The organism is Rhodovulum sp. HP10 (assembly GCF_047553435.1).
GTDB lineage: Bacteria > Pseudomonadota > Alphaproteobacteria > Rhodobacterales > Rhodobacteraceae > Rhodovulum.
Genome location: NZ_CP180201.1, coordinates 2,090,001 through 2,144,469 on the forward strand (window position 1 = coordinate 2,090,001; position 54,469 = coordinate 2,144,469).

Annotated in this window: 57 protein-coding genes, 2 tRNA genes, 2 rRNA genes, 1 pseudogene and 1 riboswitch (2 of these 63 only partly in view); of the genes and pseudogenes, 30 read left to right on the forward strand and 32 right to left on the reverse strand. The window is 66.8% G+C overall.

All coding sequences use genetic code 11. The features are described 5' to 3' along the window. The 6 genes from ACK8CO_RS09795 to ACK8CO_RS09820 all read left to right on the forward strand — a co-directional run. Positions 1–1,487, forward strand: a 23S ribosomal RNA gene (locus ACK8CO_RS09795); it begins 1,373 nt to the left of the window's first position. 79 nt (positions 1,488–1,566) lie between these two features. Then, positions 1,567–1,681 (forward strand): 5S ribosomal RNA (gene rrf / locus ACK8CO_RS09800). A gap of 96 nt (positions 1,682–1,777) precedes the next feature. After that, positions 1,778–1,854, forward strand: a tRNA-Met gene (locus ACK8CO_RS09805). A gap of 196 nt (positions 1,855–2,050) precedes the next feature. Next, positions 2,051–3,204, forward strand: a protein-coding gene (locus ACK8CO_RS09810) for an IS3 family transposase (RefSeq protein ID WP_414896501.1) whose coding sequence is annotated in 2 segments (ribosomal slippage) — positions 2,051–2,303 and positions 2,303–3,204 — 1,155 coding nt in all. Because the reading frame shifts where the segments join, the coding sequence is not laid out codon by codon here. 418 nt (positions 3,205–3,622) lie between these two features. Beyond that, the gene (locus tag ACK8CO_RS09815; RefSeq protein WP_414896502.1) at positions 3,623–3,862 is read left to right on the forward strand and encodes a hypothetical protein; all 240 of its coding nucleotides are present in this window, start codon (positions 3,623–3,625) and stop codon (positions 3,860–3,862) included. Next, entirely contained in the window at positions 3,859–4,143 is a 285-nt protein-coding gene (locus tag ACK8CO_RS09820) for a hypothetical protein (protein ID WP_414896503.1), read from the forward strand. The genes ACK8CO_RS09815 and ACK8CO_RS09820 overlap by 4 nt, the downstream gene beginning before the upstream one ends. A gap of 122 nt (positions 4,144–4,265) precedes the next feature. Here ACK8CO_RS09820 and ACK8CO_RS09825 read toward each other — a convergent pair whose 3' ends face one another. From ACK8CO_RS09825 to ACK8CO_RS09860, 8 genes are all read right to left on the reverse strand, one after another. After that, entirely contained in the window at positions 4,266–4,583 is a 318-nt protein-coding gene (locus ACK8CO_RS09825) for a hypothetical protein (RefSeq protein WP_414896504.1), read from the reverse strand. After that, entirely contained in the window at positions 4,567–4,875 is a 309-nt protein-coding gene (locus ACK8CO_RS09830) for a hypothetical protein (RefSeq protein ID WP_414896505.1), read from the reverse strand. The genes ACK8CO_RS09825 and ACK8CO_RS09830 overlap by 17 nt, the downstream gene beginning before the upstream one ends. 24 nt (positions 4,876–4,899) lie before the next feature. Further along, entirely contained in the window at positions 4,900–5,181 is a 282-nt protein-coding gene (locus ACK8CO_RS09835) for a hypothetical protein (protein WP_414896506.1), read from the reverse strand. Then, positions 5,139–5,687, reverse strand: a complete 549-nt coding sequence (locus ACK8CO_RS09840; protein WP_414896507.1) for a type IV secretory system conjugative DNA transfer family protein — start codon at positions 5,685–5,687, stop codon at positions 5,139–5,141. Before ACK8CO_RS09840 ends, ACK8CO_RS09835 begins: the two co-directional genes overlap by 43 nt. After that, entirely contained in the window at positions 5,687–5,890 is a 204-nt protein-coding gene (locus ACK8CO_RS09845) for a hypothetical protein (RefSeq protein WP_414896508.1), read from the reverse strand. The genes ACK8CO_RS09840 and ACK8CO_RS09845 overlap by 1 nt, the downstream gene beginning before the upstream one ends. A 239-nt stretch (positions 5,891–6,129) precedes the next feature. After that, on the reverse strand, positions 6,130–6,969 hold the full coding sequence (locus ACK8CO_RS09850) for a fumarylacetoacetate hydrolase family protein (RefSeq protein WP_080617829.1): 840 nt from the start codon (positions 6,967–6,969) through the stop codon (positions 6,130–6,132). A 1,212-nt stretch (positions 6,970–8,181) separates the two neighbouring features. Beyond that, the gene (locus ACK8CO_RS09855; RefSeq protein WP_414896509.1) at positions 8,182–8,316 is read right to left on the reverse strand and encodes a GNAT family N-acetyltransferase; all 135 of its coding nucleotides are present in this window, start codon (positions 8,314–8,316) and stop codon (positions 8,182–8,184) included. A 55-nt stretch (positions 8,317–8,371) separates the two neighbouring features. Continuing rightward, positions 8,372–8,677, reverse strand: a complete 306-nt coding sequence (locus tag ACK8CO_RS09860) for a hypothetical protein (RefSeq protein WP_414896510.1) — start codon at positions 8,675–8,677, stop codon at positions 8,372–8,374. 275 nt (positions 8,678–8,952) lie between these two features. Here ACK8CO_RS09860 and ACK8CO_RS09865 point away from each other — a divergent pair, with 275 nt between their 5' ends. The 3 genes from ACK8CO_RS09865 (at position 8,953) to ACK8CO_RS09875 (ending at position 10,212) form a co-directional block, all read left to right on the forward strand. Next, a complete protein-coding gene (locus ACK8CO_RS09865; RefSeq protein ID WP_414896511.1) occupies positions 8,953–9,264 on the forward strand; it encodes a hypothetical protein in 312 nt (103 codons plus the stop codon). Between the two features lie 75 nt (positions 9,265–9,339). After that, positions 9,340–9,711 (forward strand): hypothetical protein, encoded by a 372-nt coding sequence (locus ACK8CO_RS09870; protein ID WP_414896512.1) that lies wholly within the window; start codon positions 9,340–9,342, stop codon positions 9,709–9,711. Between the two features lie 135 nt (positions 9,712–9,846). Continuing rightward, positions 9,847–10,212: a hypothetical protein gene (locus ACK8CO_RS09875; protein ID WP_414896513.1), complete on the forward strand. Its 366-nt coding sequence runs from the start codon at positions 9,847–9,849 to the stop codon at positions 10,210–10,212. Here ACK8CO_RS09875 and ACK8CO_RS09880 read toward each other — a convergent pair. Beyond that, positions 10,171–11,169, reverse strand: coding sequence for an alpha/beta hydrolase family protein (locus tag ACK8CO_RS09880; RefSeq protein WP_414896514.1), 999 nt, complete (start codon positions 11,167–11,169; stop codon positions 10,171–10,173). The two genes, ACK8CO_RS09875 and ACK8CO_RS09880, sit on opposite strands and share 42 nt — an antisense overlap. Before the next feature lie 132 nt (positions 11,170–11,301). Continuing rightward, positions 11,302–12,222: a LysR family transcriptional regulator gene (locus ACK8CO_RS09885; RefSeq protein ID WP_414896515.1), complete on the reverse strand. Its 921-nt coding sequence runs from the start codon at positions 12,220–12,222 to the stop codon at positions 11,302–11,304. Between the two features lie 180 nt (positions 12,223–12,402). On the opposite strand from ACK8CO_RS09885, the gene ACK8CO_RS09890 reads away from it, so the two are divergent. The 4 genes from ACK8CO_RS09890 to ACK8CO_RS09905 all read left to right on the forward strand — a co-directional run bounded on the left by ACK8CO_RS09890 (position 12,403) and on the right by ACK8CO_RS09905 (position 16,443). Next, the gene (locus ACK8CO_RS09890) at positions 12,403–13,449 is read left to right on the forward strand and encodes a glutamate cyclase domain-containing protein (RefSeq protein WP_414896516.1); all 1,047 of its coding nucleotides are present in this window, start codon (positions 12,403–12,405) and stop codon (positions 13,447–13,449) included. A 73-nt stretch (positions 13,450–13,522) separates the two neighbouring features. Then, positions 13,523–14,605: a TRAP transporter substrate-binding protein gene (locus ACK8CO_RS09895; RefSeq protein ID WP_414896517.1), complete on the forward strand. Its 1,083-nt coding sequence runs from the start codon at positions 13,523–13,525 to the stop codon at positions 14,603–14,605. A 4-nt stretch (positions 14,606–14,609) separates the two neighbouring features. Then, positions 14,610–15,161, forward strand: a complete 552-nt coding sequence (locus tag ACK8CO_RS09900; protein ID WP_414896518.1) for a TRAP transporter small permease subunit — start codon at positions 14,610–14,612, stop codon at positions 15,159–15,161. A 1-nt stretch (position 15,162) separates the two neighbouring features. Then, a complete protein-coding gene (locus ACK8CO_RS09905; RefSeq protein ID WP_414896519.1) occupies positions 15,163–16,443 on the forward strand; it encodes a TRAP transporter large permease in 1,281 nt (426 codons plus the stop codon). A 292-nt stretch (positions 16,444–16,735) separates the two neighbouring features. On the opposite strand, the gene ACK8CO_RS09910 is transcribed toward ACK8CO_RS09905, so the two are convergent. The 7 genes from ACK8CO_RS09910 to ACK8CO_RS09940 form a co-directional block, all read right to left on the reverse strand. Continuing rightward, positions 16,736–17,770 carry a YeiH family protein gene (locus ACK8CO_RS09910; protein ID WP_414896520.1) on the reverse strand — a complete coding sequence of 345 codons (1,035 nt, stop codon included), beginning with the start codon at positions 17,768–17,770 and terminating at the stop codon, positions 16,736–16,738. 32 nt (positions 17,771–17,802) lie between these two features. After that, complete coding sequence (locus tag ACK8CO_RS09915) at positions 17,803–19,785, reverse strand: tripartite tricarboxylate transporter permease (RefSeq protein ID WP_414896521.1); 1,983 nt, start codon at positions 19,783–19,785, stop codon at positions 17,803–17,805. 110 nt (positions 19,786–19,895) lie between these two features. Further along, complete coding sequence (locus ACK8CO_RS09920) at positions 19,896–20,855, reverse strand: tripartite tricarboxylate transporter substrate binding protein (protein WP_414896522.1); 960 nt, start codon at positions 20,853–20,855, stop codon at positions 19,896–19,898. A gap of 116 nt (positions 20,856–20,971) precedes the next feature. Beyond that, entirely contained in the window at positions 20,972–21,970 is a 999-nt protein-coding gene (locus ACK8CO_RS09925) for an Ldh family oxidoreductase (RefSeq protein WP_414896523.1), read from the reverse strand. Beyond that, entirely contained in the window at positions 21,957–22,889 is a 933-nt protein-coding gene (locus ACK8CO_RS09930; RefSeq protein ID WP_414896524.1) for a hydroxyacid dehydrogenase, read from the reverse strand. Before ACK8CO_RS09930 ends, ACK8CO_RS09925 begins: the two co-directional genes overlap by 14 nt. Next, positions 22,889–24,070, reverse strand: coding sequence for a UxaA family hydrolase (locus tag ACK8CO_RS09935; protein ID WP_080617818.1), 1,182 nt, complete (start codon positions 24,068–24,070; stop codon positions 22,889–22,891). The genes ACK8CO_RS09930 and ACK8CO_RS09935 overlap by 1 nt, the downstream gene beginning before the upstream one ends. A 3-nt stretch (positions 24,071–24,073) precedes the next feature. Further along, positions 24,074–24,361: a UxaA family hydrolase gene (locus ACK8CO_RS09940; protein ID WP_414896525.1), complete on the reverse strand. Its 288-nt coding sequence runs from the start codon at positions 24,359–24,361 to the stop codon at positions 24,074–24,076. 141 nt (positions 24,362–24,502) lie between these two features. Between ACK8CO_RS09940 and ACK8CO_RS09945 the strand changes: the two genes are divergently transcribed. Then, a complete protein-coding gene (locus ACK8CO_RS09945; RefSeq protein WP_080617816.1) occupies positions 24,503–25,204 on the forward strand; it encodes a GntR family transcriptional regulator in 702 nt (233 codons plus the stop codon). 351 nt (positions 25,205–25,555) lie between these two features. Here ACK8CO_RS09945 and otnC read toward each other — a convergent pair whose 3' ends face one another. The 7 genes from otnC to ACK8CO_RS09980 are packed head-to-tail and all read right to left on the reverse strand — an operon-like array spanning position 25,556 to position 32,459. Next, entirely contained in the window at positions 25,556–26,200 is a 645-nt protein-coding gene (otnC, locus tag ACK8CO_RS09950) for a 3-oxo-tetronate 4-phosphate decarboxylase (RefSeq protein WP_080617815.1), read from the reverse strand. Continuing rightward, positions 26,197–27,462 (reverse strand): 3-oxo-tetronate kinase, encoded by a 1,266-nt coding sequence (gene otnK / locus ACK8CO_RS09955; protein ID WP_414896526.1) that lies wholly within the window; start codon positions 27,460–27,462, stop codon positions 26,197–26,199. The genes otnC and otnK overlap by 4 nt, the downstream gene beginning before the upstream one ends. Positions 27,463–27,506: 44 nt before the next feature. Next, entirely contained in the window at positions 27,507–28,787 is a 1,281-nt protein-coding gene (locus tag ACK8CO_RS09960; protein ID WP_080617813.1) for a TRAP transporter large permease, read from the reverse strand. Next, positions 28,784–29,317: a TRAP transporter small permease gene (locus ACK8CO_RS09965; RefSeq protein WP_414896527.1), complete on the reverse strand. Its 534-nt coding sequence runs from the start codon at positions 29,315–29,317 to the stop codon at positions 28,784–28,786. Before ACK8CO_RS09965 ends, ACK8CO_RS09960 begins: the two co-directional genes overlap by 4 nt. After that, a complete protein-coding gene (locus ACK8CO_RS09970; protein WP_414896528.1) occupies positions 29,317–29,985 on the reverse strand; it encodes a cyclase family protein in 669 nt (222 codons plus the stop codon). The genes ACK8CO_RS09965 and ACK8CO_RS09970 overlap by 1 nt, the downstream gene beginning before the upstream one ends. A gap of 46 nt (positions 29,986–30,031) precedes the next feature. Beyond that, on the reverse strand, positions 30,032–31,024 hold the full coding sequence (locus tag ACK8CO_RS09975; RefSeq protein ID WP_414896529.1) for a TRAP transporter substrate-binding protein: 993 nt from the start codon (positions 31,022–31,024) through the stop codon (positions 30,032–30,034). Positions 31,025–31,058: 34 nt separating this feature from the next. Then, complete coding sequence (locus ACK8CO_RS09980) at positions 31,059–32,459, reverse strand: NAD(P)H-dependent oxidoreductase (RefSeq protein WP_414896530.1); 1,401 nt, start codon at positions 32,457–32,459, stop codon at positions 31,059–31,061. Positions 32,460–32,655: 196 nt separating this feature from the next. On the opposite strand from ACK8CO_RS09980, the gene ACK8CO_RS09985 reads away from it, so the two are divergent. From ACK8CO_RS09985 to ACK8CO_RS10015, 7 genes are all read left to right on the forward strand, one after another. Beyond that, the gene (locus tag ACK8CO_RS09985; RefSeq protein WP_414896531.1) at positions 32,656–33,357 is read left to right on the forward strand and encodes a GntR family transcriptional regulator; all 702 of its coding nucleotides are present in this window, start codon (positions 32,656–32,658) and stop codon (positions 33,355–33,357) included. A 105-nt stretch (positions 33,358–33,462) separates the two neighbouring features. After that, a complete protein-coding gene (locus ACK8CO_RS09990; protein WP_414896532.1) occupies positions 33,463–34,404 on the forward strand; it encodes an amidohydrolase family protein in 942 nt (313 codons plus the stop codon). A gap of 19 nt (positions 34,405–34,423) precedes the next feature. Continuing rightward, a complete protein-coding gene (locus ACK8CO_RS09995; RefSeq protein ID WP_414896533.1) occupies positions 34,424–35,377 on the forward strand; it encodes a tripartite tricarboxylate transporter substrate binding protein in 954 nt (317 codons plus the stop codon). A gap of 18 nt (positions 35,378–35,395) precedes the next feature. After that, complete coding sequence (locus tag ACK8CO_RS10000; RefSeq protein ID WP_414896534.1) at positions 35,396–35,869, forward strand: tripartite tricarboxylate transporter TctB family protein; 474 nt, start codon at positions 35,396–35,398, stop codon at positions 35,867–35,869. Beyond that, complete coding sequence (locus tag ACK8CO_RS10005) at positions 35,869–37,371, forward strand: tripartite tricarboxylate transporter permease (protein WP_414896535.1); 1,503 nt, start codon at positions 35,869–35,871, stop codon at positions 37,369–37,371. Before ACK8CO_RS10000 ends, ACK8CO_RS10005 begins: the two co-directional genes overlap by 1 nt. Positions 37,372–37,509: 138 nt before the next feature. Further along, complete coding sequence (locus tag ACK8CO_RS10010; protein ID WP_414896536.1) at positions 37,510–38,979, forward strand: NAD-dependent succinate-semialdehyde dehydrogenase; 1,470 nt, start codon at positions 37,510–37,512, stop codon at positions 38,977–38,979. A gap of 387 nt (positions 38,980–39,366) precedes the next feature. Then, positions 39,367–39,642, forward strand: coding sequence for a hypothetical protein (locus ACK8CO_RS10015; protein WP_414899054.1), 276 nt, complete (start codon positions 39,367–39,369; stop codon positions 39,640–39,642). Positions 39,643–39,728: 86 nt separating this feature from the next. Here the strand turns inward: ACK8CO_RS10015 and ACK8CO_RS10020 are convergent. Beyond that, positions 39,729–39,839 (reverse strand): annotated as a pseudogene (locus ACK8CO_RS10020) (IS5/IS1182 family transposase); the annotation flags it as partial. A gap of 123 nt (positions 39,840–39,962) precedes the next feature. On the opposite strand from ACK8CO_RS10020, the gene ACK8CO_RS10025 reads away from it, so the two are divergent. Then, the gene (locus ACK8CO_RS10025; RefSeq protein ID WP_414896537.1) at positions 39,963–40,433 is read left to right on the forward strand and encodes a tyrosine-type recombinase/integrase; all 471 of its coding nucleotides are present in this window, start codon (positions 39,963–39,965) and stop codon (positions 40,431–40,433) included. Between the two features lie 4 nt (positions 40,434–40,437). Here the strand turns inward: ACK8CO_RS10025 and ACK8CO_RS10030 are convergent. After that, positions 40,438–40,513, reverse strand: a tRNA-Lys gene (locus ACK8CO_RS10030). A 109-nt stretch (positions 40,514–40,622) separates the two neighbouring features. On the opposite strand from ACK8CO_RS10030, the gene dapF reads away from it, so the two are divergent. Next, entirely contained in the window at positions 40,623–41,462 is an 840-nt protein-coding gene (dapF, locus tag ACK8CO_RS10035; protein ID WP_414896538.1) for a diaminopimelate epimerase, read from the forward strand. After that, a complete protein-coding gene (mtaB, locus tag ACK8CO_RS10040) occupies positions 41,462–42,730 on the forward strand; it encodes a tRNA (N(6)-L-threonylcarbamoyladenosine(37)-C(2))-methylthiotransferase MtaB (RefSeq protein ID WP_414896539.1) in 1,269 nt (422 codons plus the stop codon). The genes dapF and mtaB overlap by 1 nt, the downstream gene beginning before the upstream one ends. Before the next feature lie 89 nt (positions 42,731–42,819). On the opposite strand, the gene ACK8CO_RS10045 is transcribed toward mtaB, so the two are convergent. Then, positions 42,820–43,596 carry an alpha/beta fold hydrolase gene (locus ACK8CO_RS10045; protein ID WP_414896540.1) on the reverse strand — a complete coding sequence of 259 codons (777 nt, stop codon included), beginning with the start codon at positions 43,594–43,596 and terminating at the stop codon, positions 42,820–42,822. Positions 43,597–43,793: 197 nt separating this feature from the next. Here ACK8CO_RS10045 and ACK8CO_RS10050 point away from each other — a divergent pair, with 197 nt between their 5' ends. From ACK8CO_RS10050 to ACK8CO_RS10065, 4 genes are all read left to right on the forward strand, one after another. Beyond that, on the forward strand, positions 43,794–44,084 hold the full coding sequence (locus ACK8CO_RS10050) for a hypothetical protein (RefSeq protein WP_080617797.1): 291 nt from the start codon (positions 43,794–43,796) through the stop codon (positions 44,082–44,084). 303 nt (positions 44,085–44,387) lie between these two features. Then, positions 44,388–44,945, forward strand: a complete 558-nt coding sequence (gene petA / locus ACK8CO_RS10055; RefSeq protein WP_080617796.1) for a ubiquinol-cytochrome c reductase iron-sulfur subunit — start codon at positions 44,388–44,390, stop codon at positions 44,943–44,945. A gap of 13 nt (positions 44,946–44,958) precedes the next feature. Then, positions 44,959–46,296: a cytochrome b gene (locus ACK8CO_RS10060; RefSeq protein ID WP_080617795.1), complete on the forward strand. Its 1,338-nt coding sequence runs from the start codon at positions 44,959–44,961 to the stop codon at positions 46,294–46,296. 18 nt (positions 46,297–46,314) lie between these two features. Further along, entirely contained in the window at positions 46,315–47,100 is a 786-nt protein-coding gene (locus ACK8CO_RS10065; protein WP_080617794.1) for a cytochrome c1, read from the forward strand. Positions 47,101–47,228: 128 nt separating this feature from the next. Here the strand turns inward: ACK8CO_RS10065 and ACK8CO_RS10070 are convergent, their stop codons facing one another. The 3 genes from ACK8CO_RS10070 to thiB are packed head-to-tail and all read right to left on the reverse strand — an operon-like array spanning position 47,229 to position 50,456. Further along, complete coding sequence (locus ACK8CO_RS10070; protein ID WP_080617793.1) at positions 47,229–47,921, reverse strand: ATP-binding cassette domain-containing protein; 693 nt, start codon at positions 47,919–47,921, stop codon at positions 47,229–47,231. After that, a complete protein-coding gene (locus ACK8CO_RS10075) occupies positions 47,908–49,482 on the reverse strand; it encodes a thiamine/thiamine pyrophosphate ABC transporter permease ThiP (protein ID WP_414896541.1) in 1,575 nt (524 codons plus the stop codon). Before ACK8CO_RS10075 ends, ACK8CO_RS10070 begins: the two co-directional genes overlap by 14 nt. Continuing rightward, a complete protein-coding gene (thiB, locus tag ACK8CO_RS10080; protein ID WP_414896542.1) occupies positions 49,458–50,456 on the reverse strand; it encodes a thiamine ABC transporter substrate binding subunit in 999 nt (332 codons plus the stop codon). Before thiB ends, ACK8CO_RS10075 begins: the two co-directional genes overlap by 25 nt. A gap of 40 nt (positions 50,457–50,496) precedes the next feature. Continuing rightward, positions 50,497–50,598: riboswitch (TPP riboswitch) on the reverse strand. 116 nt (positions 50,599–50,714) lie between these two features. Between thiB and aroC the strand changes: the two genes are divergently transcribed. Beyond that, on the forward strand, positions 50,715–51,815 hold the full coding sequence (gene aroC, locus ACK8CO_RS10085) for a chorismate synthase (RefSeq protein ID WP_080617790.1): 1,101 nt from the start codon (positions 50,715–50,717) through the stop codon (positions 51,813–51,815). Positions 51,816–51,905: 90 nt separating this feature from the next. Here aroC and ACK8CO_RS10090 read toward each other — a convergent pair whose 3' ends face one another. After that, complete coding sequence (locus ACK8CO_RS10090) at positions 51,906–52,496, reverse strand: hypothetical protein (protein WP_414896543.1); 591 nt, start codon at positions 52,494–52,496, stop codon at positions 51,906–51,908. A 196-nt stretch (positions 52,497–52,692) separates the two neighbouring features. After that, positions 52,693–53,043: a zinc ribbon domain-containing protein YjdM gene (locus ACK8CO_RS10095; RefSeq protein WP_414896544.1), complete on the reverse strand. Its 351-nt coding sequence runs from the start codon at positions 53,041–53,043 to the stop codon at positions 52,693–52,695. A 271-nt stretch (positions 53,044–53,314) separates the two neighbouring features. Between ACK8CO_RS10095 and ACK8CO_RS10100 the strand changes: the two genes are divergently transcribed. Beyond that, positions 53,315–54,469 carry the 5' end (the start) of a DEAD/DEAH box helicase gene (locus ACK8CO_RS10100; RefSeq protein WP_414896545.1) on the forward strand. The gene runs 1,155 nt beyond the window's last position, so 1,155 of the gene's 2,310 nt are visible here — the first part of the coding sequence; the start codon lies at positions 53,315–53,317; its stop codon lies beyond the right edge, outside the window.

Genomic DNA, 54,469 nt, shown 5'->3' on the forward strand with positions numbered 1-54,469 from the left:
CGACAAGGAGGGTGAGAGACCCTCCCGCCGAAAGTCCAAGGGTTCCTGCTTAAAGCTAATCTGAGCAGGGTAAGCCGGCCCCTAAGGCGAGGCTGAAAAGCGTAGCCGATGGGAACCACGTTAATATTCGTGGGCCAGGAGGATGTGACGGATCGCAGGTGTGGTGAGACCTTATCGGATTGGTCTTGCCGCTGAGCGGTTCCTGGAAATAGCCCTCCATCAGACCGTACCCTAAACCGACACAGGTGGACTGGTAGAGAATACCAAGGCGCTTGAGAGAACGATGTTGAAGGAACTCGGCAAAATGCCTCCGTAAGTTCGCGAGAAGGAGGCCCGGTTCGTGGGCAACCATGGGCCGGGGGCACAAACTAGGGGGTGGCGACTGTTTACTAAAAACACAGGGCTCTGCGAAGTCGCAAGACGACGTATAGGGTCTGACGCCTGCCCGGTGCCGGAAGGTTAAAAGGAGGGGTGCAAGCTCCGAATTGAAGCCCCGGTAAACGGCGGCCGTAACTATAACGGTCCTAAGGTAGCGAAATTCCTTGTCGGGTAAGTTCCGACCTGCACGAATGGCGTAACGACTTCCCCGCTGTCTCCAACATCGACTCAGCGAAATTGAATTGCCTGTCAAGATGCAGGCTTCCCGCGGTTAGACGGAAAGACCCCGTGCACCTTCACTACAGCTTCACACTGGCATCAGGCATGCGATGTGCAGGATAGGTGGTAGGCTTTGAAACCAGGACGCCAGTTCTGGTGGAGCCTCCCTTGAGATACCACCCTTCTCCTGCTTGATGTCTAACCGCGGTCCGTTATCCGGATCCGGGACCCTGTGTGGCGGGTAGTTTGACTGGGGCGGTCGCCTCCCAAATAGTAACGGAGGCGCGCGAAGGTTGGCTCAGAGCGGTCGGAAATCGCTCGTTGAGTGCAATGGCAGAAGCCAGCCTGACTGCAAGACTGACAAGTCGAGCAGAGACGAAAGTCGGCCATAGTGATCCGGTGGTCCCGAGTGGAAGGGCCATCGCTCAACGGATAAAAGGTACGCCGGGGATAACAGGCTGATACTGCCCAAGAGTCCATATCGACGGCAGTGTTTGGCACCTCGATGTCGGCTCATCTCATCCTGGGGCTGGAGCAGGTCCCAAGGGTACGGCTGTTCGCCGTTTAAAGAGGTACGTGAGCTGGGTTTAGAACGTCGTGAGACAGTTCGGTCCCTATCTTCCGTGGGTGTAGGATACTTGAGAGGAGTTGCCCCTAGTACGAGAGGACCGGGGTGAACGATCCACTGGTGGACCTGTTGTCGTGCCAACGGCAGTGCAGGGTAGCTATGATCGGACAGGATAACCGCTGAAGGCATCTAAGCGGGAAGCCCCCCTCAAAACAAGGTATCCCTTGAGGACCGTGGTAGACCACCACGTCGATAGGCCGGAGATGTAAGCGCAGCAATGCGTTCAGTTGACCGGTACTAATTGTCCGATAGGCTTGATTTGATCCAGTAATAGCCAAGCTATACTGCTCAAAAGCAACACATCCCCAGTGTACGCGACTTGGAATATGGCTCTTCCTCAGTTTGGTGGTCATAGCACGAGCAAAACACCCGGCTCCATTCCGAACCCGGCCGTTAAGTGCCGTCGCGCCGATGGTACTGCGTCTCAAGACGTGGGAGAGTAGGTCGCCGCCAAACCTAGAAAGAGCCATATAACTCTCAATACGATATCTCGTCCCAATACCAGTAAACCAATGGGACGAAACCCCTGTGCACTCAAAAGCACAGTATTGGCGCGGGGTGGAGCAGCCCGGTAGCTCGTCAGGCTCATAACCTGAAGGTCGTAGGTTCAAATCCTACCCCCGCAACCATAGTCACTTGCCTCACGCCCGCGCTAACACCGCGGGCGTTGGCATTTTGAAACATCCCATTGCCGCACAACGACAAAATCGACCCAAGCTCCCCATACAGCTCAATCACATGCCCGTGAGCTACCCCCCGAAATTCGGACAGTGACGTAAGCTACGATTTGCAGTCTGCTGATCTTCGACGAGAAGGAGATCAGAGATGTCGAAACGCAAGCAGCACGCGCCTGAGTTCAAGGCGAAGGTCGCGCTGGAAGCCCTGAAGGGTGAAGAGACGGCGGCCGAGCTGGCGAGCCGGTTCGGAGTGCATCCGACGATGATCCATCAATGGAAGCGCGCCCTGCTCGAAGGCGCGTCCGGCGTGTTCGAGCGCGGCGGCCGCAAGAGACCCGAGATCGACGAGGAGCAGGTGAAGGAGCTCCACGCCAAGATCGGGGAGCTGGCGGTGGCCAACTCTTTTTTGGAACGAAAGCTGAAGCCCTGGGGCGGGAAGTGAGGCGCGGTATGATCGAGCCTGACCATCCTCAGCTGTCCATCGGTCAGCAGTGCAGGCTGCTGTCGATTGCGCGCTCGTCCTATTACTACGAGCCGAAGGGAGAGACCGCACAGAACCTCGGCCTGATGCGGCAGATCGACGAGCAGTTCCTGGAGACGCCGTTCTTCGGTGTCCGCCAGATGACCTGGCACCTGCGCAATGACGGGCATCTCGTGAACGAGAAGCGAATACGCCGGCTAATGCGCCTCATGGGGCTGATGCCGATTTACCAGAAGCCCAACACGAGCAGGCCGGCGAAAGGACACAAGACCTATCCTTACCTTCTGAAAGGGCTGCACGTGGATCGTCCGAACCAGGTCTGGTGCTCGGACATCACCTACCTGCCCATGCGCCGCGGGTTCCTATACCTCATAGCGATCATGGACTGGCACACGCGCAAGGTTCTATCCTGGCGGATCTCGAACACCCTGGAGGCCGACTTCTGCGTCGAAGCACTGAGCGAGGCCATCCACAAGTTCGGCCCGCCCGAGATCATGAACACGGATCAGGGCAGCCAGTTCACGTCCTTCGCCTGGACCGACCGGCTCCGCCGATCCGGTGTGCGCATCTCGATGGATGGGAAAGGCCGATTCCTCGACAACATCTTCATCGAGCGGCTGTGGCGAACCCTGAAATACGAATGCGTCTACCTGCATGCCTGGGAGACCGGATCAGAGACGAAAGGGGCTATCCGGAAATGGATGACCTTCTACAACCACCAGCGTCCTCACTCAGCCCTCGGCGGCAAGCCACCGGCGCTGGTTTATTGGCAGAGAAATGATATCAACAAACCCGATCAGCAGGTGCAAAGAGTAGCTTAAATTACGCCAGATACTGTCCAACCGATGGGGAGTAGCTCAGGGGACACCTTCGGGCGCAACGTATGTGGAGCAGGCCTGCCCTTGTCCCGCCCCTCAGGCCGCATGTGCCAGACCTGAATGTCTCAGAAGCTCCATGAATGCGTGATCGGCAATACCGCCGAGGACAGGACAGTGAGCGCAGGGTCAGCGGTTTCCGCCATGCGTTGCGGGAGCCAGAGCTTGCCATCGCCCTTGGATGGGCTTTGCCCGTACATCGCCTGAATTCCTGACCGAACGCGGTCGCCCGTCAATATCCTGCCCGCACCACCCCGTCTTCGCTGCGCTACGACGCGCCGTGTTGGACATGACAGCCGCCCTTCTCCGTTCGGCCTTGCGGAATGGCATGAACGAGCCAACCCCAAACCAAAGGAGAAGCAAAATGGCTGATACCCTTAACAAACAACAGAAAACCTCGCCCCGCGCACCCGACTTCCTCGCTTGGTACGTCACGCAAAAGGGCGACAAGTCCTACTGGAACAAGGTCGGTGCGGCTTGGGCGCACAAGGACAGCGCGGGCTACACCATCCAGCTCGAAGTGGTGCCCATCAATGGCCGCATCGTTCTTCGCCAGCCCATCGAAGACCCGAGAGAGCCCGCAACCGAACAGGAGGGGGCATGAACGCCCCCTTCACCATCCAGATCGTGTGGCGCGGCATCGCCATCCGGGTGGATTATCATGCCCGCCGCTGGAACGGCCCGTGTGACCATGTCGAAATCACATCCGACAACCGCGTGCCGCTGCCCGTCACCGAAACCGGCTATCGCTCGCACTTTCTGCCTGCCGGGGTCGTGACGCCCGACACGCTCGAAGCACAAGTCACAGCATGGCTGGACGAAGAAGCCGCTAAACCGGAATGGCAGCACTACCAAGAGGCCTCGCGCCAGATGACGCTCTTCTAGAGCGTCATCATTGCCCCCTATCCATTCTTCTCATGAAATTCATCCGCCCAGCCTTCATAGCCCATCGGCGGCATGTCGCTGGGCGTGGATAGCCCGTTGCGAAAGCGGGCACACTCGTTCTCTCAGAGCCGGAACCAGAGGATATGGGCAATGGTGTAGTCGTCGTGGTTCAACTCGTCGGCGTCAATGACCCAATCGGCAATACGGATATCCGTGTTGGCTTCAAGGAAATCGGCGTAAGCCCAGGTCGATGCAGGCAGGAATATCAGTTCTTCGGCGCCAGAGGCGTTCGGATAAGAGCGCCCTTCGGGCTCATAGTAAGGGTGGTTTGGGGTCTTGTGGCGCAGCGCGTGCATGTAATCTTTGTGATCCATGCCCACAGGATAACAAAGAAGCGCCTTGCGGCGCTTCAGGAAGATAATCCTAGATATCGTGACCATGCCCCTTGTCGGGTTTCCTTGCGGCTATCGGCTTGAACAGCCCCTTGAGCTTGCCGCCTTCGCCGAGCGTGAAACGGGGCTTCTCACTGGTGGTCTGGCTTTTCGACGGCAGATTGCGCCTGATACCGGCCATGCCGGGCGGGGCAAGGTTTGGCGCCGGTTTTCGTACCCAGGACGGCGGCGGCATGTCGTGCGAGCCATTGTCCTTGTCCCTGAGCGTTGTGTTCTTTTGGGGAGGCAGGGATGACCCTGCCTCCAGGTTGAACGGGTTCTTCGGGGTCTTCTCGGGCATGGGGAAATCCCCTCCTCTGATGGCCTAGAACGGGATTTCCCCGTCGGGGTTGTCGAAATCCGGCGGCGGATTCATGAAGAGCGCCTCATAGGCGAACTCGTCGAGCAAAGTCTGGAGGATGCCCGCGACCGCCACGGCATAGTGGGCATAGAGGTCGCGGCTTTCGGTGATCCCGTACCAGATCGACTCGACATTGGCGTCCGTCAGCGGCATGCCCGCCAGCTTCGCCGCCTTCATGAAATCCTCGGGCGAGAGCAACAGGGTCACTTCCGCGCCGAGAAGCCGGTTGCAAACGTGGTGTTCCACGGCAAATCCTCCGTTTCGAATTGCGGCATAACGGTGGGTTTCCAGGGCGTGCTGAGCGATGTCGTTGCAGCCTTGGCGCGGAGATCGACGCCCTTGGCCTTGAGCGCCGGGTCTTCGAACCACGGCTCGCGGCGCGCGATGATCGGGTTGGCGTTTTCAATGAAGAGCAGTTGTTTGCGTTCATGCAGCCGCATCAGCTCGTCGGGATAGGCCAGCTTGCGCTTGGCCGCTGCCCGCGTGTCGGTCTCGGTGGTCGAATCCGAACTGCTCAGACCGCTGCCGCCCGAGCTTGTGCCGACCGTCCGCGCAATCGCCGAGCTGAAATTCCACACGGTGGTCTCGCCGCAGAGCGCCGAGAAATACTCCGCCGTCGTGCGATCCGTGCTCCCGAAATACTGCACCACCCCCGAATTACCGATGAAGGTTTCCCAGCCATCGCCATAGACGCGCTTGAGCTGGCTGAGGTCTTGCACGATGCCCCAGAGCTGCATGCCAAAGCCTGCCATCAGCCCATATGGGCCGCGATCTCTTCGGCCATCGCCGCGATACCGGCCCTGTTGCCGTGCAGGCTGGCGATGCCGGGCCTCCGGTCATGGACCGGTCCGCCCGGCAGCTCGGGCGGGCTTGCCCTGGGCAGCCTGCCCTCGGGATCACACGGCGCGATGATGCTGCCCGCGACGGTGGCGTACCGCCAGTCCTGCCTGCGCACCCTCGGTCGGTGCGCATCGGTCAGACGCGCGCTCCGGCAGATTGTCGGGAAGTCCTGGACCAGAGCCCTTCGAGCAGGAAGGCCTCGGGGCTGGAGATGCAGCATTCGCTCCGGCCGACGGACGGGACCGGCCTGGCCGGTGATCCGCCCGAGGCCGAACCAGCCTCGGGCGATGCCGACGATCTCTCGGCTCGGGACAGGCGACCGGGACCGTCTTGGCTGCCGTGACCCGGATGGTCTCAGACATCGGCGATACAGACCTGTCGCTGGATGCCAAGCCCGTCGACGCCCAACTCGACCCGGTCGCCGGGCTTCAGATAACGCGGCGGGGTCATGCCGAGACCGACGCCCGGAGGCGTGCCGGTCGAGATGATGTCGCCCGGCTCGAGCGTCATGAACCGGCTCAGATAGCTGATCAGGTGGGCAACGCCGAAGACCATGGTCCGGGTCGAACCGTTCTGCACCTTCTCGCCGTTCACGCAGAGCCAGAGCCCCAGCTCCTGCGGGTCGCCCGCCTCGTCCGGAGTGACAAGCCAGGGTCCGATCTGCCCGAAATTGTCACAGGACTTGCCCTTGACCCATTGCCCGCCGCGCTCGGTCTGGAACGCCCGCTCGGATACGTCGTTGACGACGCAATAGCCCGCGACATGGTCCAGCGCCGCCTCCTCGGAGACGTATTTCGCGTGCTTGCCGATCACGACGCCCAGCTCCACTTCCCAGTCGGTCTTTTCCGAGCCGCGCGGAATGATGATCGGGTCGTCGGGACCGCAGATCGCGCTGGTGGCCTTCATGAAAAGCACCGGCTCCTCGGGCACGGCCATGCCGCTTTCGGCGGCGTGATCGGCATAGTTCAGACCGATGCCCATGAACTTGCGCGTGCCCGCGACGCAGGCGCCGATCCGGGGAGAGCCCTCGACGACCGGCAGGGTCGAGATGTCGATATCGGCGAACCGTCCGAGATTGCCCAGCACCTCGCCGCCAAGATCGCCGATCAGCCCGGACAGATCGCGGATCTTGCCATCGGCATCGAGAAGGCCGGGGCGTTCATTGCCACGCGGGCCATAGCGCAGGAATTTCATGTCTCTCTCTCTCCTCGTCTTCCGGATCGGCCGGGGCCGTTTGCGGATAATGCGCGCCGCTTTCCGGCGCAGAGCCCTTCCGGGCCGACGTCCCGGTCAGACCATCAACCGGCCATCATTCACATACAAGGGGGACCCGTGATGTCCCCGGCCCGGCGGCAAAGCAAAAGCGCGGTCCGCCCGGCCAGTTCGCCGAAGGCGGCATAGCGTCCGGTCTGGATCGTCCGGCGGACGTCTGGAAGCTGCTTTTCGGTGATGCCGCTGCGCCGGATCGCCCGCACCGGGCGCCACCGCGTCGAGGATCACGCCAGGGGCCGCGCCCCGATTCCGGCCAGAGATTTCATCGGCGCGGCCATGTCCATCGCAGGGGCGGTCGGGGCGTGCAGCCTGCCGCTGAAGGCGCCATGGCTGGTGCAAGGCGAGATCCGGCCTGCGCCACAGGCCTGCCCCGGCGCCGGCGCGGCCCGGGCCCGATCTGGTTGGCCGAGGCTCTCAGTTCGATCTTGCTTGCGATCACCCTGTCGGGCGGGCGGTGCTTCGGCAGGCCCGCGCAATTGAGCAGGCCCGTGAAGCGGGGCATCGGCATCCGGCGCCGCGACCAGTGCCTGGCTGGCCGCGAAATCGGCCGGATCGGGCCGTTCGGTCCCGGGTGACCGGCCGGGCCCGGCTTTTCGGGACCGGTCGGGCCGCTTATCATCCTGCGGTCCGGCAGGCCCACGGACGTCCTCGGCCCGGCTGCTCGGATCGATTTCAACGCAGCTTCGCCGCTGTCCCGGCCATGATCGATCAGCCGGCCCACAGAGTGCGCGGGCGGAGCGGAGCCGATCTTGCCGTCATCGCCATTGCGGGTGATGGTATTGTCGAATTCTTGCTCCGCTCCCTTCGGCATGTCGGTCGCGAGAAGGCCCGGAACGAAGTCATGCCACCGGATGCGCCCGGCACCATGATCGTCGTCAACCGACCATCGGCTTCGATCATGCCCGGGCCTCGAAGACCGGCAGGCCGGATCAGGGCCCGCATTCCTCGGCCGACCCGTCGCGCTTCGCCATGCGGACCGTCACGGCGCATGCGCCTGCGGCCGCCGCTGGTCCTTCCGGTCGGGATCTATTCTCGGCCAGGGACAGGTTTTGTCATTTCCGTCGCATGAGAAAAGCCGAAGACGATACTCAGCGGACCGAGCGACATGGCCGATGTCTCGGTAACCTCCCTCTTTCATAGCGCGCGCGCTCGGAGGGTGGTGTCGATGACATCCAGCCCTACGCGCCGGAGATCCGAACGTACGGCAAGGTCCTCGATGGCGATCAGCAGCGCCTTTCCGATGCCGTGCCCGCGGGCGCCGGGCTCCATGAAGATCCCGTCCGTGAGCAAGGTATCCTCGACACAGTCCGCTCCGGAAATCCGATCAAAAGACCGCGGTCGCCCGCCCGTAAACGGCGGCAAGGTCCTGAAACCCACCGCTGACGAAGGCCCCTTCGGGGGAGCTGTGGCCGGCCACGCCGGGAAAACCGCCCTCTGCCGACACCGCACTGATGGCATGGGGCGGGTCGGGAACAGGTTCGATGAACGCGACCAACCTGGTCTTCGGGCCGAGCGGGTAGCGAAGCTTTCGCGAGACGGCATGCCAATATCCCTGCGCGGCGCAGTCCCGATGTTCTGGCCTCAGGCCGTGTTGGATGCGAAAAGATCGAAACGGCCGGTCTGCGCTCAAGGCGACGTTTCCCTGTCCGGAGCGGAAATGGACATCTTTCAGGGGATTTCAGTGAGGGTTCGTTTTCGGGTCATTGTCGCTGCGGTGGTTGCCATCGTGGTCGCGCTGGGCCTCGTGGTCTGGCGTCTGGCGTCTGGCGTCTGGCGTCTGGCGTCTGGCGTCTGGCCGATCAGGATCTCGGGTGGCGCGGCAGCGAGCCCTTCGATTTCGTCTCTGGCGGGACCGCCATCACGGGCACCCTGTGGCTGCCGGATGACGCGCCCCAGGCGGCGATCGTGCTTGTCCATGGCGACGGGACACAGGATCGAAGCTCTGCCGGGGGATATGCGCCCCTTATCAACGCGTTTCTCGATCATGACATCGCCGTGGCCGCGTGGGACAAGCCCGGCGTCGGGACGTCCGGGGCGAACTGGCTGGATCAGTCCATGGCCGACCGCACCGATGAAACCCGCGCAGCATTCGGGAAGTTGCGCATGCGTTTCGACGTGATCGCCGTCGGGGCGGCTGTGTCCTGGCATGACCAGGGAGACTACTACACCCGTGTCCGGCTGGGCAGGGAGGGCATGGACCGGGAGGCCATCGCGTAGGTCATCGAGGACCAGCACCGGGCCGAGGACCGTACCTTCGGGCCCGAGGCCAAGGCCAGCGATGCCCCCGAGGGCATGACGACCGACCGCTGGCAGTTCCTCCGGCGAAATCACTCTGCCGATGCGCGCGGGGGGCTTGGCCGGCTCGATCTGCCGTTGCTGGCAATCTGGGGACAGGACGACCTGAATGTGGATGCCAGCCGCAATGCTGCTATCTACAGAGAGATCCTGGCCGGGCGGGAAGACGGGACCCGGATCGTCCTATGGCCAAAGGCAACGCATGGCTTGTTGAAGTCCGCTGCCTATAACTGGCAACTGACGCAAGACTGGTCGCTGTTTGCGAAGCTGCGTTTCGTCCTGGAGGGGCGCCATGCCTACGCCCCGGGCATTCTGGATACGATAATGGGCTGGATAGAGGACCGGAGCCGGGACGGCAAAGCGTCATAGCGGCGGGTCTGCCAGCTTGCGCGCCCGGGGCCTCCGGGCTCGGGGCCCGCTTTGGCCGCCAAATCCGCATGACCGGCAGACCGAGCAGAACCTCGGCGCTCTTGCCGATCCCGGTCTTGGGCGCGCCGGGCAAGCGTGGATCTTAGCAGCCTGCTGACAAACGCCATCAAGCGCCAGATCTGGTCGATCTCATCGACCTTTGGCTCAGGCGATAACTCTCAGATCAACGAGATTGCGCCGGAATGGGGCATATATCCACCGCGCCAGTCGAGCCGGGACTTTTTCTGCAACCCGTTAAGGCGCTGGCCTCCCATCAATCCTGTCCCGATGGTGGGCTTCCCGCAGCTGTGCGCCATCCGTCTTGTCGGGCCGTTCGACGCAGCCCATGTGCCAGATCCCGCATCGATTCCCGCCGGCATTCAGGCGTTTCCGGGGATGCGGGCACTCGGGGATGCCGTCTCAGAGCGTCGCATTCAGGAAGGCGATCACGTCGCGCTCTAGGGTGCGGTGGATTGCCGGCCTGTCGATGCCGGGCCGATCCTTGCAGATCAGCGCAGCCTCCCCGACGATGCCTTCCGGGCAGGGATCGACGAAGGTGAAATGGGTTCCGGGCAGAAGGATCTGTTGCGGGGCACGCGGCAGATCGCTGGCGAGCGCAATCGCATTGGCCGCTGATCGCATGTAGATATCCTCCTGCGGCCGAAACAGAAGCACCGGGATCTTCACCGCGGCAAGGCCGCTGGCATCGAACATGACCGCGAGCGGATCGAGAAGCACCAGCGCCTTGAGACGAGGCTCGGAGGGGGCCGACCAGGCGGCAAGTTTCTCCGAGGGGCCGATAAAGGCATCGTTGGCGGGGCCGCAGGATCCGGTATCGTCGCGCCCCTCTCCGGCGCAATAGGCCGCCGCATGGGCGAAGTCGGGCTTGGCCCCGGCGAGGATGAGGCCGGTATACCCGCCCGCGGAATAGCCGATCATGCCGATGCGGGCGGGGTCGGCATGAGCGGCCAGGCGTTCATCCTTCAGGGCCGCGTCGAGCGCCGCGATCGCCTGGGCGGGGCGACTTGTCAGGATCTCCGTCTGGCCGGTTGCGGGAGGCTGGCCTGCGGCGTCCCCGATATGGGTCGGGGCGATCACGATGAAGCCCGCCCGGGCAAGCTGCGCCGCCAACTCACGATGGCTCAGAGGCCCGCCATTATGGCCATGAGACAGCAAGACCACCGGAAAGCGCCCCTCTGCGACGGGCGCCTCCCGCGTCGCGTCGATCTCGAAAGGGCCCGCCTGCCAGGACATCTCGGGAAGCGCGGTCGGATACCAGATGACGGCACTGGCCTGTCCGCCGGCCGTCGTGAAGGCGCTTCGCGCAACGCCTGCGTGATAGGGGCCAGCCATTGCGGCCACCGAGATCCCCATGATCGTCAGCATGGCGAGGGCGGCAAGGCGGAGGGCACGGAACATGGCGTCAATCCTGCAAGCTGTCGGCAGCATGACATGCCATTCGTCCCCCGGTGGCGCCAGCACATTTCGACGTCAGGGCCCGCCGGGCAATGACGGCAGCGGCACTGAGCTGCCCGCGGCATGGCGGTCGGGCTATTGCCGGAAAAGTTGCTCGACCTCGGCGATCTGATCCCTGACGACGTCGAAGAACACCCGCGAGAAGATCTCGGCACCCGGGCTGCGGGCATGGGCGGGAAAGATCGCGGAGAACCGGAACTCGATGGCCGGAAGGAAGGGTTTCACGGCGATCTTCCCGGGATCCATCGCCATGACCGAGAAGATGTCGGCGACGGAAATACCCAGCCCGGCCGAGACATAGCTTGGAACGGTGTTCGAATAGAGGGTCTGGACGGTACGGCCGGGCTGAACGCCCGCGGCCTCCATCGAGGCCTCGATCTGCATCCGCAAGAGGCTGCTGATGCCCAGCGAAATGAAGGGCTGCCCAGCCAGATCCTCGACCGAGACGCTGTCCTGACGGGCCAGCGGATGGTCGCGCGGCAGCAGGCAGATCGCCGAGGAAACCGGCATTTCGACATGGTCGATATCGGCGCGCTCGGGCGGTACGCGGCAGAGGCCGACCGAGAATTCATCATGCTGTAGGGCGTCGAGAATATGGACGGAATTGTCGGAATGGATGAAGAAATCGGTCTGGGGCTGGCTGATGCGAAAGCGGCGGATGGCCTCGGGCAGGGCGCCCGATGACAGTGTCGACATGGCAGCGATGCGCAACCGGCCATCCTGTTTCTCGCGCATCTGCCGGGCATTGTCGCGGATACGCTCCATCGATTCGAAATATTTCTCGACCTCGCGGAACAGCGCGATGGCCTCGGCGGTCGGCCGGACGCTCGACCATTTCCGGACGAAAAGCACCAGCCCCAGATCGGCCTCGAGATCGCGTATCAGCCGGGTCACTGCGGGTTGGCTGACATGCAGGATGCGGCCCGCCGCGGTCATGCTGCCGCTGATCATCACGGCACGAAAAGCCAGCATCTGTCGGTGGTTGAGCGATCGCACCAGCGTCTCCTTCCGGCGTCTTCCGCAGGCGCGGGGCCCTTTGGCAGGCAAACATGGCCGGGCATTTCCCGCAAGGGCATAACTTTTCCTGATGGCATATTCCAAAATTCGATTCGCCAGAGCGCGCGCTGTCTCACTACCATTGCCGCCAGACCATGCGTTCGAGGAAGGAATAGCTACGTGCCCGATATCATTGGTGAATATGTCGACCGGTTGGTGACTGTCGAAATGCGCAACCGCGGCATGAACCACAATATCATCGCCCCGATCTATGCCGAGGCGCGGCGCGAGGGCGGCGGACGCCCGATCACGGCGCGTGCGGCCGAGGCGCTGGTCGAACATGTCGGCGAAGGCGATGTCGTGCTGATCGTGACCGGTGCGGGCTACCTGCCCGAAGTGCCCCATGGCGAAAGCGACGGACCGCCCGGCGCGGTGTCGCTGGCCCGGGCGCTTTACTGGGGTCTGAAGGCGGTTCCGGTCTATGTTTCGGAAGTCTGCCATGCGCCGCCGATCAAGGCCTCGTCCGAGGCGGCCGGGCTGATGGTGCGCGATTACGATCTGGCCAAGGGCCGGCGCATGGGGGCAGCCCAGGTCACCGCGCCCGAGGATCAGGCGGCGGTCGATGACTGGGCGCGCGATCTGCTGGAGCGGATGCAGCCCAAGGCGATCATCGCGATCGAGCGTCTGGGGCCGAACGAGACCGGCATCGTGCATTACTCGACCGGCGTCGCGCCCAAGAACTGCATCAATGTCGCGCCGCTCTTCGATCAGGCCGCCGACAAGGGCGTGCTGAGCATCGGTGTCGGCGACAATGGCAACGAGATCGGCTTCGGGCGGATCCATGCCTTCATGCAGGATTTCCACCCCTATGGGCGCGAAACCCAGACCGACAAGCCGGGCGGCGCCATCACCGTGACGCCGACCGACATCTTCCTGCCCGCCTCGATCTCGAACTGGGGCGCCTATGGCATCGCCGCGATGCTGGGCTTCCTGCTGAAGGACAAGGAGCTGGTGCAGGATCCCGAAACCGAGAAGCGCATGATCCGCGCTTGCCTCGACGCGGGCGGCTGGGAGATGCGCTACTGCACCTCGCGCTTCATCGTCGACGGCGCCGAGGGCGAAAGCTCGATGGCCATCGTCCAGTTGCTGCGCGACATGGTGCGGCTGAACATTGCCCCCCCCGACCGTGGGCTCTCCCACGGCAAGATGAAAGAAGCGGCAGGATAAGCCGCCCGCTGTCGGCCTTGCCCTTTCCCCCGGGGCAAGGCCGTTCCCTTTCCGACAGAGAGAGATCAGACACATGACCATGCTTTCCAGACTCTTCGGCGCCGCGGCGCTAGCCGGGCTTGCGCCGCTGGCCGTGCAGGCCGGCGATCTGCCCGCCACCGAGCTTTCCGTGATCGGCTCGCCCGTCAACTCGCCGAACTGGACCAATGTGCTGAAGCCGTTCTGGACCGAGACCGTGCCGGCCGACAGCGAGGGGCAGGTGAGGGCCAAGGCCGTGAGCATGACCGATCTGGGCGTGAAGGGCCCCGAGCTGATGCGGCTGGCAGGTGCGGGCATCGCCGACATCGTCGCCGGCAGCACCACGCTGATCTCGGGCGAGCTGCCGGAAAACGACTCGATCGATCTGGCCGGGCTGGCGCAGGATATCGACACGCTGCAACAGGTGATCGGCGCCTACCGCCCGGTGCTGGAAGAGCGCTATCGCGACCGGCTCGGCGTGGTGCCGCTGGGCTTCTGGCCGACCGGCGCCCAGGTTCTGTGGTGCGCGACCCCGGTCGAGGGGCTGGACGATCTTGCCGGCAAGAAGGTCCGCGTCTTCTCGACCACGACCTCGTCGTTGACCGCCGCGCTGGGCGCGACGCCCGTGACCATGGCCTTCAACGAGGTCGTGCCCGCCCTGCAGCGCGGCGTGATCGACTGTGCCTTCACCGGCGCCAATTCCGGCAACAATGCCAAATGGACCGATGTCACGACCCATCTCGTCGACCTGACCGTGGGCTGGGGCGTCAATTTCATCGTTGCCAATTCCCGGAAATGGGACGGGCTCGACCCGGCGGTGCAGAGCTTCCTGCGCGATGAGATCCGCGACCGGCTCGAGCCCGCGGGCTGGGAAATGGCCCGTGTCGCGACGCAGCAGGGCATCTGGTGTTCGGTCGGCGACGAGCGTTGCGAGCCCGAGGCGACCGCGCCGCGCAACCTGATAAAGGCCGATCTGACCCTGGTCGAGCTGAGCGATGAGGACAATGCGCGCCTGCGCCGGATCGTTGCCGAGAAGGTGATGCCGGAATTCACCCGGGCCTGCGGCGCGGAATGCGTGGCGCGCTGGAACGACACGGTCGGCCAGGTCGTCGATATCCAGCTCGATCCGGCGAGGTAAGCGGGTGGAGGCCCCGCTGATCTCCCGCAAGCTGGCCCGGCTTGCCCGTTTCGCGGCCATCGGCAGCGGTCTGCTGCTGCTGGCATCGGCGGGGCTGATGACCGCCGAGATCCTGATGCGGAGGCTGTTTCACCACAGCCTCGTCGGTGTCGACGAACTGGCCGGTTACGCCTTCGCCGTCGCCATGGCCTGGGGCTTTGCCCATGCGCTGTTCATGCGCGCCCATATCCGCGTCGATCTGGTCTATCTGCGCCTGCCCGCCCGGGTGCAGCGCTGGCTGGACGTGCTGGCGCTGGGGGCTTTCGCGGGCATCATCGGCATTGTCGTGTCCCATGCCTGGGGCACGCTGGCCGAGTCGCTCAGGCTGGGCGCACGCGCCAGCACGCCTCTTGCCACGCCGCTATGGATGCCGCAGTCGGCCTGGCTGGCGGGGCTGATCTTCTTCCTGATCTGCCTGATCGCGCTTCTCTTCGACCTGGTGCGGGCGCTTGCCCGCGGCGACCGGGATCTGGCGGCCGAGCTCGGCGCCTCGGACTCTGGCCCGCGGGGACGCTGACATGGGTATCGCACTTCTTCTTCTGTTCCTTCTGATCGCGCTGGGCCTGCCGATTGCCGCGGTGCTGGGCTGGCTTGCGGTGCTGCTCGACTGGCTGCTGTCGCCCTTCCCGCTGCAACGTGCCTTCGGCGAGATCGCCTGGTCGCACAGCATCGAATTCACCCTGATCGCGATCCCGATGTTCATCATGATGGGCGAGATCCTGCTGCGCTCGGGCATGGCCGACCGGATGTATGGCGGCGTATCGGCCTGGCTCGGCTGGCTGCCGGGCGGCTTGATGCATGCCAATATCGGCGCCAGCGCGCTGTTTGCGGCGACCTCGGGGTCGAGCGTCGCGACGGCGGCGACCATCGGCACCACCGCGATGCCGCAGGTCGACCGCCATGGCTACAGCGAGCGGCTGTTTCTGGGCAGCCTCGCCGCGGGCGGCACGCTCGGCATCCTGATCCCGCCCTCGATCAACATGATCATCTACGGCTTCCTGACCGATACCTCGGTGCCGCGGCTGTTCATGGCCGGTCTGGTCCCGGGCATCGTGCTGGCGGCGATCTTCTCGCTGACGATCCTGGTGCTCTGCATTCTCCGCCCCTCGCTCGATGGCGACCGCACGCCGCCCACGGCCCGGGCCCTGCTCGGCAGCCTGTCGGATCTCGCGCCGCCGCTCGGGTTGTTCGGGCTGGTGATCGGGTCGATCTATGCCGGCTGGGCGACGCCCACGGAGGCCGCCTCGGTGGGCGTCATTGCCTCGCTGGCGCTGACCGCGCTGTACCGGCGGCTGAACTGGCCGATGCTGGTCGCGGTCTTCATCGGCACCGTCCGCACCTCGTCGATGATGATCCTGATCACGCTTCTGGCCTTCCTTCTGAACTTCGTCATCGGCGCGACCGGCATGGCCGCCACGGTGAACCAGCTTGTCGGCAATCTGAACTGGAGCCCGCTGGCCACGATGCTGGCGATCCTCGGGGTCTATCTGGTGCTGGGCATGTTCATGGACACGCTGGCGATGATCGTGCTGACGATCCCGATCGTCACGCCGATCGTGGTGGGCCTTGGCTATGACCCGATCTGGTTCGGGGTGATGATGGTCCTGATCGCCGAGACCTCGGTTCTGACGCCCCCCATCGGCATGCTCTGCTATGTCGTGCATGGCGTGCGGGGCCGGGGCGAGCTGACCGATGTCTTCATCGGCGTGACCCCGTTCATCCTCGCGCTGATGGGGATGATCGCGCTGATGCTCGCGGCACCTCAGCTTGCGCTCTGGCTGCCCGAGTTGATGTTCTAGCAGGGACATGATCGCACCGCGGGGGCGTTCCGGGCGAGGCCCGGGGCGCCCCCGCTGTCGCGAGGCGGGGGGGCGAAGACCCGGAAGGCCGTTTCGGGGCTGGCGGGGATGGTCCGGCCTGCGCCGCCGCCGCTCTTGCGGCTTTGCTGCCTTGGCCTGTGGCGGGTCCTGGCTCCGCCAGGGGTGCGCGACCGGATCCCGCGCGGGGCCTCACCTCGGGCACAGGCTTGGCGATGCCTTTGAGCGTTCCGTAACCGGGCAGACCGGACGGATCCGGCCTCGGGCCCATGTGTCACAGCAGCACCATCACCCCGGCCAGCACCACCCCCGCGATGAACAGTGTCTCGAGGAAGATCAGCACCACCGATTGCGGCGGGACCGAGAGGATGCGCTTGAGGTCGGTCTTCATGCCGACGGCTGCAATCGCGGTCAGCATGGCCCATTTCGACAACGCCCAGAGCAGCGCCTGCAGCGCGGCCGGGATCCAGCCCAGCGAGTTGATCAGGGCGAGGATCAGGAAGGCGATGACGAAGCCCGGCAGGACCGGCGGACGTTTCGCCCCCGACCGGTCCTGGGCCCCTGCACCGCGCAGCGCCAGGGTCAGGATCAGTACGAAGGGTGCCAGCATCGAGACCCGGATCAGCTTGAGCGTGGTCGCGGTCTCGCCGACCGTGTCGGACACCGAGAAGCCCGCGCCGACCACCTGCGCGACGTCATGGATGGTCCCCCCGAGAAAGACGCCCGATTGAAGGTCGCTGAGCCCCAGAAGCGTCGCGATCACCGGGTAAAGCACCATCGCCACGGTTGACAGAAGCGTGACCCCGAAGACGGTAAAGCTGAGATTGCGTTCCGACAGCTCGTTCTTGGGCAGCACGGCGGCGATGGCCATGGCGGCCGAGGCGCCGCAGATCGAGACCGCGCCCGCCGTCAGGATCGCCAGCCGCCAGCCTCGCCCCAGCATCCGGGCGGCAAGCCAGCCGAAGCCCATGGTCGCGGCCAGCGCGCCGATGACAAGGCCGACCACCGGCAGGCCGAGCTCGGTGAAAAGCTCGAAGCTGATCCGCGCGCCCAGAAGCGCCACGCCGATCCGCAGCACGGTCCGGGCCGCGAGCCCGATCCCGGCGGCGCAGCGGTCGCCATCCTCGACCAGGAAATGCAGCGACAGCCCCAGCAGCAGCGCCATCAGCATGGCCGGGGCGCCGTAATGGTCGGACAGGAACTGCGCGGCCAACGCGGCCAGTCCGCAGACCAGAAGGCCGGGCCAGAGCGCATCCGCGCGGCCGAGGATGCCACGGAGACGGGGCATCGTGGCAGGGTGATCGGTCATGGGACGGGTCAATCCTTTCTGGTCTGTCGCGGTCAGAAGATCAGGCCGCCGGGGAGCGGCACCGACAGCGCCTCGCGAAAGCCGATGGTGAAGACGACGATCACGGCGGCGACGCTGAGCGCCAGAAGGCCCCAGCCCCTGAGGCTGCGGTTGTTGTGTTCCGAACTCAGCATCAGCCCCAGCGCCATCGCGATCCCGGCCGTGGCAAAGCCCAGAACGGGCGCCAGCGCGATACCCCCGGCCATCGAGGCCACAACGCCCGCGCGCCGCCCGGTCGAGCCATAGCTGCGGTCCTCGACCACGCGGCGGGTCAGCAGCGTTTCCAGCGCCGCGAGGCCGCAAAGCACCAGCATCCCGGTGGCGATGGTGCGGGGGAAGACGGCGGCCTCGGGGTTCAGGCTCGCGCATTGCCAGAGCGCCACGCCCGCGACGGCGGCCATGACGCCGATGCCCGCCAGATCGCGCAGGATCGCGGCCGGATCGGCCGGTTCGCGCTTGTCCGAAGGGCCGGGCAGGGCAGTGCCGCGCCGGCGCAGCAGCCGGGTCAGGGCCGGCAGGAACGGGTAGACAAAGCTCAGCAGCGTCAGCGCGATGATGACCAGCGAAAGCGGCCGCCCGAAGAACTGGCCCCAGACATTGCCCATGGCATCGCCGATGGTCCAGCTCTGCACGAAGCCCTCTTCGGCGATGCGTCCGAGGATCAGGCCCAGCACGATGGGCGAGACCGAGAAGCCGCGGCGGTTGGCGATCCAGCCGACCACGCCAAGCGCCAGCATGATGCCGACATCGGACAGGCTGTTGCGGATGGCGAAGCTGCCGATGATGGTCATGAACGCCACGACCGGCACCAGCCCCGCCTTCGGCGCCCGCACGATCGAGCGATAGGCGAAACGGCCGATCAGCAGCCCGACCGGCAGCATCAGCAGCGTCGCGAGGAACAGCCCGAAGATGAAGGTGTAGACGATGCTCGAGCCGTCCGAGAACAGCGTGGGTCCGGTCCGGACGCCCTGCACCAGCAGCGCCCCGAGGATCACCGCATCGGGCGGCGTGCCCGGAATGCCCAGCACCAAGGTCGGGATGAAGCCGCCGCCGACTGTGGCGTTGTTGGCGCTTTCGGTGGCGACGATGCCGCCGGGATTGCCCTCGCCATAGGCGGGCGCGCGGCGGTCGGTGCGGCGGGCCTCGGAATAGGCCACGAGCCCGGCGATCGAGCCGCCCGCGCCGGGCAGCGCGCCGACGAGGGTGCCGATGACAGAACTGCGGATGACATTTACCTTGTGCCGCATCAGGGTCGAAAACGCCTCGGGCAGGCGGAAGCCGCGGGTGCCGCCGCTGTCTTCCTTGAGATGGCGCCCCGAGGTCGCGGCCAGCTCGATCAGCACCGGCACGCAGTAAAGCCCGATCAGCGCCGAGACCGTCTCGATGCCGCCCAGAAGGGTGTTCGAGCCGAAGGTGAAGCGGACCTCGGCCGAGGTTTCGGAAATGCCGACCATGGCGATCAGGATGCCGAAGGCGGCGCCGATCAGCCCTTTCAGGAAGTCGCGGGTGCTGAGCGCCGCGATCAGCGACAGGCCGAAGATCGCCAGCCAGAAATACTCGACCGGGCCGAAGGCCAGCGCGGCCTCGGCCAGCGGCGGGGCCAGCAGCAAGAGCGCGGCGGCCCCGACGATGCCGCCCACCAGCGAGGACAGGCAGGCGATGGTCACCGCCAGATCGCCATCGCCGCGCTTGGCCATCGGGTAGCCGTCGAAGGTGGTGCCGATGGCCGAGGGCGTGCCGGGGGTGTTCAGCAGGATGGCGGCATAGGCGCCGCCATAGATCGCGCCCGTGTAGATCGCGCCCAGCAGGATCAGCGCGCTTTCGGGCGGCATGCCGAAGGTCAGCGGCACCAGCACGGCGACGGCCATGGTCGCGGTCAGGCCCGGAACCGAGCCGATGATGGTGCCCGCCGCGACGCCCGCAAGCGCCAGCAGAAGGTTGAGCGGCGTCAGGGCCGCAAGGAAGAAGTCCAGCATGATCGGGGTCCGTGAGCGGAGGGGAGGAGCGCGGGAGCGGGGCCCGCGCAATCAGCGGCAGAGCGGGACGGGATGCCCGCGACGGGCGCCGGCCCCGCTCTGCCGGACGATCAGTCGATCACGCCGGCGGCTCTGGCGGCGGGGATGTATTCCTCGGCCCGCGCCTTCATCCAGGCATCCATCTCGGGGCCGTAGGGCACGTCGATCAGGGCGAACCCGCCATCGATCATCTTCTGCCGGAATTCGGGATCGGCATTGATCGCGGCGATGGCGTCCGAGACCGCCTGCCGGGTTTCCTCGGGCGTGTCCTTCGGCACGGCGACGCCGCGATAGGCGCCCGAGACGATGTCATAGCCAAGCTCGCGGAAGGTCGGCACGTCGGGGAAGGCGGGGTGGCGTTCCTCCATCGCGACCGCCAGCATCCGCACCTTGTCGCCCTGACCGCCGCCCACGGTGGTATAGCCCCATTCGGCGCTGACCTGCCCGCCCAGCATGGCGGTGACGGCCGCGCCGGTGCCCTTGAACGAGACATAGGTGGTCTCGATCCCGGCCAGCTCGTCGAAACGGACCGAGACCAGATGGTTCGCCGTGCCCTTGCCCGAGCCCGAGAAGGTGATCTTCCGGGGGTTTTCCTTCGCTGCCGCGATCAGGTCGTCGAGGCTCTGATAAGGGCTGTCGGCCCGCACCACGATGGCGTCGGGCGTGTAGTGGAACATGTAGGCATTGACGATGTCATCGGTCTCGAAGCCGACATTGCCCTGCAGCGGCTTGACGATGGTATGGGGCAGGTTCACCCCCATGATGACCGAGCCGTCCGCCGCCATGCCGTTGAGCTGCGACCAGCCCACCGCGCCGCCGCCGCCGGGCTTGTAGGAGACGATCATCTGTTCGCCGTAGAGCTTCTCGAAATAGGGCTGCTGCAGCCGCGCGGTGATGTCGGATTCCCCGCCCGGCCCGAAGGGGATGATGTATTCCACCTGGCCCGGCGGGAAGTCCCCGGCGCTGGCGGGTGCGGCGAACAGCGCGGCGGCGATGGCGGTCGCGACGGCGTGAAGCGTGAATTTGGTCATGTCGTTCTCCTCCCAAAGAAACTCCGCACCCGGCAGGCGGGACGCGGTCGATATGGCCGGCCGGGGTTCTGGCCCCCGTGCTCTGTTGGTCTTGGGTGTCGGGGGAAGGCCCGCCGTCAGGACGGCAGGGCCGAAAGCTCCTCCATGATATGGCCCGGGACACGGACGCGCCCGGCGCTGTCGGCGCGGCCCCTCAGCCGTTTTTGCCCCGGCAGCCGCGTGCCCTCCTGCGCCAGCATCGCGCCCAGAAGCCCCTCGAGCCGCTCGCCGAAGCCCGGCACCCGCGCGACGTCGAAGGCCAGGATGGTCTGGCCGACGCCGGGCGGCGCGCCCTCGGCCTCGAAGAACGAGCTGGCCTCGTCCGAGCGGTTGGCCCCGGTCAGGGTCGCGGCCAGGATCTCGACCACCAGCGCCAGCGCGGCGCCCTTGGTATCTCCCGCGGGCACCATCGTGCCGCCCAGCGCGGCCTCGGGATCGGTCGTCGGCCGTCCTTCGGCATCGAGCGCCCAGCCCTCGGGGATCGGCTGGCCGGATTTCGAGGCCGCCATCACCTTGCCACGCGCCACCTTCGACAGCGACAGGTCGATCACCAGCGGCGGGTGGCCCGGGCGCGGGGCGGCGAAGGCGATGGGATTGGTGCCGAACAGCGCCGCGCGGCCGCCCCAGGGCGCCATCGCCTTCGGCGTGTTGGCGACCATCAGCGCCGCGACCCCGGCCTCGGCCAGCCGTTCGACATGGGCGCCGAGCTGCCCGCAATGATGCGAACGGCTGATCGCGGCCATGGCGATGCCGTATTCGGGCGCCATTTCGGTCAGCTCGGCGATGGCGAGGTCGATGGCCGGATAGGCAAAGCCGTTCCGCGCGTCGATATCGACCCGGGCCCCGGCACGCACGGCCACGGGGCAGGCCGCCCCGGTGACCTTGCCCGACCCGGCCTGCGCCGCATAGGAGGCGACACGGGAAAAGCCGTGCCCGGCCTGGCCGTCGATCTCGGCAGCGACAAGGGCGCGCGCCACGCTGCGGGCATTGCGCGCCGAGGTGCCGCTGGCCTCGAGGATGCGGGCGATCAGCGCCTCGGCCTCGGCGCGGGGTATCTCTGCATCAGGCCGGGGCATGGGCAAGCGCCTCTTTCACGTTGCGGACGGTGACGGTGCTGACCCGCACATTGCCCTCACCGGTGACGCCCGCGATATGCGGGGTCAGTATAAGGTTCTGAACTCCCTGGAAAACCCGTCCGGCCTCTGCCGTCAAGGGTTCTGTCGCGAAGACATCGAGCGCGGCGCCCCCAAGTCGGCCTTCGCTCAGCGCCCGGGCCAGCGCCGCCTCGTCGATCACGCCGCCGCGGGCGGTGTTGATGACAATCGCGCCGGGTTTCATCGCCGAGATCGCCTCGGGGCCGATCAGGTTGCGGGTGCCCTCGGTCAGCGGGACATGCAGGGACAGAACGTCGGCCCGGGCCAGAAGCTCGGTCAGGGTGCAGTTCTCGACCCCCAGCCAGGCCGGGTCGCCTGCGTCGAGGAAGGGGTCATGGGCCGCGATCCGCATTCCCAGCGCGCGGGCGCGTTCGGCCACCGCGCGGGCGATGCCGCCATAGCCCACAAGCCCCATCACCCGGCCCGAGGCCTCGCCGCCGATCAGCGCATTGCGCGGCCACTCGCCCGCGATCATCGCCGCATTCGAGGCATAGGCGCCGCGCAAGAGCGACAGCGCGGTCGAGATGACATATTCGGCAACCGACAGGGTATTGGCGCCGGTCGCCGGGCAGACGGTGACGCCGCGCGCCTTGCAGGAAGCGAGGTCGATATTGTCGAGCCCGACGCCAAGCCGGCCGACGACGCGCAGCTCGGGCGCCGCTTCCAGCAGGGCGGCATCGACCTGCGTCCGGTTGCGCACGATCAGGCCATGGGTGCCGGGGAGCGCCGCGATGAGCGCCCCCCGGTCGTCCACAAGGCCCGGGTCATAGACCACCTCGACATCCTCGCCGAACCCGGCGAGCGCCTCGGTGTCCATGAACTCGGAGACGACAACGCGCATCAGGCCGACCGGTACAGCTTGGTCAGCGAGAATTCGCGATGCCCGAGCGCCTCGGCCGCGGTGTTGCGGCCATTGGCGGTGCGAATGATCATCTCGATCAGGGCGTCGCCGGCCTGGTCGATGGTCTGCTCGCGGGTCAGCACGCCGGTCACGTCGACGTCGATATGCTCGGACATGGTGCGCAGGGTGCGCGGGTTGCCCGAGATCTTGATCACCGGCACGATCGGGTTGCCGATGACATTGCCCTGGCCGGTGGGGAAGGTGTGGATCACATAGCCCGCCGCCGCCATCAGCGTGACACATTCCGCCGCCGCCGATGAGGTGTCCATGAAGTAGAGCCCCGGCCCCTTTTCGGGCGCGACCGCAGGCCCCATGGCGTCGATATAGGTCGAGCTCCGGCCGATCTTCTCGAGATTGCCAAGCGCCTTTTCCTCGATCGTGGTCAGCCCGCCGAGGATGTTGCCCTTGGTCGGCTGGCTGTCCGACAGGTCCGAGGTCTTGTGGGCCTCGATCACCTCGTCCTGATAGGCATCGAAGATCTTGCGGAAGGCGGTAGCGGCCTCCGGGGTCGCGGCGCGTTTCTCGCAGATATGCTCGGCCCCGGTGATCTCGGAGGTCTCGCCGAAGCAGCCATAGATCCCTTCGGGCAGCAGCTTGTCATACATGTTGCCGACGGTCGGACAGGAAGACAGGCCGGTGGTGGTGTCGCTTTCGCCGCATTTGGTCGAGATCCAGAGATCCGAGACCGGGCAGGCCTCCTTCTGCAGCTCGGTCGCCCATTGCACGTATTCCTTGGCCTTCCAGCTGGCCGCACGGATGGTCTCGAAATCGCCCTTCTGCTCGATCGAGAAGCCCGCGACCGGTTTGCCGGTTTTGGCGATGCCGTCGACGATGACCTGGGTCCATTCCGGCTCGATGCCGATCACCACCACGGCGGCGACGTTCGGGTTGGCGCCGGTGCCGATGATGGTGCGGAAATGCAGCTCGAGATCTTCGCCGAATTGCAGCCGGCCATAGGCATGCGGGATCGCCAGCGTGCCCTTGACGTTATTGGCGACGGCCTCGCAGGCCGCGTTGGAGATGTCGTCCACCGGCAGGATCAGGACGTGGTTGCGCACGCCGACGCGGCCGTTCTCGCGGCGCCAGGCGTTGACGGTCATGGACTTGAAATCAAAGGGCATGGGTCACCACCGTTTGGTCTTGCAGTTATGGACATGGACGTGCTCGCCGACACTGGCGGCCCCGACCATCCGGCCGATGTCCTCGCCGTATTTCATCACCGTGTCGCCTTCCTTCAGATCGCTCAGCGCGACCTTGTGGCCGATCGGGATGTCGGCCTTTGCGGTCACGGTGAAATCCGAATTGTCGGCGGTCACGACGCAGAGCATCTCGGTGCCCGCGGTCAGCCCTTCGACGACCACGACGCCGACATTGTCGGAATGATCGTGTTTCAGAAGATGTGGTTTGCCCACTGTCTGGTCCTCCTCACTGCCCAGATTGCAAGTCTTGGGCTGGTTAACATGTACATCTAATCTTATACAAGACTTATTGTAATGGACTTGTCCGCCTTTGCGAAGAAATGCTATCTCACGGGAAGTTCAGGAGGCTGACCCATGGCGACACCGCTCTATCAGACCGTGATCGACACCATCGTCGCGCGAATCGCGTCGGGCGAGCTGCCTTCGGGCGCGCTGCTGCCAAGCGAGACCCAGCTGGGCGCCGAGCTTGGGGTCAGCCAGGGTACGGCGCGCAAGGCGTTGAGCGAGCTGGAAGCGCGCGGGTTGGTGCAGCGCGCGCAGGGGCGCGGCACCTTCGTCACCCTGCGCACGCCCGAGATGTCGCTGTTCAACTTCTTCCGCCTGCGCAGCCCCGACGGCACCCTCACCGCGCCCGAGCTGGTGTCGGAAACCGTGATCCGGCGGAAAGCGACGGCCGGAGAGCGCGCGGCGCTGTTCGGGCGGCCCGAGGAGGTGATCGAGATCACCCGGGTCCGCTCGGTCGGCGGCAAGAAGGCGACCCATGAGAGATCCTGCCTGCCGCCCGCGCTTTATCCGGGCATCACCGACCGGGCGCCGCTGCCGAACGCGCTTTATGTGCTGTATCAGCGGGCCTATTCGATCATCATCGTACGCGCCGATGAAAAGCTGCGGGCGGTGGGCGCCCCGGCCGATGTGGCGGCGGCGCTGGGGCTCGAGACGGGCGCGCCCGTCCTGCTGATGCGGCGCGCGGCGGTCGATGTGCTGGACCGGGTGGTCGAGCTGCGGGTCTGCCATCTGGTGAACGAGGAACTCGACTATTTCGTCACCCTGTCCTGAGCGCGTCCCGGCGCGGGAGAGAGGCCGGGCGGAAAACCGGCGCGCCCGTCACATGGGCGCAGGCTCCGTCGGGGCAATCGCAGGCCAAGGCGGCGACACCCCGCGGAGGGGCTTGCACCGGGGGGATCTGATCAGGAGGCCCATGGCCGGTCCGCGTCGTCGCCCTGTGCGACGGTTTTTCCCGACCGTTTCGCGGCCGGTCGCGGCGCCGGGCCGACCGCCCCGAGGTCCGGCGGACCGATGCTCTTCAGGGGGGTGATCGGGCCGGTCCCGGGGATCGGCGCGGTCGTGATCGCGAGTTGGCCGGGGTCCCGGGACCAGGCCCCACGGGCCCATGGCTGGCGCTGAGGGTCAGACGCGCGCGCGCAGCGCCCCGGCCTCTTCCTCGCTGAGGGGACGGATCCGGTGCCCCTGCAGCATCAGGAACAGCCGGGCGGTCTCTTCCAGCTCTTCGGTCGCGTATTGCGCCTCTTCGAGGCTGCCGCCCGCCACCACCGGCCCGTGATTGGCCAGCAGCACGGCGTGGTGATCGCCCGCCCGTTCCTCGACCGCGCGGGCCAGTTTCTCGTCGCCCGGCGCGAAATACGGGATCAGGGGCAGGCGGCCCACCCGCATCACGTAATAAGCGGTCAGGGGCGGCAGCACGTCCTGTTCATCGACACCCGCAAGGATGCTGACCGCGACCGAATGGGTCGAATGCAGATGCACGACCGCGTTAGAATGCGGGCGCTTGCAATACATGCACATGTGCAGGAAGGATTCCTTGGTCGGCCGGTCGCCGTCGAGGAACTGTCCGTCGGCGGAGAACCGCGACAGCCGCGCCGGGTCGAGCGCGCCGAGGCAGGCATTGGTGGGCGTCATCAGCATCGAGCCGTCCGACAGCCGGACGCTGATATTGCCGGTCGACCCGAAGGTGAGGCCGCGATCGAAGATCGACTTGCCCGCGGCGCAGATCCGGTCGCGCGCGGTGGTGGCTTCGGACAGGATCGCGGTCATGCCAGCAACTCCCAGGCTTTGAGAAAGAAGTCTTCGGCTCCGAAATTGCCCGATTTCAGCGCAAGGCAGAGCGGGCGGTCGCTATCCAGCGTCATCACCCAGGGCACGCCCGGGTCGATCTCGGGCCCGATCCGGAGCGCCGAGGCGCCAAGCGCGCTTGCGACCGCGCCCGATGTCTCGCCCCCGGCCGAGATGATCCGGGTAAAGCCGCGCGCGGCGAGGAGGGCGGCGACCTCGCCCAGAAGGGTCTCGACCATCTCTCCGGCCCGCATCCGTCCCAGCGCCTTCTGGGCGCGGGCCACGGTCTCGGGATCGGCGCTGGAATAGACGACGGGCGGCAGCGGGGTTTCCGCCGCGGCCTTCTCGACGAAATCGACCACGCCCGCGGCGGTGATCCGGCCCCCGGCGATGCCCTCGGCATCGATCTGCAGCATCGGCAGGCCGGCCCGCCGGGCCGCAGCGATCTGTTTGCGGGTCATCTCGGAACAGGAGCCGGCAAGGATCACGCCCTTGCCCGGGGGCGCCTCGAACGGGGCCTGGGCGGCGGCCTCGGTCAGCCAGCCCCGGGCGCGGTAGATCTCGGGCAGTCCCATCGCCACGGCCGAGCCGCCGGTGATGAGCGGCAGATCGGCCAGATCTCGGGCGATGGCGCGCAGGTCGCCGTCGTCGATGGCGTCGAGGATGAAGATGCCGGGGGTCTCGGTGACCTGCGCGGCGATGCTGCCGGGCGCGCCGCGCATGGTGGCCAGCGGCACCAGATGCACCGGCCGCTCGGTCTGCCGCGACAGCACCCGGACCAGATCGGGGTCGCGCATCGGCGTCAGCGGGTGGTCCTTCATCGGGCTTTCCGAGATCAGCCTGTCATGGACAAAGAGATGGCCCTGATAGACGGTGCGGCCGTTCTCGGGGAAGGACGGACAGGCGACGCTGCATTCCATGTCGAAATGCGCCATCAGCGCCGAGGTCACGGGGCCGATATTGCCCTCATCGGTGGAATCGAATGTCGAGCAATACTTGAAGAAGAAGCGTCGCGCCCCCGCCGCCTGCAGCGTGCGTGCGGCATCGAGCGACATCGCGACCGCCTCGTCGGCCGGGATGGTGCGGGATTTCAGCGCGACCACCACGGCATCGGCCTCGGCCGCGACGGCGCCAAGATCGTCCGGCAGTCCGATGGTCTGGACGACGCGCATGCCGTTGCGCGCAAGGATCAGCGACAGGTCGGTCGCGCCTGTCAGGTCGTCGGCGATGGCACCCAGGATCATGGCAGCCTCCTCGGGAAGCGATGAGAGAAACGCCGGGAACGGGCCTAGTACAGCCAGCGCCCCGGCAGGATGACGATTTGCGGAAACAGCACCAGCACCAGCAGCAGAAGGACCTGGACAAGGATGAAGGGCGCGACCCCCCGGACCACATCGGCATATTGCTGGCGGGCCACGGCGCAGACCACGTTCAGCACAGCGCCGACCGGCGGGGTCAGAAGCCCGATGGCCGCCGACATCATGAAGATCACGCCGAAATAGACAGGATCGATGCCCGCCTGCTTGGCGATGGGCAGCAGGACCGGCGTCAGCACAAGCAGGGTCGGGATGAAGTCGAGCGCGGTGCCGACCAGGATCACGATGACGACGATGGCCAGCATCAACAGGGTCTGGTGCTGGGCCAGCGGCCCGAGCAGCCCGGCCAGTTGCTGCGGCACCCCGGCGATGGTGATGGCATAGGCGGTGATCCCGGCGGCGGCGATCAGCAGCATCACCGCGGCGGTGGTGCGCACCGCGTTCAGCATGCACTCGTAAAGCACCCCGAGGGTGATCTCGCGATAGATGACGGTGCCGGCCAGAAGGGCGTAGATGCAGGCCACCACGCCGGCCTCGGTCGGGGTGAAGATGCCGAATTTGAGCCCGCCGACGATGATCACCGGCAGCATCATCGCCACCACCGCATCGACCAGGGCCGAGCGGATCTCGGGGCCCGAGCGGCGCGGCAGGGTGGCCATGTTCTCGCGACGGCACATCAGCCACCAGGTCGCGGTCAGCGCCAGCGCCATGGCGACGCCGGGCACGATGCCCGACAGGAACAGCCGGGTGATCGAGACATTGCCCGCGACCCCGAAGACGATATAGCCGATCGAGGGCGGAATGACCGGGGCGATGATCCCGCCCGAGGCGATCAGCCCCGAGGCCCGGCCCATCGGATAACCCGATTGGCGCATGATCGGCACCAGCATGCCCGCCAGCACGGCGGTATCGGCGATGGCCGAGCCCGAGAGGCTGGCCAGCAGAACGGCCGTCACGATGGCCACATAGCCAAGCCCGCCGCGCAGATGTCCGACCAGCGCGAGCCCGAGATTGACCAGCCGCCGCGACAGGCCGCCCGCGTTCATCGCCTCGCCCGCCAGCAGGAAGAACGGAATGGCCAGCAGCGGGAAGCTGTCGGCGCTGTTGGTCATCTGCAGCGCGATCGACTGCCAGTCGAGCATGCCGAGCTGCCACAGCATCGCGATGCCCGCCAGCATCAGCCCGAAGGCGATGGGAATGCCCGCGACGGCGGTGACGAGAAGGACGCCCACGAAGATCAGGATGGTGGTCACGCGCCGGGATCCTCCTTGCCGGAGGCCATGATGCCGGCAGTCAGGCCGAAGGCTGCGCCAAGCGCATTGGCCAGCGCGACACAGCCGATGCCGATGGCCGCGAACCAGGGCGCGGCATAGGTGATCGCGGTCGGCAGGCCAGATACGGGCGCGGTATTGGTCCAGTTCAGCTGCATCTGGGTCCAGGCGCCCGTAGCCAGCACGAGGCAGCAGGCCAGAACCGCCAGATTGCCCACCACATGGGCGATCCGGCGCAGCAGCGGCGGCAGGGCCGCGACCAGCACGTCGATGCCCAGCTGCTGCTGGCGCCGCGAGACCGCGATGCCGCCCGCGAAGGCGATCCAGACGAACATCATTCGCGAGACCTCGTCGGTGACGGTGATGCCGGTATCGAAGCCGTAGCGCAGCACGACGTTGAAGAAGACCAGAAGCGTCATCGCAGCCAGCACCAGCACCAAAAGCGCCTCGACGGCCGCCAGCACCCGATCGGCGGCGCGGACCGCCTGTGCCGCGATGCGGGCTGGGCGCATCAGGCCATGTCCTCGATGGCGAAGATCCGCGCCGGGGCGCCATCGGCATTGCCGATCTTCAGGGGGGCCGCGCAAAGGAAGGTCCGCGGTCCCTTCAGCGCCGCGGTGTTGACGACATATTCGATCAACGTCACGCCCGCGCGCAGCAGCACGTCATGGGTCACATGCTCGGCATCGGGCACCGTGATGCCGTCAAGCAGAAGCCGGATCGGGTAATCCTGCGGAAAGTCGACGGCGACCGCGCTGGGCTTTTGCGCCAGCAGGTAGTCCGAGGCCGCCCGGTTCAGCCAGGGCGCTTCGGTCCAGAATTCGCGGGTGGCGGCATCGCGCTTGAGGTCCCATTGCACGGCCAGCAGCAGGATCTCGCCCTCTGCGCCGCCGGGATCGGCCGCGGCCAGCGTCTCGGGGCCGATTTCCTCATCGGGCGCGACGGCCGAGAGATCGAAGATGCGGCAGGGCCCCACCACGCGGTCGAGCGGGGTCGCCTCGATGGTGGGGCCGTTCTCGATGAAATGGGCCTGGGCGTCGACATGGGAAAAGCCATGACAGGTGGTCGACAGGCGCGTCACGCGGAACTGGTCGCCCGCGCCCTTGTCTCCCGTCACCGAAATCTCGGGTGCCCAGCGGAAATGCGGGCCCACGGTCATGCTGAGATCGACGATCGTCATGGCTTTCCCTTCTGTTCGGGCGCCTCCGCCCGGTCGTGCGGCGTGCTCAGGCGGCGTTGATCTGCGCGACCAGATCCGGGCCGAACTCCTCGCCGAAAGTGGCCTGCACCGGCTCGGCCACGATGGCGCGGAAGGCCTCGCGATCGGGGGTCTCGACCACCTCCATACCTTCCTGCCGCAGTGTGGCCAGGCTGGTCAACTCGCGCTCGACATTCATCGCACGCTGGCGTTTGGCGCCTTCCCGCGCGGTCTCGATCAGCAGGGTGCGCATGTCCTCGTCCATGGCCTCGAGCTTCGCGGCATTGGTCACCAGCGGCGCCGCGGTGAAGGCGTGCCGGGTCAGGGAAAGATACTTCTGCGCCTCGTAGAATCGCGAGTTGAGAATCAGCGTGGTCGGGTTTTCCTGTCCGTCGACCGCCCCCATCTCGAGCGCGGTGAACAGCTCGGTGAAGGCCATCGGGGTCGGCACCGCGCCCAGCAGGCGGAAGGCCTCGATATGGGCCGGGTTCGGCGTGGTGCGGATCTTGAGCCCCTTGATATCGGCGGGGGTCTCGACCGGGCGGCGGCTGTTGGTGACATGGCGCCAGCCGGTTTCCCACAGCGCCAGCGCATAAAGCCCGGTGCCGTCGAAATCCCTTCTCAGCCGGTCGCCGATCTCGCCATCCAGCACCCGGGCGACATGGTCGCGGTCGCGGAACAGATAGGGCAGGTCGAGCACGTTCAGCTCGGGCGCGAGGCTGGTGAAGAACGGGTTGCCGGTGACCATGATGTCGAGCGCGCCGGCCCGGACCGAGTTGATCATCGTCGGGTCGTTGCCCAGGAGCCCGTTGGGGAAGACCTGCAGGCCGATCCTGCCGCCGGACTTCTCGGCCAGGGTCTCGCCCATCCAAAGCGCGGTGTCCTGCCAGCTGTCGGTCTCGGGATGCGGATGCCCCATGCGCAGGGTGATCCTGCCTGCGGCGCCAAGGATCGAGGGCGCGGCCAGAAGGGCGCCGGCGGCGCCGGCGGTGGCGATGAAGCTGCGTCGGTTCAGGGTCATGACGGTTTCCTCCCGTGTCGTGATCTGGGGCCGGTCAGGCGGTCTGGCCGGATGGTGCGAAATGGCTGTCCTGCACGTCACGCAGCGCGGCCAGCGGACTGTTCTCGGGGATCTCGATATCCCGCATCCGGATCGGCTGGCCCGCGGCCACGTCGCGCGAGAGTCGGCAGTCGGAGGCCAGGTAGAATGGCGCGGGGCTGTCCTCGGAGAGCGGTCCGCCGGGCAGGATCCGGGCCGAGACGCCGTCGATCGAATGATGATGGCCGCCCATCTTCAGCACATGGCCCGCAGCGAGGTCGCGGTCGGCATGGGCGACCAGATCGGCATGATGGGCAGGCATGGGCGCGCCGCTCGACACGCCACGGAGGCCGACCTCGAGGATCGAGGTCGCGGCTTCGAGCCCCAGCAGGTGGCGCGGCAGGAAGACCATCGCGGTGCGGCCGTTGCGGCTGACGACATGGCCCTTGTCGCGCAGCATCTCCCAGGTGTCGGCATGATCGCAGCGGATCACCACGAAGACGCCGCCGGCAAAGCTGATCTCGCCCGGCTCGCGCAGGCAATGGAAGACGTCGAGAACGCCGCCGCGGCTCAGAATGCCGCCATCCGCGACCGGGCAGAGGATCGAGGGCACCTCGTCGATCCGGGCGATCGGGCAATGCAGCTCGGGGCGGTCGACGCCCATGGCGCAGGCATTGGCGACCACGGTCATCTCGCAGAGATCGGGCACCGCGCGCTGCGGCAGGGCCCGGGCGGCCTCGGCGCGGGCGGCGACCAGCGCGGCCGGCTCCATGTCTCCCATCCGGGCATAGGGGGCGAATTCGGCCGCCGGATAGGTGGCGCCGTTGCACAGGATGGTGCCGGTCTCGCGGTCGAAGACGAAATCGTATTCGCTCGACTTGCCCGCCGCGACGATCTCGAGCCCCAGCGTCTCGGCCCAGGTGATCAGCCCGATCAGGAGGCTTGGCTGGTCGCCATCGACCGGCGTCACGATCAGCCCCTTCTCGGCCGCCATGGCGGCCAGCCCGGGGCCGACCACGCTGTCGACCTCTTTCGAGACCATCGCGACATGCTTGCCGGCCTCGATCGCCAGTCGGGCATGGCGGGCGCCGTGAACCGGATTGCCGGTGGCCTCGACCGCGACTGCAAAGGGCAGCGCGGCGACATGGGCGAAATCGCCCGCTGCCACATGGGCGCCCGCCTCGAAGGCGGCGCGGGCCTCGGCCGGGCCGGTCACGATGCGGATCCGGTCCTCGGGAATGCCCACATCACGCATCGCGGCGGCCGCGGCCTCGGCGCTGACATCGACGCCGATCCGGACCGACAGCGCCGGAACCTTGCGGCCCTGGGCCAGGAAGCTGCGCCCGAAGCCGCCGGTGCCGATCACGCAGGCCTCGACCTTGCGGTCCCCAGCGCCGAAATAGGTGTGGTAATTCATTCTCGTCCTCGGATTGGCTGACGGGGCGCGGCGCCCCAGAACGCGCATATCGCACGCAATTCCCTGGGCAGGGCCCTCTTTCACCGCCTGAATCGGCATTTTGAGCATGAGTTGCATGCAAAATACGATACGTCAACAGTCTTGCCTAGGCTGCCGAGGTTTTTTAGGGTGATTGCATGCAATAAGGGGAGGGGGCATGGCCGAGGACAAGTGGCAGGCGATGTCGGAGGAAGTTGCGGCCTGGCCGCGGGGGCAGCGCTCGATTCTGGTGACGCAATTCGTCCGCGATCTCATCGTCAGCGGCGAGATCGCGCCCGGCGAGCGGATCAACGAGCGCGTCCTGACCGAGCGGCTGGGAATTTCGCGCACGCCGCTGCGCGAGGCGTTCAAGATCCTCGATGGCGAGGGCCTGGTCTCGATCCGGCCCAATGCCGGGGCCACCGTGGTGCGGCTGTCGCCCGAGGATGTCGAGGATTCGCTGGAAATCCTGATCGGGCTGGAAAGCATCGGGGCCGAGCGTGCGGTCGAGCATGCAACGCCCGAAATGATCGAGGAAATCGCCGAGCTTGACGCAAGGATGGGCGAGGCCTTCAAACGCCGCGCGCTGATGGATTATTTCCACATCAACCAGGCGATCCACCAGAAGATCATCGATGCCGCGCAGAATGAGGCGCTGTCGCGGGTCTATGCCAGCGAAAGCGCGCGGATCCGCCGGTTCCGCTTTGCGGGCAACCGCGATCACGGCCGCTGGGCGCGGGCGGTTCAGGAACATGCCCAGATCCTCGATGCGTTGCAGCGGCGCGAGGGCCCCCTTCTGAGGGAATTGCTCCGCGCGCACCATCGCGCAGGTTGGAAAGTCGCGCGCCTGGCTCTCGAAACGGCTGTCGCAAACTGCTGATCTGCATTCAAAAATTAAGAAATATTGCGATTTTCGTGAAATTTCTTTGACATTATTTCCGTATTGCATGCAAATCTCCTTCCGAGACGTGCCGAGGGAGGAGCCATGACACGCCGCGCCGGAGCCGAGACGGTTCAGATCGTCGATGCCCATTGCCACATGTGGGACCTGTCGCTGGGCAGGCATCCCTGGCTGGCCGAGGGCGTGCTGCACCCGCATCGCTATGGCGATTATTCCGAGGTCAAGCGCGACTACCTGCCCGCCGATTACCGGGCCGCGACCCGGCCGTGGACCATCGCCGCCGCCGTCCACATGGAGGCCGAATGGACCCCCGAGGACCCGCTGGGCGAGGCCCGCTGGATCGCCGATCTGCATGCAAAAACCGGTTTTCCCGCGGCGATGACCGCGCAGGTCTGGCTGGACCGGCCGGGCGCGCATGAACTGATCGCGGCGCAGGCCGCCTTTCCGCTGGTCCGCTCGTTGCGCCACAAGCCGAAGGCCTTCGCCCGCGCCGCCGACTGGCACGAGGCCCATGCGCTTGCGGGCTCGATGCGTTGCCCCGACTTTCGCCGCGGCTATGCCGGGCTGGCCGCCCATGGCCTGCATTTCGAGCTGCAGACGCCGTTCTGGCATCTGCCCGACGCGGCCGAGCTGGCCCGCGATTTTCCCGAGACGATGATCGTGATCAACCATGCCGGCGTGCCCGGCAGCCGCGATCCGGAGGTGCTGGCCGACTGGCGCCGCGCGCTTTCGGTCGCGGCGGCCCGGCCCAATATCCGGATCAAGGTCAGCGGGCTTGGCGTGCCGGGCGAGGCCTGGACCACCGAGGCGCAGCGCGAGGTGATCCTGACCTGTATCGAGATCTTCGGCGCCGGGCGGGCGATGTTTGCCAGCAACATGCCGGTCGACGGGATGTTCCGCAGTTTCCCCGACCTGATCGCGGATTTCATGGCCGTCACCTCGGATCTGCCCGAGGCCGACCGCCGGGCCTTCTTTGCCGGAACGGCCGCCGACACCTACGGGCTCGACCTGCCCGAACTGAATTGAAACGAGGGAGGACAACGAAATGACCAGGACAACGGCACTGATCGCGGGGCTTTCGCTGACATTGACGGCGGGGGCGGCCTGGGCCGAGTTTCCCGACCGGCCGGTGCAGCTGATCGTGCCCTATCCGGCGGGGGGCGGCACCGATATCGTGGCGCGGACGCTGGCGGTCGAGCTGGAAAAGGAACTGGGCCAGCCCGTGAATGTGGTCAACCGCGCGGGCGGCGGCGGCATTCCGGGGCAGACCGCCATCGCCCATGCCCGGCCCGACGGCTACACCATCGGGCTGATCGCCTCGGACATCTCGCTGTACAAGCCGCAGGGCCTGACCGAGCTGACCCATGCCGACATGACCGCGCTTGGCCAGACCAACGAGCTGCCGGGCAGCGTCACCGTCGCGGCCGATGCGCCCTACCGGACGATGGACGATCTGGTCGCCGCGATCCGCGAAAATCCTGCCACCATCAAGGGCACCGGCGCTGCTCCGGGGGCCAGCTGGCATGCGGGCTTCCTCGGGCTCATGTTCGCGCTGGACCTGGCGCCCGATCAGGTGATCTGGGTCCCGACCCAGGGCGGCACCAAGGGCCATCTCGACGTGGCTGCGGGCAACAGCGATTTCTCGACCGCCTCGCTGGTCGAGGCCCGCGCGCTGATCGAGGCCGGCAAGCTGCGGCCGCTGGCGACCATGGCCGCCGAGCGGGTGGCGATCTTCCCCGAGGTGCCGACGCTGAAGGAGCAGGGGATCGACTATACCTATGGCCTCTGGCACGGCGTGACCGGGCCGAAGGGCATGGACCCGGCCGCGCTGAAGGTGCTGAGCGCCGCCGTCGAGAAGGCCGCCAACAGCGACAGTTTCGTGGCCACCCTCGAAGAGCGCGGCTTCAAGCATGTCTGGCGGCCCGGTCCCGAATTCGAGGCCTTCATGGCCGAGGATCTGGCCAAGATGCAGGCCATCTTCGACCGGCTGAACGACTGAGCCGGGACGGGCAGGGCGATGCGGATCCATGATGCACTGGCCGGGGCGTTGCTGGCGGCGCTGGGCGGCGCGGTGATCTGGTATGTGGCGGGCTTCCCGCGGGTCGCGGGCCAGAACTATGGCCCCGACCTGTTCCCCCGGCTCGTCGGGATCGGGCTGGTGCTGTTCGGTACCGGCCTCGTCCTGCGCGGGGTGCGGTCGGCAGGCGGGCTGCCCGCCCTGCTGGAGCTGCCCAGCCATGGCGAGATCCGCCGCGCGCTGCTGGCGACGGTCTATATAGTAAGCTCGGTGCTGGCCGTGGTGTTTCTGGCCGAGCGGCTGGGCAGCCAGATCCTTGTCTTCGGCATCCTGATCTCGGGGCTGCTGGCGGTCTATCGCCGCCCGGTCCTGTCGCTGACGCTGGCCCTCGGGCTGACCGTCGCCTTCGATCTGATCTTCCGGGTGCTGCTGCGGGTGCCGCTGCCCTCGGGGCTGCTGACGGGGGTGCTGTGATGCTGGGCGATCTGATCGGAGCGATGGCGCTGATCGCCACCCCCGACACGATCCTGTCGATCGTGGTCGCCTCGTTCTTCGGCTTCGTGGTGGGCGCGCTGCCAGGGCTGACCGCGACCATGGCGGTGGCGCTGCTGATCCCGATCACCTTCCTGTTGTCGCCGGTCGCGGCCATTGCCTCGATCGTCTCGGCAGCGGCGATGTCGATCTTCGCGGGCGACATTCCGGGCGCACTGCTGCGCATCCCCGGCACGCCGGCCTCGGCCGCCTACATGACCGATGCCAATGCGCTGGTCCGCAAGGGCGAGGCAAGCTTCGTCATCGGCGCCTCGGCGGTTTTCGGCATGATCGGTGGCGTGATCGGCACCGTGATCCTGATTGCCGCGGCCCCGCTCCTGGCCGATTTCGCGCTGAGCTTTTCCAGCTTCGAATTCTTCTGGCTGGGCTGTCTGGGGCTCAGCTGTGCCGTGCTGGTGGCGGGCGACGATCTGCTCAAGGGCATGGGCGCGCTGATGATCGGCCTTCTGATCGCCTGCGTCGGCATGGATTACACCACCGGCTATCCGCGCTTCACCTTCGGCTCCTGGGCCTTGCTGGAAGGGATTTCCTTCATCCCCGCGCTGATCGGCATGTTCGCCCTGCCCGAGATCCTGCGGCTGCTGTCCGACCGCAGCCCGCGCCTCCGGCTGCCCGAGGCCGAGCCCGGCTCGGCGCTGAAGAAGATCGGGCGGGCCGGGCGGCGCTACTGGTGGCCCGGGCTGCGCGGGTCGGTCATGGGCACGGCCATCGGCTCGCTGCCGGGGGCGGGGGCCGATATCGCGGCCTGGATCTCGGTTGCCGTCACCCGCCGGGCGACGCGCGAGCCCGAGAAATGGGGCAAGGGCCATATCGAGCCCATCGTGGCCGGTGGCTCGGCCAATAACGCGGCGCTTGCGGGGGCCTGGATCCCGGCGCTGGTCTTCGCCATTCCGGGCGACACCATCACCGCCATCGCCATCGGGGTGCTGTACCTCAAGGGCGTCAATCCCGGGCCGATGGTCTTCGTCGAGAACGGACAGATCGTCTATGCGGTGTTTCTGGTCTTCTTCCTCGCGAACCTGATGCTGCTGCCCTTCGGCTGGATCGCGATCCGGATGGCGGGGCTGGTGCTGAGGGTTCCGACGGCGGTGATCGCGCCCACCCTGCTGGTGCTGGCCTGCCTCGGGGCCTTCGCCATCAACAACGACATGTCGGGGCTTCTGGTCATGCTGGGGCTCGGCGGGCTGGCGGTGGGCATGAACGCGGCCGGTCTGCCGCTGGCGCCCGCGGTCCTCGGAATCGTCATGGGCCGGATCGTCGAGCAGAACCTGATGCAGTCGCTGATCAGCACCCAGGGTGCGCTGGCGGGCTTCTTCGAGCGTCCGGCCTCGGCGGTGCTGGGCGTGCTGACCATCGGCCTCTGGAGCATGGCGATCCTGCGCCAGCTTGTCCGGGCGCTGCGCGGGGCGCGCCGCACCGGGTGATCCCGACGGCCCGGGCGCGTCCCGGGCCCGCCATGTGCGACTTCATGGGCTTCCTTCCCGATCGCGGCCGCCCTCGGCAGGTCAGGGGTTTCTCGATGCGGCCTTGCATGCGAGGCTTGGCGGGAAAGGAGAATTCGCATGACAGGGAATACCATCGCCGACCGGACCGGGCTTTCCGACAGCGACCTGCTGCGCGACAGGTCCTATATCGACGGGGACTGGGTCGGGTCCGACACCCGGTTCGAGGTCCGCGACCCCGCCGACGGCGCGGTGCTGGGCCGTGTCGCCGCCATGAGCGCCGAGCGTTCCCGCGCCGCCATAGACAGCGCGCAGGCCGCCTTTCCCGGCTGGGCCCATACCCTGCCCCAGGATCGCAGCGCGATCCTGCGCCGCTGGTTCGAACTGGTCACCGAGGCGCGCGAGGATCTGGCCCGGATCATGACCGTCGAGCAGGGCAAGCCGCTGTCCGAGGCCCGCGGCGAGATCGACTATGCCGCCTCCTTCATCGAATTCTACGCCGAGGAGGCCAAGCGCCCCAATATCGAGGGCGTCACCTCGCATCTGCCCGATGCCGAGGTCGAGCTCTGGCTGGAACCCGTCGGCGTGGTCGCCCTGATCACGCCCTGGAACTTCCCGGCGGCGATGCTGACCCGCAAGGCCGCGGCGGCGCTGGCTGCGGGCTGCTCGGTGCTGGCGCATCCGTCGGCCGAGACGCCGCATTCGGCCCTGGCGCTGGCCGAGCTGGCCGCGCGCGCGGGCGTGCCGCCCGGGGTCTTCAATGTCGTGACCGGCGATGCGGCCACCATCGTCGGCCCCTGGGCCGAGGATGAGCGCGTGCGGGCGCTGTCCTTCACCGGTTCGACCGAGGTGGGACGTCTGCTGTATCGCCAGTCGGCCGCCACCGTGAAACGGCTGGTGCTCGAGCTGGGCGGCCATGCCCCGGTGATCGTCTTCTCGGGCGCCGAGCTCGACCATGCCGTGGCCGAGACCATCAAGGCCAAGTTCGCGACCTCGGGGCAGGACTGCCTGGGCGCCAACCGGATCTATGTCGAGCGTCCTGTCTATGACGAATTCTGCCGCCGCTTCACCGCCGCCACCGAGGCCCTGACCGTGGGCCGCGGCATGGACGATCCCGATATCGGTCCGCTGATGAACGAAGGCGCGCTCGCCAAGCAGGAGGATCATGTGGCCGACGCCCTTGCAAAGGGGGCGAAACTTGCCTGCGGCGGCCAGCGGTTGCCTTTGGGGCCGCTGTTCTACGCGCCGACGGTTCTTACCGACGTGCCCGACGCTGCGAAGATCATGCGCGAGGAGACCTTCGGCCCGGTCGCCGCGCTGACCCCCTTCGAGACCGAGGAGGAGGTGATCGCCCGCGCCAATGACAGCGAGTTCGGGCTGGTGGCCTATGTCCACAGCCTGAATCCGCGCCGGATCTACCGGGTCTCGCGGGCGCTGCAATACGGCATGGTCGCGGTGAACCGGACCAAGGTCACCGGCGCGCCGATCCCGTTCGGCGGCATGAAGCAATCGGGCATCGGCCGCGAGGGCGCCCGGCGCGGCATGGAGGCCTTCATGGAAATCAAATACGTCTGCCGCGACTGGCATTGAGGCCACTGGCCGCCGGGGCGGAACCCGGGGACTTGCGGGAAGGAGATCGGCGCCCGCCGAGAGCGCGAAAAGCCGGGTTCCCGCGGCCCGTGTGATCCCGCCTGCTTTCGGATCCGCTCGCCGATCTCTCCGGCCCGAGCGCGGCCCGGAAGACGCGCCCGGTCCGGAAGGGCCCGCTGGCCGGTGAGAGGCGCCCCTCCCTACCCGTTGCCAGACAGCATATCTCGCCGGCGACGCATGCCGGGGATGTCTGGCATCTGGCCTGGAGACGGCCGGACCGAGGAATTCGGAACTCCGCCCGGAGGTCAGCTTCCGTTGGTCTTGCCCCCCCCCTGAAGTGGTCCAGCCCCCGGGATTATTTGTCCCGTATCACGGAGGACTGCGACAATGGCCGGCAATCGAGAGAAGCCCGGGGGCATCCTGATGAATCTGCGGCAGGTCGATGTTTTGCGAGATCGGGGAGCGAAGATAGCGGACGCGGTTCGGCGGATCGGCGTCACCCGGCAGAGCTACGACCGCTGGCGGCGTGAGCATGGCGATCAGCTCAGGCGGTTGAAGGCGCTCAGGCAGGAGAACGCCCGGCCCAGACGAGCTGTCTCGGATCTGACGCTCGACAAGCTCATTCGTTGCCGCGCATCGCCATCGACACCGAAATCGAGCTGACCCCCGACGACCTGAGCCAGATCACCGCCGACGTGACACAGCCGCGCTACGCTCCGGGCGGCCATCGCTTCTGCTAGCAGCCTCGGCAGGGGCTTCTGACGGCGCCACAGCGTGCTGAAGTCGGGCACTGTCCCGTCGAGGCCGACCAGTTGCCACGGGTTTTCGAGGCCCCCGGTTCTCTGCCGGAGTGCTATGCCGGCCATGCCCGTAGCTCGCCATGCTGCGGGTTCGCATGGTGTTCGAAGGTCGGGTCCGGATCAAAGCCGTGTGTTCGAAGGCGCTCTGTTGCGCTCTGGCTTTCCAACCCTGCCTTGCGACCGTTGCGCAAGGCTGCTTTCAGCCTCCTCCGCCCCGACGTCTCGCAGCCGCTGGCCGGCTTATGCCGGCATGGCCGAAGCCCGGTACGCCACTCCACTTTTCATCAAGGTCCAGACGATTCGTGCCCCCTTGTTGGCCCGGACGGCCCGGACCCGCAGACGCGTGGCAACGCGATGCGGAAATGGTGCGATGAGGCGGGGCTGGACGTCTGCACCTCGCACGGCCTCCGCAAGGCCTGCGCCCGCCGCCTGGCCGAAGCCGGGGCTACGCCCCACGAAATCGCCGCCGTCACCGGCCACAAGACCCTGGCTCTGGTGCAACTCTATACCGAAGCGGCTGGCCGCGAGGGGCTGGCCGATGCCGCGTTCGAGAAACTGATCGCGCGACCGAATGGGGAACAGAACGTGGTGAACCTTTACGAAGGGTTCGCCAAAAGTGTCACTAACCCCCTGAAGGGAAAGGATAAATTGTGACAAGTGGTGAGCCGTACAGGATTCGAACCTGTGACCCACTGATTAAAAGTCAGTTGCTCTACCAACTGAGCTAACGGCCCACTTGAGGCCTGCTACCTAGAAAAACCAGCGAGGGCGGTCAAGGGCAAAATCGAGGATTTTTTTCAGAACGCTGGAAAGCGTCCCGGGGCGGGTGTATAGCACCGCCGCATGGCACGGATGGATGACACCGAACGCCTGCCCTTCATGAAGATGCACGGGCTGGGCAACGACTTCGTCGTGATCGACCGGCGGCAGGGCGGCACGCCCCTGTCCGCCAGCCTTGTTGCGGCCATCGCCGACCGGCACCGGGGCGTCGGATTCGACCAGCTGGCGGTGATCGAGCCTGCTGAGGATGCCGATGCGCGGCTGGTCTTCTACAATGCGGATGGCTCGCTGTCGGCCACCTGCGGCAATGCGACCCGCTGTATCGCGCGCCATCTGATCGACCGGACCGGACGACGCGAGCTGACGCTTGTCACCGAACGCGGGCGGCTTTCTGCGCGCGATGCGGGCGGTGGGCTGACCTCGGTCAATATGGGGCCGCCGATTCTCGACTGGCAGGGCGTGCCGCTGGCGCGCGAGGTCGATCTCGATCGCCTGCCGATCGCGGGCGCGCCGGTGGCGACCGGCATGGGCAATCCGCATTGCACCTTCTTCGTCGAGGATGCCGAGGCGGTCGATCTGGCCGCCTTCGGTCCCGAGCACGAACATCACCCGCTGTTTCCCGAGCGCACCAATGTGCAGGTCGCGCATCTGGCCGGGCCGGACCGGATCCGGATGCGGGTCTGGGAGCGTGGCACCGGGCTGACGCTGGCCTCGGGTTCGTCCTCCTGCGCGGTCGCGGTCGCGGCGGCGCGGCGCGGGCTGACCGGGCGCTCGGTGACCATCCTGCTCGATGGCGGCGAATTGCAGGTCGACTGGCGCGCGGACGGGGTCTGGATGACCGGGCCGACCGCGCATGTGTTCGACGGGGTCTTCACCGGCCCGTTCCTGGCGGGGGCCGAGTGATGGACGGCGCGGCGCCCCGCTTCACCACGCTTGGCTGCCGGCTCAACGCCTACGAGACCGAGGCGATGAAGGAGCTTGCCGCCGAGGCGGGGCTGGAAAACGCACTGATCGTGAATACCTGCGCCGTCACCTCCGAGGCGGTGCGCAAGGCCCGGCAGGAGATCCGGCGCCTGCGCCGTGAAAACCCGGAGGCGCGGATCGTCGTCACCGGCTGCGCCGCCCAGACCGAGCCCGAGCGCTTTGCCGGAATGGAAGAGGTCGATCTGGTCATCGGCAATGCCGAGAAGATGCGGCCCGAGACCTGGGCCGGGATCGCCAAGGGTCCTGATTTCATCGGTGAGACCGAGAAGGTCATGGTGGACGACATCATGTCGGTGCGCGAGACCGCCGGTCACCTGATCGACGGCTTCGGCACGCGAAGCCGCGCCTTCGTGCAGGTCCAGAACGGCTGCGACCACCGCTGCACCTTCTGCATCATTCCCTTCGGGCGGGGCAATTCGCGCTCGGTCCCGGCGGGGGTGCTGGTCGAGCAGATCCGGCGGCTGGTCGGCGCGGGCTATAACGAAGTGGTGCTGACGGGGGTCGACCTGACCAGCTGGGGAGCCGATCTTCCGGCGACGCCCAGGCTGGGCGATCTGGTGGCGCGCATCCTGAAACTGGTGCCCGAACTGCCGCGCCTTCGGATCTCGTCGATCGATTCCATCGAGGCTGACGATGCCCTGATGCGCGCCATCGCCGAGGAAGAGCGGCTTATGCCGCATCTGCATCTCTCCCTGCAGGCGGGCGACGACATGATCCTCAAGCGGATGAAGCGGCGGCATTCGCGTGCCGATGCGATCCGCTTCTGCGAGGAGGCCCGGCGCCTGCGGCCCGACATGACCTTCGGGGCCGACATCATCGCGGGCTTCCCGACCGAGACCGAGGAGATGTTCGCCAATTCGCTCGCGCTGGTTGGGGAATGCGACCTGACCTGGCTGCATGTCTTTCCCTATTCGCCCCGGCCCGGGACGCCCGCGGCGCGGATGCCTCAGGTCGGGGGCAGCGCAATCCGCGACCGTGCCGCGCGTCTCAGGGCCGCGGGCGAGGCGCAGGTCGCGCGGCATCTCGCGGCCCAGACCGGGCGGGCCCACCGCATCCTGATGGAGGGCCCGCGCATGGGCCGGACCGAGCAGTTCACCGAGGTCGATTTCGGGTCGGACCGACAGGAAGGGCAGATCGTGACCGCCACCATCACCGGGCGGAGCGACACGCGCCTCATGGTGGATTAGAGCCTTTCGCGACGTTTTTTAGTGTCTGCGCCAGCCGGGGCCCAGGCTGCCCTGACAGGCAATGCCCATCGCGCGGCAAGGCCGTCCTCTCACGGACAGCTTCTGTCGAGGAAGTCCCGCAGATGTCGGGCGAATTCCACTGGCGCATCGATATGCACGGAATGACCGGCCCCGAGCTGGATGAAGCTCGTGTTCGCCCGACATTCTGCCATGGTCCGCAGCTCTGCGGCATCGCAGATACGGCTTTCGCTGCCCGACACCACCAGAGCCGGGCAGCGGCTTTGCCGCCAGACATCCCGGTGATCGCCATTTGTCGCCTGTTCCGACAGCAGAAACTCGGCGGGCTCGAACGCGAGCGTCCAGCCATCGGCAATCCGCCGGATCGAGTTCTGCAGATAGGGGGAAAGACGCGGGCCCAGCCGGTCCTCCAGGTCTTCGCGCAAGCGGAATATGCCGCCCCAGTTCTCCACAAGGGCGCTGGAATCGTCGTCGATCGTCACGCCGATATCTTCGATGATGAGGGCCGAAACGCGCTCTGGCCGCGCTGCCGCAAGGTGATAGGCCACGATGCCGCCGAAGGAATGGCCCAGTACCGGCACCGGCCGGTCGATGGACAGATGATCCAGCAGGGCGATCACGTCGGAAATATAAGTCGGGATGTTGTGGGGCGCGTTGTGGTCGGTTTCGCCGAAGCCGCGTTGATCCAGCGCGATCAGGCGCCATTCCGGGCCGAGATCCGCCGCCAGCCCGGTGAAATCCGAGCCGCCCATCCAATGGCCGTGAAGCGCCAGCACCGGCCGCCCGTCACCGCCCGCGTCAAGGAAGGAAAAAACAAGACCATCATGTTCGAAGCTGTGTCGGCGCATGTATTCTCCTTTTGTTCCGTCTTCGGGTAGCATGCCGAATATCGAACGACAACGGTGGGGTCCGGGCTTCGCACTATGCGCATGCACACGGGTCCGGGCCCCGCTCCGGGCCAGCCCGACCGGGGTTTTCCAAGGCGATGGACAGGAATCGTCCCGGGCTCTATCATCCATGCCGTCAGACGAGGAGAGCGCCCGAGATGCCCTTGCCCCTTGCCCCGATCGCGACCGTCGCGCTGCGCTATGGCCTTCGCTATGGCGCGGTGGCCCTTGCCGCCTATGCGCTGTCGAAAAGCCGCGACGGGCTGCGCCGCGATCAGCGCAGCGAGGATGCCATGGACGAGCTCGGCGAGGGTCTGGCCTTCCGCCGCGATCGGGAACAACTGAACGGAGGCGCCCGGATGCGGCGCACCTTTCGTCTGGGCGGTAGCGGTCCGGGTGTCGAGATCGACGCCTCGGCGCTGGGCCGGCTGCGGGTCCGCCGGGTCTAGGCCGCAGCGTCCGACAGAGGCCGAAACGACCGCAAATAGGGCTGGAAACAGTGCCTGCGGATGCGGTTGAACGTCTCAGAATGGGTCTAAGAACCCGATTTCCTCTGGCTGGATTGGCCGGTGCGGGGTATATGGCCTCGACCGGAATCCGTCTGTGCCTCCGCCGTCGCTGCGCGGCTATGTCCGCTGGACGCAATTTTCCTGCCGGGGCTAGGTAAGTCTGGTAAACGGCCCAGGATTCCCTTGGCCTGTTTTTCGAATCGACCGGGGCGACCGACCCGGTCCTGGAAAGGAGATATTCTCGTGTCGCACGCAGAAGATCATGACGGCACCCGCCGAGACTTCCTTTACTATGCCACGGCGGGCGCCGGTGCCGTGACCGCGGGGGCCGCGATATGGCCGCTCGTCAATCAGATGAACCCTTCTGCCGACGTGCAGGCGCTGAGCTCGATCCGGGTCGATGTCTCGTCGGTGTCCGAAGGCCAGCAGATTACTGTCAAGTTTCTCGGCAAGCCGGTGTTCATCCGCCTGCGCACTCCCGAAGATATCGAACTGGCGCGCTCGATTCCGCTGTCCGACCTGCGCGACAACAATTCGCGCAACCCGAACAAGCCGGGTGAGGCCACGGACGCGAACCGGACGATGGACGAAGAGGGCAAGTGGCTGGTGATGATCGGCGTCTGCACCCATCTCGGCTGCGTTCCGATCGGCAACCAGTCCGGTGATTTCGGCGGGTGGTTCTGCCCCTGCCACGGCTCGCATTACGATTCCGCGGGCCGGATCCGCAAGGGCCCCGCGCCCGAGAACATGTACATCCCGGTTGCGTCCTTCCTGGACGAGACGACCATCCAACTCGGTTAAGGGAGCCCCCTGAATGTCCCGCATTCCTCACGACCACTACGAGCCGGGGTCGGCCCCCGAGAAATGGCTGGAGCGGCGCCTGCCGGTCATCGGCCTGCTCTACGATACCCTGATGATTCCCACCCCCAAGAACCTCAACTGGATGTGGATCTGGGGCGTGGTGCTGTTCTTCACCCTGGTGCTTCAGATCGTCACCGGGATCGTTCTGGCGATGCATTACGCGCCGCATGTCGACATCGCCTTCGCGTCGGTCGAACATATCATGCGCAACGTGAATGGTGGCCATTTCCTGCGCTACCTGCACTCGAACGGCGCGTCGCTGTTCTTCGTCGCGGTCTATCTGCACATCTTCCGCGGCCTTTATTACGGCTCGTACAAGTCGCCCCGCGAGGTGACCTGGATCATCGGCATCCTGATCTATCTGGCGATGATGGCGACCGCGTTCATGGGCTATGTGCTGCCCTGGGGTCAGATGTCCTTCTGGGGCGCGACCGTGATCACCGGTCTGTTCGGCGCCATCCCGTGGATCGGCCACGACATCCAGCAATGGCTGCTGGGCGGGCCGGCCGTGGGCAATGCCACGCTGAACCGGTTCTTCTCGCTGCACTACCTGATCCCCTTCGTGATCCTCGGGCTGTCGATCGTCCACGTCTGGGCGTTCCACACCACCGGCAACTCGAACCCCACGGGTGTTGAGGTCCGCCGCGGCTCGAAGGAAGAGGCCGACAAGGACACGCTGCCCTTCTGGCCCTATTTCGTGATGAAGGACCTGTTCGCGCTGGGCGTCGTCCTGCTGGTCTTCTTCGCCATCGTCGGCTTCATGCCGAACTACCTGGGTCACCCCGACAACTACATCGAGGCGAACCCGCTGCAGACGCCGACGCATATCGTGCCGGAATGGTACTTCCTGCCCTTCTATGCGATCCTGCGGGCCTTCACCGCCGATGTCTGGGTGGTGATGATCGCCGACTGGCTGACCTTCGGTGTCGTCAATGCCAAGTTCTTCGGCGTCCTGGCGATGTTCGGCTCGATCCTGGTCATGGCGCTGGTGCCCTGGCTTGACACCTCGAATGTGCGTTCGGGCCGCTTCCGTCCGCAGTTCCGCATCGCCTTCTGGCTGTTCGTGGCCGACTTCGTGGTGCTGACCTGGGCGGGTGGCATGCCGGCCGAGGCGGTCTATGCCAATATCTCTCTGCTGGGGGCTGCCTACTGGTTCGCCTATTTCCTGGTGATCCTGCCGGTTCTGGGCGTCATCGAGAAGCCGGAGGCACTGCCGGAAACCATCGAGGAAGACTTCAACGCCCATTATGGCGACGGCGCCGCGGCCGGCAAAGCCACCCCGGCCGAGTGAGAGAAGGGATCGGATAAGATGTTCAAGAAACTGACGATCACTGCCCTGACCGCCCTGACGCTGGGGGCGGGTGGCGCCTGGGCAGCCGAAGGCGGCCACGTGAAGGACTACAAGTTCTCGTTCGAGGGGCCGCTTGGCAAATACGACCAGGCCCAGCTGCAACGCGGCCTGCAGATCTACACCCAGATCTGCTCGGTCTGCCACGGGCTGAAATTCGTGCCCCTGCGCTCGCTCTCCGAGCCGGGCGGGCCGTCTCTCAGCGACGAGGCGATGCGGGCCTATGCCGAGACCTTCGAGGTTTTCGATCCCGAGCTTGACGATTACCGTCCGGCCAAGCCCACGGATCACTTCCCCGAGGGCACCTATCCGGGTGCGCCCGATCTCAGCCTGATGGCGAAGGGCCGGGCCGGCTTCCACGGGCCTCTCGGCACCGGGATCTCGCAGTTCTTCAAGGGCATGGGCGGACCGGAATACATCACCTCCTACCTGCTCGCCTTCACGGACGAGACCAAGGAAGAGGCCGGCACGCTCTACTACCAGAACCCGGTCTTCTCGACCGGCTGGAGCGCGATGCCGCCGCAGCTGTTCGGCGACGATGTCGAGTATGCGGACGGCACCGAGGCGACCATGGAACAGGAAGCCAAGGACATCGCGGCCTTCCTGATGTGGACCGCCGAGCCCAAGCTGATGGCGCGGAAGGAAGCGGGCGTGATCTCTGTCCTGTTCCTGGGCGTGCTGACGGTTCTGCTCTACCTCACCAACAAGCGTCTCTGGGCCCCCTACAAGCCCAAGAAACGCGTCTGATCGCCGGATCTCCGGTTGACGGAAACGCGCCCTTCGGGGCGCGTTTTTCGTTTGCGCCCCGGCCCGGCGGAGCCGCCCGCATCCGGCCGGGGCGGGGGTATTTTCGCCAAGAAGAAGATGAGAGCCGCTCAGCCCAGATAGGCGCGGAGCGCGGGCGGCGGATCGGCCAGAAGCGTTCCTGTCGGCCGGGGCGGATGGGCCCGGCCCTCGGCCACCAGGACGGTCTCGTCGGCGATGGCGCGGGCATCGGCCGGGTCATGCGTCACGAACAGCAGGGTGGCCCCGGTCTCGCGGGCAAGCTCGGCCACCAGATCGAGCATCCCGGCCTTGAGCGCGGGGCCGAGCGCAGCGAAGGGTTCGTCGAGCAGCATCAGGGGCCGGCCGCGCAGCAGCATCCGCGCCAGCGCCACCCGTCCGCGTTGCCCGCCCGAGAGCGCGGCCGGTTTCCGGGCGCCGAGCCCGCCGAGCCCGACCCGGTCGAGCGCGGCCTCGACCGCGCGGTTCTGGGCCGGGCCAAGGCGCAGGTCGGGCCGGAGGCCGAGCCCGACATTCTGGGCCGCGGTCAGGTGCGGAAAGAGGTTGTTGTCCTGAAACAGCACCGAAAGCGGTCTGTCGCCGGGGCCGAGCGGGCCGAGATCGCTGCCTTGCCAGAGCACCCTGCCGCGGTCGGGCGCGAGAAAGCCCGCGATGGTGTCGAGCAGTGTCGACTTGCCTGCGCCCGAGGGCCCGAGCAGGGCCACGATCCGGCCCGGCGCTATGGTCAGCTCTGCCGCGAGGGCGAAGCTGCCCTGCCGGATCGAGAGGTCTTCAAGGCTCAGCACGGGCGCGTCCTCCGCGGTCGAAGATCCAGAACAGCCCGAGGCTGAGCGCCAGCAGCAAAAGGGCGGCGGCGGCGGCGCTCTCCATCCGGTAGGCCGTCATCAGCCCGTAAAGCTGCAAGGGCAGGGTGGCATGGCCCGGGTCTGAAAACAGCGCGATCACCCCCAGATCGCCCATCGACAGCGCCGCCGCCAGTCCGAGCGTGAAGCCGATGGGCCGACGGAGGCGCGGCAGCAGCATCAGCCGGAGCCGCGCGCGCCCGGTCATGCCGAGGCTGTCGGCGAGGCGGCCATGGCCGCGTTCGGCCTCGGCCACGGCCGGCACCAGCGCACGCAGCGCGAAGGGCAGGCTCATCGCGGCGTTGACGGTCGCGGTGACCGGCAGTGCCAGAAACCTCGGATCGGCCAGCGGGAAGAGCAGGATGAACAGCCCGGTTCCCATCACCAGAGGCGAGGCGGCAATGGTGAGCGTTCCCGCCGCCTGGATCGTCCGGCCGGTGAGACCGCCGAGCCGGTCGATGGCGATGGCCATCGGCAGCGCCAGCGCCAGTGTCAGCGCGGCCGAGCCGAGCGCCACGGCCAGCGAGCGCAGTGCCGCGGCATAGACCGAGGCGGGCAGGCCGGGCAGGCCCGGCAGGCCGCGGAGCGCCACCATGGCAAGCGGCAGGATCAGGAACAGCGCGGCCAGCGCGAGGCAGGCCATGTCCTGCAGCCGCAGCCAGCGCCCGTCCGGCCCGATCTGCGGCACGGGTCTGTCGAGCCCCGGGCCGAAGGCGCCCGGCACCGCGATGGCGAAGGCAACAAGTGCGGCCGCGACCGAGATCCCGACCTGGATCAGCGCCAGCCAGGCGGCACGGCCCAGGTCGAATTCGAAGCGGAAGGCCTGATAGATCGCCAGCTCGACCGTGGTTGCGCGGGGGCCGCCGCCCAGCGTCAGGGCGACGGCGAAGCTGGTCAGGCAGATCAGGAAGACGACGAGGAATGTGCCGGGCAGGACTTCGCGCAGCATCGGACGCTCGAGATGACGAAAGCGGTCGGCGGGGCCGAAGCCGAGGGCGGCCGCCAGCCGGAACCGTTCGGCCGGGATCGAGAGCCAGCCCTGCAGGACCAGCCGCGTGGCAAGCGGCAGGTTGAAGAAGACATGGGCCAGCACGACGCCCCCGGGTCCGTAGATGTCGACGGGGCCCAGTCCGAGCGGCGCGAGCGCGGTCGACAGAAGGCCGCTGCGGCCGAAGACGGCCAGAAGTCCCATCACCGCGACGATGACCGGCAGGATGAAGGGCGCGCCCAGAAGGGTGATCAGCACGCCCCGGCCCGGAAAGCGGCGCCGGGCCAGCGCCCGGGCCACCGGTACCGCCAGCAGACTGCTGAGCGCGGCCGAGGCGAGCGCCTGGAGAAGCGTGAAGCGCACCGCCGCCAGATCGGCGGCCCCAAGCCCGGCCCCGCCCGGCTCGGCGCGCCAGGCCACGGCCAGGATGGTGCCGAGCGCGAGCGTCAGCGCCAGTGCGGCGGTGCCGATCCCGATCCCGGTTGCAGTGCCTAGCGGCTGAGCGCGTCGCGCCATTCGGCGAGGGCCTCGTTCCGGATCCGCGCGGCCTCGTCCGGGGGGAAGAGCAGCGCGGTCTCGGGCTGGATCAGGGTCTCGAAGCCCGCCGGCAGCCCGGCTTCGGGCGTGGCTGCGGGATACATCCAGTTGGTGGTGGGGATCGCTGCCTGGAACGGCTCGCTCAACATGAAGTCGAGGAATTGCCGCGCCAGCTCGGGTTGGTCGGACGAGGCCAGGATGCCGGCCACCTCGATCTGCAGGTAATGGCCCTCGTCGAAGCGCGCGGCGGCCTTGGTATCGTCATCTTCGGCGATCAGGTGATAGGCGGGCGAGGTGGTGTAGGACAGCGCCATGTCGGCCTCGCCGTCGATGAACAGGCCGTAGGATTCTGTCCAGCCCTTGGTGACGGTCAGGATATGCGGCGCAAGTCCTTCCCAGATCCCGGGCGCGCGGTCGCCATAGGCGGCCTTGATCCAGAACAGAAGCCCCAGCCCCGGGGTCGAACTGCGCGGGTCCTGGATCACGATCTTCAGATCCCCTGGCGCGGCGATCAGCGCCTCGAAGCTCGTCGGCGGCTCGGCCAGCCGGGTCCTGTCATAGACGAAGGCGAAATAGCTCCAGTCATAGGGCAGGAACAGCGGGTCGTCCCAGGCGACCGGCAGGTCGAGCCGGTCGGGGTCCTGGCCATGGGGCGCGAACAGCCCGGTTTCGGCGGCGGCTGCGGTGAGGTTGGTGTCGAGGCCCAGCACCAGATCGGCCCGGCTGCGCGTGCCTTCGAGCCGGAGCCGGGCCAGGAGCGCCGCGCCATCGCCTGCGGCCACGAAATTCAGCTCGCAGCCGCATGTCTCCTCGAAAGCGGCCTCGACGATCGGGCCGGGGCCCCATTCGGCCACGAAGCTTTCATAGGTGTATATCGTCAGCACGGGCCGGTCTTCCGCGGATGCGGGCAGGGCGCCTGCGGCGAGCGCCGCTGCAATGAATGGGATACGCATGGTCCTCCTCCAAAGATGGGGGCGGACGGGCAAGGGTGGAAATCTGTCCAGGGGCCTTCCCTCCGCCGGTTCTAACCGGGTCAGGTTCAACGGGTTTGCGGGTTGCGCATCTCAGCCCCTGTGGGCACCCCGAGGTGAGCGCAACGCTAGCGCCCCGGTCCCGGCTTCGCAAGCCAAACCCCCAGCCAAACACCAAGCCAAACCCCTTGAGAGGCGGACCTCCGGCGGGTATGCCCATGGGCCAAAGGAGATCGCCCCATGAGCCTGAACACCTTCGGCCATCTGTTCCGCGTCACCACCTGGGGCGAAAGCCACGGACCCGCGCTTGGCGCGACGGTCGACGGCTGTCCGCCCGGCATCGCGGTCGATGTGGCGATGCTGCAGCACTGGCTCGACCGGCGGCGGCCCGGCCAGAGCCGCTTTACCACCCAGCGCCAGGAGCCCGATGCCGTCGAGATCCTGTCGGGCGTGTTCGAGGGACAAAGCACCGGCACGCCGATCCAGCTCATGATCCGCAATACCGACCAGCGCTCGAAGGATTACGGCGAGATTGCCCGGAGCTTCCGGCCCGGCCATGCCGACATCACCTACTGGCAGAAATACGGTATCCGCGACTATCGCGGCGGCGGCCGCTCCTCGGCGCGCGAGACCGCGGCCCGGGTCGCGGCGGGCGGCGTGGCGCGGGCCGCGCTGGCGGCGCTGGTGCCGAACCTGAAGATCACCGGCTACATGGTGCAGATCGGTCCCCATGCCATCGACCGCGCCCGCTTCGACACCGACGAGATCGAGCGCAATCCGTTCTGGGCGCCCGACAGGCTGGCGGCCTCGGAATGGGAAGGCTATATCGACGCGCTGCGCAAGGCCGGCAATTCGGTCGGCGCGGTGGTCGAGGTCGTGGCCTCGGGCGTGCCCGCGGGGCTCGGCGCACCGATCTATGGCAAGCTCGACACCGATCTGGCGGCCGCGATGATGAGCATCAATGCGGTGAAGGGCGTCGAGATCGGCGATGGCATGGCGGTGGCTGCGCTGAGCGGGGTCGAGAATGCCGACGAGATCACCATGGGCCCTGACGGGCCGGTCTATGCCTCGAACCATGCCGGCGGCGTTCTCGGGGGCATCTCGACCGGGCAGGACGTGGTGGTCCGCTTCGCGGTCAAGCCGACCTCGTCGATCCTGACACCCCGGCGGAGCGTCACTGTCGCGGGCGAGTCGACCGAGGTCGTGACCAAGGGGCGCCACGACCCCTGTGTCGGCATTCGGGCGGTGCCGGTGGGCGAGGCGATGATGGCCTGCGTCCTGCTCGATCATCTGCTGCTGCATCGCGGCCAGATCGGCGAAAGCCGGGGCCGGATCGGCTGACCTGATCGCGGCCTCGGGTGGCGGTTTCCTTTGCAACGGGCGCCCTCCGGGGCCGCCCGTTTTCTGTTCTCTCGCGTCGCAGGGCCCGGCCTAGCCGCGGCCGCGCCAGAAGAACTCGCGTCCGAAGGAATACAGCACGCCCGAGCTGAACAGCACGCAGAGCAAGCCGACGATCTCGAGCACGCCGCCGATCCAGGACAGCAGCGGCCATTCGGGCAGGAGGCGGCCGACGGCCACCATCACGAGGCCCGCCAGCCCGAGCAGGGCGAAATCGCGCGCCATCGCGGCAGGGCTTTTCCAGCCCAGCGTCTCCAGCATCGAGAGTTTCGAGGCGCCTTCCGTCTGTTCATCGGCGGGGTCGGGCTCGCGCAGCGCCGGAAGCTGGATCGGCTTGTCCGAAATCTCGGCCCCGGTCGAGGCCGCGGCCGCCATGCCGGGCTGCGGGCCGGGGGCGGGCTGTTCGGCAGGGCGGCCGCGGCGTGGCAGGGCGGGTAGCCAGCGCTTAATCTTCTCGGGATAGCGCATATAAAGGATGCAGGCCGCCGCGACGGCCACCAGAACCAGCGCCAGGATGCTGAACCAGGGGCCGATCAGGACCCCGAGCAGCGCAAGAAGATAAAGCACCAGCAACAGGAGCGCGATACGGCCTCCCTGGCCGAGAAGCTTCCGTAGAGACGGCATGGGGCACCTCACTGGCTGATTGCTGCAGTTTCTGACCGCATATGGGAGGATTCAATGGCAAATGTCAGTGGCAGTTTGCCGCGCAGGCAGGATGGCGGGGCCCTGCGACTGGCGCGGTCCGGTCCTTCGCCCGCCTGTCCGGGACGGTTGCGGCTGGACGTCCGTCCCGCAAGGCGCCGCGCTGACGGAGGCGACGCTAGTCCTGCACCTTCTTCACGAATTGCGATTTGAGGCCCATCTTGCCGAAGCCCGGGATGGTGCAGTCGATATCGTGATCGCCCGCGACCAGACGGATGCCACGCACCTTGGTGCCGACCTTGAGCGGCGCCGAGGCGCCCTTGACCTTGAGGCTCTTGATCACGGTCACGGTATCGCCATCCTGCAGCAGGTTGCCGACGCTGTCGCGGATGCCGGACCCGGCCTCCTCGGAGGGTTCATTTGTATCCGGCGCCCATTCATGGCCGCATTCCGGACAGCTCAGCAGCGCATCGAGCTGATAGGTGAAGCTCGAGGCGCATTCGGGGCAGGGGGGCAGGGTATCTGTCATGTCTCGGCTATAGCCACAGGCCCGTCCGAAAGCCAGATCCAGATCCGCGCAGCGGGGCAGGATATGGCCTGCAATGCCGCGACGGGAAAGCGCAGCGCCTCGCGGCCCGCCTACATATGCCCGCCCTCAAAGACCCGTCAGAGGCCCGTTTGCAAAGCCCCGTTCCCATAGGCCTGCAGGATCAATTGCCTAGACATGCCGGGCGCGATACCCTAGCGATGCAATCTTTGGCCCGCCATGCCGGTGCGCCTGCCCCACGGATGGTCCCCACATGATCCCGTCTCTTTCCGTAGCCCTCGCCGAACGCGGGTTCGACACGCTGACCGACGTGCAGAAGGCCGTCACCGCCCCCGAGCTTGCCGGGGCCGATCTCCTGGTCTCGGCCCAGACCGGCTCGGGCAAGACGGTGGGCTTCGGCCTTGCCATCGCGCCGACGCTGATGGGCGAGGAGGACCGGATGGGGCCGCCCGCGGCACCGCTGGCCCTTGTCATCGCGCCGACCCGCGAACTGGCCCTGCAGGTCCAGCGAGAACTGATCTGGCTTTATGCCCGGGCGGGAGGGAAGGTCGTGTCCTGCGTGGGCGGCATGGATGCCCGCGACGAGCGCCGGGCGCTCGACCGGGGCGCGCATATCGTCGTCGGCACGCCCGGGCGGCTGCGCGACCATATCACCCGCGGCGCGCTCGATCTGTCCGACATCCGCGCGGTGGTGCTGGACGAGGCCGACGAGATGCTCGATCTCGGCTTCCGCGAGGATCTCGAATTCATGCTGGGCGCGGCGCCGGCCGGGCGGCGCACGCTGCTGTTCTCGGCGACGGTGCCGCCCGCGATCGCCGAGCTTGCCAAGCTTTACCAGCGCGACGCGGTCCGGGTGACGACGCTGTCGCGGGGCAGCCAGCATGCCGATATCGCCTACAAGGCGGTGCAGGTGACGGCGGCCGATGCCGAACATGCCATCATCAACCTGTTGCGCTTCCACGATGCGCCCACCGCCATCGTCTTTGCCAATACCCGGGCCGCGGTCAGCCGTCTGGCGGCGCGCTTTGCCAACCGGGGCCTGTCGGCGGTGAGCCTCTCGGGCGAGCTCAGCCAGGACGAGCGCAGCCATGCGCTCCAGGCGATGCGCGACGGCCGGGCGCGGGTCTGCGTGGCGACCGATGTGGCCGCGCGCGGCATCGACCTGCCCAATCTCGATCTGGTGATCCATGCCGATCTGCCCAGCAATACCGAGGCGCTGCTGCACCGTTCGGGCCGCACCGGCCGGGCCGGGCGCAAGGGGATCTCGGCACTGATCGTGCCCGACAAGCTGGCCAAGAAGGCGGGGCGGCTGTTGAAATGGGCCAAGATCGAGGCCGAATGGATCCTGGCGCCGACGCCCGAGGAAATCCTCGCGCTGGACGAGACCCGTCTGCTGGCCGATCCGATC

Excerpts from the sequence above, each read along its gene's own strand:
- ACK8CO_RS09815 (WP_414896502.1), top strand. The coding sequence starts at position 3,623 with ATGGCTGATACCCTTAACAAACAACAGAAAACCTCGCCCCGCGCACCC.
- ACK8CO_RS09820 (WP_414896503.1), top strand. The coding sequence starts at position 3,859 with ATGAACGCCCCCTTCACCATCCAGATCGTGTGGCGCGGCATCGCCATC.
- ACK8CO_RS09825 (WP_414896504.1), bottom strand. The coding sequence starts at position 4,583 with ATGGTCACGATATCTAGGATTATCTTCCTGAAGCGCCGCAAGGCGCTT.
- ACK8CO_RS09830 (WP_414896505.1), bottom strand. The coding sequence starts at position 4,875 with ATGCCCGAGAAGACCCCGAAGAACCCGTTCAACCTGGAGGCAGGGTCA.
- ACK8CO_RS09840 (WP_414896507.1), bottom strand. The coding sequence starts at position 5,687 with ATGGCAGGCTTTGGCATGCAGCTCTGGGGCATCGTGCAAGACCTCAGC.
- ACK8CO_RS09850 (WP_080617829.1), bottom strand. The coding sequence starts at position 6,969 with ATGAAATTCCTGCGCTATGGCCCGCGTGGCAATGAACGCCCCGGCCTT.
- ACK8CO_RS09855 (WP_414896509.1), bottom strand. The coding sequence starts at position 8,316 with ATGGAGCCCGGCGCCCGCGGGCACGGCATCGGAAAGGCGCTGCTGATC.
- ACK8CO_RS09870 (WP_414896512.1), top strand. The coding sequence starts at position 9,340 with ATGACGACCGACCGCTGGCAGTTCCTCCGGCGAAATCACTCTGCCGAT.
- ACK8CO_RS09880 (WP_414896514.1), bottom strand. The coding sequence starts at position 11,169 with ATGTTCCGTGCCCTCCGCCTTGCCGCCCTCGCCATGCTGACGATCATG.
- ACK8CO_RS09895 (WP_414896517.1), top strand. The coding sequence starts at position 13,523 with ATGACCATGCTTTCCAGACTCTTCGGCGCCGCGGCGCTAGCCGGGCTT.
- ACK8CO_RS09905 (WP_414896519.1), top strand. The coding sequence starts at position 15,163 with ATGGGTATCGCACTTCTTCTTCTGTTCCTTCTGATCGCGCTGGGCCTG.
- ACK8CO_RS09910 (WP_414896520.1), bottom strand. The coding sequence starts at position 17,770 with ATGACCGATCACCCTGCCACGATGCCCCGTCTCCGTGGCATCCTCGGC.
- ACK8CO_RS09915 (WP_414896521.1), bottom strand. The coding sequence starts at position 19,785 with ATGCTGGACTTCTTCCTTGCGGCCCTGACGCCGCTCAACCTTCTGCTG.
- ACK8CO_RS09920 (WP_414896522.1), bottom strand. The coding sequence starts at position 20,855 with ATGACCAAATTCACGCTTCACGCCGTCGCGACCGCCATCGCCGCCGCG.
- ACK8CO_RS09925 (WP_414896523.1), bottom strand. The coding sequence starts at position 21,970 with ATGCCCCGGCCTGATGCAGAGATACCCCGCGCCGAGGCCGAGGCGCTG.
- ACK8CO_RS09930 (WP_414896524.1), bottom strand. The coding sequence starts at position 22,889 with ATGCGCGTTGTCGTCTCCGAGTTCATGGACACCGAGGCGCTCGCCGGG.
- ACK8CO_RS09935 (WP_080617818.1), bottom strand. The coding sequence starts at position 24,070 with ATGCCCTTTGATTTCAAGTCCATGACCGTCAACGCCTGGCGCCGCGAG.
- ACK8CO_RS09945 (WP_080617816.1), top strand. The coding sequence starts at position 24,503 with ATGGCGACACCGCTCTATCAGACCGTGATCGACACCATCGTCGCGCGA.
- otnC (WP_080617815.1), bottom strand. The coding sequence starts at position 26,200 with ATGACCGCGATCCTGTCCGAAGCCACCACCGCGCGCGACCGGATCTGC.
- otnK (WP_414896526.1), bottom strand. The coding sequence starts at position 27,462 with ATGATCCTGGGTGCCATCGCCGACGACCTGACAGGCGCGACCGACCTG.
- ACK8CO_RS09965 (WP_414896527.1), bottom strand. The coding sequence starts at position 29,317 with ATGCGCCCAGCCCGCATCGCGGCACAGGCGGTCCGCGCCGCCGATCGG.
- ACK8CO_RS09970 (WP_414896528.1), bottom strand. The coding sequence starts at position 29,985 with ATGACGATCGTCGATCTCAGCATGACCGTGGGCCCGCATTTCCGCTGG.
- ACK8CO_RS09975 (WP_414896529.1), bottom strand. The coding sequence starts at position 31,024 with ATGACCCTGAACCGACGCAGCTTCATCGCCACCGCCGGCGCCGCCGGC.
- ACK8CO_RS09980 (WP_414896530.1), bottom strand. The coding sequence starts at position 32,459 with ATGAATTACCACACCTATTTCGGCGCTGGGGACCGCAAGGTCGAGGCC.
- ACK8CO_RS09985 (WP_414896531.1), top strand. The coding sequence starts at position 32,656 with ATGGCCGAGGACAAGTGGCAGGCGATGTCGGAGGAAGTTGCGGCCTGG.
- ACK8CO_RS09990 (WP_414896532.1), top strand. The coding sequence starts at position 33,463 with ATGACACGCCGCGCCGGAGCCGAGACGGTTCAGATCGTCGATGCCCAT.
- ACK8CO_RS09995 (WP_414896533.1), top strand. The coding sequence starts at position 34,424 with ATGACCAGGACAACGGCACTGATCGCGGGGCTTTCGCTGACATTGACG.
- ACK8CO_RS10000 (WP_414896534.1), top strand. The coding sequence starts at position 35,396 with ATGCGGATCCATGATGCACTGGCCGGGGCGTTGCTGGCGGCGCTGGGC.
- ACK8CO_RS10005 (WP_414896535.1), top strand. The coding sequence starts at position 35,869 with ATGCTGGGCGATCTGATCGGAGCGATGGCGCTGATCGCCACCCCCGAC.
- ACK8CO_RS10010 (WP_414896536.1), top strand. The coding sequence starts at position 37,510 with ATGACAGGGAATACCATCGCCGACCGGACCGGGCTTTCCGACAGCGAC.
- ACK8CO_RS10015 (WP_414899054.1), top strand. The coding sequence starts at position 39,367 with ATGGCCGGCAATCGAGAGAAGCCCGGGGGCATCCTGATGAATCTGCGG.
- dapF (WP_414896538.1), top strand. The coding sequence starts at position 40,623 with ATGGCACGGATGGATGACACCGAACGCCTGCCCTTCATGAAGATGCAC.
- mtaB (WP_414896539.1), top strand. The coding sequence starts at position 41,462 with ATGGACGGCGCGGCGCCCCGCTTCACCACGCTTGGCTGCCGGCTCAAC.
- ACK8CO_RS10045 (WP_414896540.1), bottom strand. The coding sequence starts at position 43,596 with ATGCGCCGACACAGCTTCGAACATGATGGTCTTGTTTTTTCCTTCCTT.
- ACK8CO_RS10050 (WP_080617797.1), top strand. The coding sequence starts at position 43,794 with ATGCCCTTGCCCCTTGCCCCGATCGCGACCGTCGCGCTGCGCTATGGC.
- ACK8CO_RS10060 (WP_080617795.1), top strand. The coding sequence starts at position 44,959 with ATGTCCCGCATTCCTCACGACCACTACGAGCCGGGGTCGGCCCCCGAG.
- ACK8CO_RS10065 (WP_080617794.1), top strand. The coding sequence starts at position 46,315 with ATGTTCAAGAAACTGACGATCACTGCCCTGACCGCCCTGACGCTGGGG.
- ACK8CO_RS10075 (WP_414896541.1), bottom strand. The coding sequence starts at position 49,482 with ATGGCGCGACGCGCTCAGCCGCTAGGCACTGCAACCGGGATCGGGATC.
- thiB (WP_414896542.1), bottom strand. The coding sequence starts at position 50,456 with ATGCGTATCCCATTCATTGCAGCGGCGCTCGCCGCAGGCGCCCTGCCC.
- aroC (WP_080617790.1), top strand. The coding sequence starts at position 50,715 with ATGAGCCTGAACACCTTCGGCCATCTGTTCCGCGTCACCACCTGGGGC.
- ACK8CO_RS10090 (WP_414896543.1), bottom strand. The coding sequence starts at position 52,496 with ATGCCGTCTCTACGGAAGCTTCTCGGCCAGGGAGGCCGTATCGCGCTC.
- ACK8CO_RS10095 (WP_414896544.1), bottom strand. The coding sequence starts at position 53,043 with ATGACAGATACCCTGCCCCCCTGCCCCGAATGCGCCTCGAGCTTCACC.